Here is a 56,064-nt window from a genome sequence, read left to right as displayed (position 1 = left end):
TGCTGGGGGCGCTGCTGTTCGGCGAAAAACTGACGGCTGATCGGCTGGGCTGGCTTCTGCTGGCATTCGCGGGGATGGTGTTGATCGTCGCCGGCCGGCAAAGCGGCGGCAGCGGCGATGACTACCTGCTCGGCGTGGTATTGGCGCTCGGTGCGGCCCTGATGTACGCCATTGCGGCGGCGATCGTCAAACGGCTGGCCGCGTTGCCGCCGCAGCTCATCGTGTTGATTCAGCTGACCGTTGGCACGTTGGCGCTGGCGCCGTTCGCCGGCCTGGCCACGCCGCCTGCGGCCCCCCTCGACTGGCTGCTGCTGGCGACCCTCGGCCTGGTGCATACCGGTTTGATGTCCACGTTGTTATATGGCGCCATTCAGAAGATCCCCACGGCCCTGGTCGGCGCCCTGTCGTTCATCTACCCGGCGGTGGCGATCGTGGTGGACTGGGCGGTGTTCGGCCACCGCCTCAGCCTGCTGCAATTGCTGGGCACGCTGGCAATCCTGGGTGCCGCGGCGGGCATGATGTTTTATAAACGTCCATTCAACCTCAGCAGCAGCCGAACCTGCCGCCGTGAGACAGAAAAATAAGTGGGCATAAACGAATGCCAACGTCTTTTTTGTCTAACCTTATTATTGATGCTGCCACTCATTCTATTTAATCCATTCTAATTATTAAGCATGGAAATAATTAGATTATTTACCTTGCGTGTGGAGAAATATCAATATGAGCAATACCGGTGAGACATTAATCAATGCCATCGTCAGTAATCCTTTCCTGATGGCAATAAATAATTGTCCTGGCGTTCCCGCCCAAATGAGCCGGGCCGTTTATGGCAAAACGCAAGACGATAGCGGAGCCGGAACCGCGATCGAAAATAACCGTGATATGCAAAAAAATATCAATACTGCGCTGGGGTTCTCTGGGGCGAACTCGGAAACCGCCGTTTGGCATTTCATGATTGGCCCTCCCGTACACCATTTTGTGGTGATCCCCTGGTACCAACATACGGCGCCGCACGGACGAGTCTACACCGTATTTATGGCCTACGAGAACCGGTACTCGGTTGGCGGATATGTTCAGCATACGCCGCCGGCGCCTTCTGCGGTGAAAGGCTACCGTACCCTGTGGAGCGTGACCGATCTCGGGCAGATGTTTAGCGATTTGTTGACCAGTGGCACGGCGTGGCAAGCCTATTTCGGTGCGGTGGGCGCAGCGCAGGCCAATAAAATAACCTATTGGAAATATAAGGTAACGTCATTAGATTCCGCCGTCGCCAACGTCAACAAATATCGCTAATCCCACTCGGCGAGCAAGCTATGCACAATAAGACATTCGCCTTGCGCCCGGCGCGGTGTTATTTATTTAAACCGTGTAGGGTAGAAGGAGTGTTCTATGTGGCATCACCGCCTGCAACGACGCATCCGTTTCAGCTACTGGAACGAACTGTGCGTCACAAAAAAATAAGGGAAGGCGCAAGCCTTCCCTTTTGTCATTCACCGCTCAGATCAGAAACGGTCGGTTTTCACCACATCGTCGAACGGCAGTTTGCCGATGCGCGGATAAGGCTGCCCCGCCGCCTTGCCAATGGCGACCATCAGCGCGATCTGATAATGCGCCGGTTTGTTGATGATCTCGCCCACGGCGTCGAAATCAAACCCGTCCATCGGGCAAGAGTCGTAGCCCTGCGCCTTGGCCGCCAGCATCAGCGTCTGAGCGAAGATGCCGCTGCTGCGCATCACTTCGTCGCGCTGCACCTGCGGCTTACCGCGATAATACTGATCGACGGCCGGGATCATGAACTGCTGTACCGGCTCGGCCGCCTCGGCCCAGACGTTTTTTACCTGTGACTCCCAGCTCGACAGATCGCCGCACAGCACGACCAGCATCGACGCGTCGGTCACCTGCGCCTGCCCCCACGCCGCCTCGCGAATTTTCTCGCGCTGGGCGCGATCTTCGATCAGCAGCGGGCGCCAGTGCTGCAGGTTAAACGCGCTGGGTGCGCCCTGCAGCGCAATGTTCAACAGCGCTTTTTTTTCTTCTAGCGTCATCACGTGCTGCGTATCGAACTGTTTGGTGGCGCGGCGTTGGCGGATCGCGTCTAACGTATTCATTTTACTGCCTCTGTCCATGTGAAAAGTTCTATTGTCGTCAACGCGGCGCGGCTGTCCAGCCCCCGGCGGCTATTTCTGCGCGGTTTCGGCGCGCAAACGGCCGATCTGCGCCGTCAAATCAGGCCACGGCGCCTGACCGGCGTAGTGCTGCCGCAGGTAGTTGAGCAGGATGGCAATCTGCGCGTCATTCAGGTTATGACGAAAGCCCGGCATATAGCCCAGCTCGGCGTTAGCCGGCCGCTGTATGCCATCCAGCACCACGCGAATGGCATTGTCCGGCGCGTCGGCGAACAGGTTGGTGTTCAGCGCCAGAGACGGCCGCACCCCCGCCATCTGCGCGCCTTTTTCCTGCGCATGGCAAGCCATGCAGGCGCCGGAAAACAGCCGCGCCCCTTCCGAACTCAGAGGCTCCACCTGCCGTTCCGCCTGAGCGTTTAACGTGGCCGCCGTCGCGCCCGCCGCCGTTTCAGGATGATAGCTGCGCAGATAGACGGCGATCGCCTGCAGATCGGCCTGCGGCAAGCGTGACAACCCTTCTTCGATCACCGGCGCCATCGGGCCGGCGGCCACGCCGTGGTTGGCCGAGTAGCCGGTACGCATGAAATCAGTCAGATCCTGCTGCGTCCAATTGAGCGGCGCGGGCGAGCGGCCGGTCAACGCGGGCGCCGTCCAGCCTTCCGCCACGCCGCCGGCCAGGTGCTCGTCACCGGTTTTCTCGCCGAACAGCACGTTGCGCGGCGAATGGCAGGCGCTGCAGTGGCCCAGCCCTTCGACCAGGTACGCGCCGCGGTTCCAGTCGGCGCTCTGGGCCGCCTCGTCCTGCATCGCGCCCGGCGTCAGGAACAGCAGATTCCAGGCAAAGATGCCCTGGCGAATATTGAACGGAAAGTGCAGATCGGTGGCCGGCGGCCGGTACTTGACCGCCGGCTGCGACATCAGGTAGGCGTACAACGCCTGCAGATCGTCGTCGCGAGTGCGGGTAAAGGCGGTGTAGGGAAACGCCGGGTAGAGATAACGGCCCTGGCGGTCGACGCCGTGGCGCATGGCGCGTTCGAACGCCGCGTAACTCCAGCTGCCGATGCCGGTTTCCACGTCCGGCGTGATGTTGGTGGTGTAAATGGTGCCGAAGGGGATCTCCATCGCCAGCCCGCCGGTGTTGCGCTCGCCGCCCGCACGGGTGTGGCACACGGCGCAGTCGCCGAGATCGGCCAGCGTTTTGCCGCGCGCGATCTGCGCCTCGCTGAAACTGTGGGTCGCATCGGCGGCGAGCGGCGCGATTTCCGGCTGCCAACTGGCGACAACGCCGGCCACCACAACGGCGAGCACTGTGAAGCCACCCCACCCGACGATTTTTTTCATCTTACTCATCTTTGCTGTCCTTGTTCGTTACGGGGGGTTAATGGCCGGCCTGAGCGCGCAGCGCGGCAAGCACCCGCGCCGGCGTGAACGGCACCTCGCGCAGGCGCACGCCAAGCGCGTCAAACAGCGCGTTGCCGATCGCCGCCGCACTCGGCACCGAGGCAGACTCTCCGGCACCCATCGGCGCTTCGTTCGGGCGATCGATCAGCTGGATATCGATCTGTGGCAATTCGTCGAAGCGCAGGATCGGATAGCCGCCCCAGTCCAGTGACGTCACCCCCGTCTCGTTGAAGGTCACAAACTCTTTCAGCACCCGGCTGGCGGACTGGATAATGTTGCCGTGCACCTGATGGCGCACCCCGGCCGGGTTGATCATGCGGCCACAGTCATGCGCCACGAAGATTTTATCGAGCGTGATCTGACCGGAGCGACGGTTGACGCTGAGATCGCACACCCAGGCCGCCCAGGCGGCGCCGAATCCGGGGAATTTGCTGTGGAAATAGCGCGCGTAGGCGAAGCCGCGGCCGCTCACCACTTCGGCGCCGGCGGCGCGCGCCCGGTGCGCCGGGCCGTCTTGCCAGTTCGCCTGCCGTTTCAAGGCCTCAATCAAGGCCACCGCACGCGGATCGTTCAGGTAACGCAGGCGAAACGCGATCGGGTCCTCGCCGGCGCGCCAGGCAAGCTCATCGATCCAGGACTCATGGGCGAACACGTTGGGCAACGCTGAAACGCCGCGCATCCACGAAGCCCGCACGATCGGCGCAGCGTCCTGGCAGATCACCCGCATGTGCGGATACGCGTATTGCGGAATGGCGGTGCGATCGCCCATTTGTTGCACGTCGGCCCGGTTGGCCACCTTCCCGGTCAACACCAGCGGCAAGGTCACCGCATTGTTGGAGGGATAGCTGGTTTTCAATTCGTAGGCCGCCACCCGATTTTGCGCGTCAAGGCCGCCGCGCACCCGGATCAGCTGGCCGGTGCCCTTCGGTTCCCAGCCGGACTCCTGTTCGCGCATCAGCTGCACCCGCACCGGGCGGCCGGTGGCCCGCGCCAGCAGTGCCGCGTCCGCCGAGACGTCGTCGGCGCAGTTGCGGCCATAGCAGCCGGAGGCTTCCATGCGGGTGATGTGCACCTGACCAGGCGGCAGCTCGAGCAGCGTGGCGATGTCTTTGCGCAGATCGTGTGGGTTTTGCGTGCCGGACCACACCTGCGCCCGCCCGTCTTTGACCTCCGCTACCGCGCAGGAAGGGCCGATCGAGGCGTGCTGATGGTAGGGCCAGACATAGTCGGCCTGCACGTCGGTATGCAGCGCCGCCAGCGCGGCGTCCGTGCCCGCGTCGTCGCGCAGCACGCGGTCGGTTTTCGGATTGGCCTCCAGCGCGGTGGGCAGCGCTTCCGGCGACAGATCCGGCAATCCGGCCCAGGGTTTCCAGGTGGTTTTCAGTTGGCGCATGGCGGCGATCGCCTGCTCCTCGCGCTCGGCCACGATGCCGATGAAATCGTTGATCACCACCAGTTTCACGATGCCCGGCAGGTGCGCGATCGAATTTTCATCCACCGACAGCAGGCCACCGCCCAACGGCGCGCTGCTGTCGGCGCCAACGTAAGGCGGCCGCACTACCCGGCCATGGAGCATGCCGGGCAAGCGCAGGTCGTGCACGTAGGTCAGCCCACCGCTCACTTTGGCCGGAATGTCGACCCGGGCAACGGCGCGGCCGACGTAGCGATTCTGGTGTTCGCTGTTCAACTGAACGTTTTTATCCAGCATCACGTGCAGATTCTGCCCACTCGCCAGCTGCGCATAGCTCAGTGAGCGCCCCGGGTTTTTGGTCACAAATACCTGCCCCGCCGCCGCCGTCAGCTGTTCGGCCGGTAGTTCGAAGGCTTTGGCCGCCAACGCCGTCAGCATGTACCGCACCTGCGCCGCCGCCTGTCGCAGCGGCACCGACGTCACCTGAATGGTGGCGCTGGCGATAGTCGGCCCCTGATCCGGCGTGCGTTGCGTATCGCCAAGGATCATCGTGACTTGCTCGAACGGCACGCAAATTTCATCGGCGACGATCTGCGCCAGCGCGGTGCGAATGCCGGTACCCAGATCGACGTGGCCATTGAAGGCCGTCACCCGGCCGTCTGCGGTGAGGCTGATAAAGCTGTCCACCCGATCCAGCGGCAGATCGGCAGGCGATGCAACCGCCTCGGCGGCGAAGGCGTTAAACGGCGCGGGCAGCAGGCTGCTGACCATCACCACACCGCCGGCCTGCAGCAGCTGGCGACGGGTCAGTTCGAGGCGGCTCATGCTTGCCTCCGTTCGGCCAGCAGATCGCGGGCGCGCTCGGCGGCGTGCAAGATCTCAAGGTGAGTGCCGCAGCGGCACAGGTTGTAGGCCAACTCTTTCTTGATGGTTTGTTCGTCCGCCTCCGGCTCGCGTTCGAACAACGCGACCAGCGTCATGATCATGCCGTTGGTGCAGTAACCGCACTGCGCCGCCTGCTCATCGATAAACCCCTGCTGCACCGGATGCAGCGCCTCCGGTGTGCCCAGACCTTCCAGGGTGGTGACGGATTTGTTTCCGACGGCGGACAGTGGCATTGAACAAGAGCGCGCGGCGACGCCGTCGATCAGCACCGTGCAGGCGCCGCATTCGCCCAGGCCGCAGCCGTATTTGGGGCCGTTCAATTGCAGATCGTTGCGTAAAACGTACAGCAGCGGGGTGTCGGGCGCGAGATTGCCGAGTGGAACCACCCGGCCATTAACATTGATTTCCATGGTGAAACTATCCCTTAAGCAAACGGATTTAATCCGTAACATCACTACGATGAATGATTTCGCAGCGTGCTAATAATTATCATCAAAAGACTTGATAATGTTAAGGGAATGTAGCCGCCATGGCTTTAACGAAAAGTGGGTATTTTCTATAAATTTCCTATAGATAAGCCCTGTGTTATGATTACCGGCCGTGATTATTATCATTCATCAATGCGGCATCGGCGCCGTCGACCAACAGCCGGAGACCGGCTTCAAACAGCGCGTCTGCCCCCTTCTCCTGCAGCTTTTCCCAGCCTCCACACAGCAGCGGGTAGCGCCGGCGATCGGCTTCGTTCAGTGCATCATCGGGCTGCATTTGCTGCTCTTCCAGCACCCAACCCACCACGAAACGCCCGACGGCGAACAGCAAATTAACGGCGCGTTCCGGCGTAAAGCCCGCCCGGCACAGCAGCGCCACCTTGGCCTCGATGATGGCGAATTGCGGTTCCTGTGGCCGGGTGCCGGCGTGCAGGCGCGCCCCGTCGCGGTAGGCCAACAACGCGCGGCGGAAGTTGATCGCATTGGCGGTCACCCAGGCCTGCCAGGGCATGTCGGCGGGCACCTCTTCGCGGTGATCCAACATGATGGTTTCCGCCATCGCCTTCAGCAGTTCGGCCTTGTTTTTGAAGTGCCAATAGAGCGTGGGAGATTGCACGCCTAGATGTTGCGCCAGGCGACGGGTGCTCAGGGCATCAATGCCGATATCATCCAGCAACGCCAGCGCCCCGCGCAGGACGGTTTCACGCGTTAAACGCGCCGCAGTGTTTTTTTCGCTCATCTCTCTATCACTGATAGGGTAACTATGGAATACTTCATACTCTATCACTGTTAGAGTCACAATTTTGAAAAAACCCATGCTGGTTATTTTGTTGACGGTGTTGCTGGATGCGGTGGGCATCGGTCTGATCATGCCTATCCTGCCGGCGCTGTTGCGCTCGCTGGGCGGTCTTGATGCCGGCAGCGTGCATTACGGCGCTCTGTTGGCGGCCTATGCGTTGATGCAATTCCTGTTTTCGCCGATCCTCGGCGCGCTGAGCGATCGTTTCGGGCGGCGGCCGGTGCTGTTGATTTCGCTCGCCGGCGCGGCGGCCGACTACCTGCTGATGGCGTTCGCGCCGACGCTGGCCTGGCTCTATCTGGGGCGATTGCTGGCGGGCATCACCGGCGCCAACATGGCGGTCGCCACCGCTTATGTCACCGATATCACTCCCGCCGGCCAGCGCGCGCGGCGTTTCGGCCTGGTGGGCGCGGTGTTCGGCGTCGGCTTTATCGTCGGCCCGCTGCTCGGCGGCTCGCTGGGCGAATGGCATCTGCATGCGCCCTTCCTGGCGGCGGCGGTGATGAACGGCCTCAACCTGATGATGGCGTTTTTCCTGCTGCCCGAATCGCGCAAACCGCGCGCCCGCGCCGCCGAGAAAATGCGCCTTAATCCCTTCTCGTCATTGCGACGGCTGCACGGCAAGCCTGGCCTGCTGCCGCTGGCCGGCATTTACCTGATCATGGCGCTGGTTTCGCAGGCGCCGGCCACATTGTGGATTTTATACGGTCAGGATCGTTTCGGCTGGAGCATGATGGTGGCGGGCCTGTCGCTGGCCGGTTACGGGGCCTGCCATGCGCTGTCGCAGGCCTTTGCCATCGGCCCGCTGGTCGCGCGGCTCGGCGAGCGCAAGGCGCTGCTGATCGGTCTGGCCGCCGACGCCGTGGGCCTGGTGCTGTTATCGATCGCCACGCGCGGCTGGGCGCCGTTTGCCCTGCTGCCGTTCTTCGCCGCGGGCGGCATGGCGTTGCCCGCGCTGCAGGCGTTGATGGCGCATAAGGTGGACGATGATCACCAGGGCGAGCTACAAGGGACGCTGGCCAGCATGGGCAGCCTGATCGGCGTCGCAGGGCCGCTGGTGGCGACGGCGCTGTATGCCGCCACGCGCGATGTCTGGCCCGGTCTGGTCTGGGCGTTGGCCGCCGCCCTGTACCTGGTGGTGCCCCCGCTGCTGGCGCGATCGCGCGGCAGGGATGCAACGCCATAACTATTGCCGATCTTTCACTTTAGAAAGCAGAAACCGGCATTTTGCCGCCGGGATCCGCTGACCTATGCTAACCCGGTGTGATGAAACGCGTTTTCATGGCATGTCTTCCGGAACGTTTTGCTTTATTTGTTCGTCGTGAACCCTGGGCCGCGCCTGACTGGTGCGGCTTTTCTTTTGGTGCGGCAGTGCCAGCGGCGGTGAATTTTGTTATGTTAACCCGCAGATAAGCTTCCCGTTTTCAGCCGCCGGAACGACTCATGTTTACCCATAAAGCAATCGCCGAGCTCAACGCCCTGGAGCTGATGGTTTATACCTACGTCAGCAAACACAAGAATCAAGTGATGTACATGACCATCCGCGAGCTGGCCGAGGCCGCCGGCGTCTCCACCACCACCGTGCTGCGGTTTTGCAAGAAAATGGGGTGTGACGGCTATTCGGAGTTTCGCATCCGTTTCAAGCTGTACCTGGAACAAAGCGATGCGCCGCCGGTCGATTCCGGCATCGGTGAAATCCTTAGCTTTTTTAAAAGCGTCAGCAACGATGAATTTAATCAGCTGATCGATCAGGCGGTGCAACATATCGCCGCCGCCGAGCGGATTATTTTCGTCGGCATCAGTACGTCGGGCGCATTGGGGAAATATGGCGCGCGTTTCTTTTCCAACGTCGGGAAATTCAGCACCCATATCGACGATCCTTATTATCCCGTCAACAGCGACATGTATAAAAACGCGGTGGCGATCATGCTGTCGGTCTCCGGCGAGACCGAAGAGATCCTGCGTCTGGCCAGCCAATTCAGCCTGCATCACTGCAAGATCATCAGCATCACCAATAACGAAACCTCTTCGTTGGCGCGGCTGGCGGACTTCAACCTCTCCTACCACGTTCCGCAGCATTTGATTGGCGGGCATCACAATATCACCACGCAGATCCCCGTGCTTTACATTATTGAAACCATCGGTAAACGGCTCGGGCATATTAATCCGGCAAAATAAAACAGGCTGTTTTTTTATTGTGACAAATCACTTTTCACGGTGATTTGTTATATCGTGACATTTCTTTCGGTCTTGCTACTCTATTCTCAACGCAGCGTTATTACCCTTCATTAAATAAACCGATGAGACATTGACGATGAAACAGTTGCCGAAGGATTTTCTGTGGGGGGGCGCGGTCGCCGCGCACCAGGTTGAAGGCGGTTGGGATCGGGGCGGCAAAGGGCCCAGCATCGCCGACGTGCTGTCCGGCGGCTCGCACGGCGTGGATCGCGTGATGACCGACGGCGTGCTCGATGGCTATCGCTACCCCAACCACGAAGCGGTAGATTTCTACGGCCGCTATAAGCAGGACGTGGCGCTGTTCGCCGAGATGGGCTTCAAGTGCTTCCGCACCTCGATCGCCTGGACGCGCATCTTCCCTAACGGCGACGAAGCGACGCCGAACGAGGCCGGCCTGCAGTTTTACGACGACCTGTTCGACGAATTGCTGAAATACGGCATCCAGCCGGTGATCACCCTGTCCCACTTCGAAATGCCTTACCATTTGGTGAAAGCCTACGGCGGCTGGAAAAATCGCCGGGTGGTGGAGTTCTTCGTGCGCTTTAGCGAGGTGGTGATGCGTCGCTACCGCGAAAAAGTGAAGTACTGGATGACCTTCAACGAGATCAACAACCAGAGCAACTACCGCTACCCGCTGTTCGGCTACTGCTGTTCCGGCGTGGATTACACCCAGGAAGACAACCCGGAACAGGCGCTGTACCAGGTGTTGCACCACCAGTTCGTCGCCAGCGCGCAGGTGGTCAAACTCGGTCATCAGATCAACCCGGAATTCAAGATCGGCTGCATGCTGGCCTGCGTGCCGTTCTACCCGTATTCCTGCAAGCCGGACGACGTGATGTACGCCGTCGAGGCGATGCACCAGCGCTATCTGTATACCGACGTGCAGATGCGCGGCTACTACCCCAGCTACCTGCTGCGCGATTGGGAACGCAAAGGGCTGAAAATCGAGATGCAGCCGCAGGACGCGCAGATCCTGCGCGAGGGCTGCACCGACTACATCGGCTTCAGCTATTACATGAGCAACGCCCTGCAGGCCGACGCGGTGGACGGCAGCGACGGCATGTTCGGCTTCCCGGGCAACGTGCCCAACCCGCACGTCAAAGCCTCTGACTGGGGCTGGCAGATCGATCCGGTCGGGCTGCGCTATTCGCTGAACGTGCTGTATGAACGCTACCAGAAGCCGCTGTTTATCGTGGAAAACGGCTTCGGCGCCTTCGACAAGGTGGAAGCGGACGGCCAGATCAACGATGACTACCGCATCGACTATCTGCGCGCCCATATCGAAGAGATGAAGAAAGCGGTGATTGAAGACGGCGTGGATCTGATGGGTTACACCCCCTGGGGCTGCATCGACTGCGTGTCATTCACCACCGGCGAGTACAGCAAACGCTACGGCTTTATCTACGTCGACAAACACGACGACGGCACCGGCACGCTCGAGCGTTCGCGTAAGAAGAGCTTCGACTGGTACCGCCGGGTGATCGCCAGCAACGGCGAACAGCTGTAACCGCACGGCAGACAATCAGGGGCGATTTTCGCCCCTTTTTACTGCGCCTTATTCCGCCGTCTGCCCGGCGGCGAGATACGTCGCCATTTCCGCCGGCGGCACCATGCCGCCACCGGTCGCCCACACCAGATGCGTCGCCTGCGCCAGACTCTCGGCGCTGATGCCTTGCTCGCTGAACGCCTTCGCATGGGCTGCAACGCGCCACGGCCCGGCCATGCCCGCCAGCGCGGACGGCTCCAGCTGAAGATGCTCGTGCTTGTCCAACAACCCGAGCAGCGCAAACATCTCTTCGTCGCTCAGGGTGTAAAACGCGCTCAGCAGGCGCTCCATCGCCCGGCCGACGAAGCCGGAGGCGCGCCCCACCGCCAGCCCGTCCGCCGCGGTGCGGTTATCGATGCCGAGATCTTGCACCGCAATGCCGTCATGCAGCCCGCTGTAGACGCCGAGCAGCATGCAGGGCGAATGGGTCGGCTCGGCGAAAATGCAGTGAACGTGATCGCCGAACGCCAGCTTGAGGCCAAACGCCACACCGCCCGGCCCGCCGCCGACGCCGCACGGCAGATACACGAACAGCGGATGCTGCGCGTCCACCACGATACCCTGTTCGGCGAACTGCCGCTTCAGGCGGCCGCCGGCCACCGCGTAGCCGAGGAACAGAGTTTGCGAGTTTTCATCATCGATAAAGAAACAGCGCGGATCGTTTGCCGCCTGTTTGCGCCCCTGCTCGACCGCCACGCCGTAATCTTCGGCGTACTCCACCACCGTGACGCCGTTATCGCGCAGCTTTTGCTTCTTCCACGCCCGTGCATCCGCCGACATGTGCACGCTGACGTCAAACCCCAGTCGGGCGCTGATGATGCCAATGGATAATCCCAGATTGCCGGTCGATCCGACGGCGATGCGGTAATGGCTGAAGAACTGACGAAACTCATCGGAAAACAGCCGGGCGTAGTCGTCGCCGATCTGCAACAGCCCCGCCTCCAGCGCCAGTTTCTCCGCGTGCGTGAGCACCTCATAGATGCCGCCGCGCGCCTTGATTGAGCCCGAAATCGGCAGATGGCTGTCCTTTTTCAGCAGCAGCTTCCCGCCAAGCCGCAGCCCATAGCGCCGATCCAACGCCTGCTGCATGGCGGGGATCGCCACCAGCTCGGATTCGATAATTCCCCCAGAGGACTGGGTTTCTGGGAAGGCCGCGGCGAGATAAGGCGCGAAGCGCGCCAGGCGCTGCTCTGCTTCGGCGACGTCGGCGGCGGTCAGACCGACATGGGGCAAGCCTGCGGCCAGCGTTGTCGCGCGCGGATTGAGCCAGGTGATCGGCTCGAGGGCGACCATTCGTTGCAACAGCGGATGCTGCGCAACCCACGGTTGAATCTGTGATTTTTGCATAAATGTCCCTGACTGATTTGGCGTTGCCGTCACCATGCCTTGAACGCCGGCGGCTGACAAATGATAAATACTGAACTTGAGGTGCAACAGATTGATGCAAGCGCGGCGTTACCCGGCCGCGACGCCGAACAGCATGCCGACGCCGGAGGAGACAGCCATCGCCAGGGCGCTCCAGATCAGGATACGCGCCACCCCCGGCAAGATCGGCGCCCCCCCGGTTTTCGCGGCGATGCCGCCGAGAATGCCGAGGGAAATCAACGCCGATGCCACCAGCGCCGGCCGCGTCCAGGCAACCGGCACCCACAGCGCTACCAGCAGCGGCAACAGCGCGCCGAGGGAGAAACTGAGGGCCGATGCCAACGCGGCCTGCAGCGGCCGGGCGCGCGTGGCGGCGGAAATGCCCAGTTCGTCGCGTGCGTGGGCCTCCAGCGCATCATGCGCCATCAGCTTTTCCGCCACCTGCCGGGCCAGCGCCGGGTCCAACCCGCGATGCACGTAGATAGACGTCAGTTCGCGGAACTCCCCCGGATAGTCTTCGAGCAGCTCCGCCTGTTCCTCGGCCAGCGCGGCCTTTTCGGTATCCGCCTGCGACGAGACCGACACATACTCGCCGGTAGCCATCGACATTGCGCCCGCCACCCACCCGGCGACACCGGCGATCATCAGCGCGGAATGCGAGGCGCTGGCCGCCGCCACGCCCAGCAGCAGGCTGGCCGTTGAGACAATGCCGTCGTTGGCGCCGAGCACCGCCGCCCGCAGCCAGCCGATGCGTTCAATACTGTGCCGCTCTCGATGCATCCTTTCTCTCCCCGTTTTCTTGCTGCTAGTCTCGTGCCGCCGCTTCCAGGCCGGCAATGTCGATTTTGCCCATCAGCAGCATCGCTTCCGTGACTCGCCGCACGCGGGCGGCGTCAGGATCGTTCATCAACTCGGTCAGGCGCCGCGGCACAATTTGCCAGCATAATCCCCAGCGATCGCGCAACCAGCCGCACTGCTCCGCCTCGCCGCCCTCGCTCAACGCATCCCACAGCCGGTCGACCTCCGCCTGATCGTCGCATTCCACCATCACGGAAAAGCTGTGATTGAACGGATCCAACGGCCCGGCTTCGATCGCCGCATAGCGCTGGTCGCCCAGGGTAAAAGAAGCCAGCTTCACGCTGCCGGCCGGGCCGCTCGGCGTATCCGCCGGCAGCTCGGAAAACCAGTTCACGGACGAACCGGGGATCAGCGCGATGTAGCAATTCAGCGCCGCTTCCATGTCTTTTTCAAACCACAGATGTTGCGTAATTCTGGCCATCTGCGCCTCCTTCAGGCATCGAGAATCGGCGCGAACCCGCCAAAGATCATGCGTTTGCCGTCGAACGGCATCTCGCCCAGCGCCTTCATGCGTGGATCGTTCATCATTTTGGCGTTGGCGGCGTCGCGCACTGCCTTGGAGGGGGACTCTATCCAACTGAACACCACTACTTCGCCTTCCTGCGCCTTCACTGCGCCGCGAAAGTCGGTGAGTTTGCCGTCGGGCACGTCATCGCCCCAACACTCCACGATACGCGTGGCGCCAAACTCTTTGAAAAGCGGCGCCGCAGCGGCCGCCAGCCGGTGATAAGCCTCCTTGTTGGCGGCCGGCACCGCCACCACAAACCCGTCTACGTATTTCATCCTGGTATCCTCTTGTCTGATTAAGGACCGTCGGTTCAGCACGGGCGACGTTGCCCGTGCCTCCTACCAGTTTAGACGGCGGGCGTGTGGCTCGGATCGTTGGGCGGGTAAGATTCCGGCGTGGCAACCCGGTTACGGCCGGCATTTTTCGCTTTGTATACCGCCAGGTCCGCCAGTTTGAGCAGGTCAGCCAGGCTATGGCCGGAACCGCCTGGGCAGGTCACCATGCCAATGCTGACGGTGATCTGCAGCGGATGGCCGGCCGGCATGGTGATCGATTCCGCCTCAATGCGTTGCCGCAGCCGTTCGGCCAACTGCAATCCCTGCTGCGGCTGGCCGAGCGTCGAGACGATGGCGAACTCTTCACCGCCCATGCGGCCGAACAGATCGTTGACGTTCAGATCGGTGGCGATGGCGCGGGTAAACGCCATCAGCGCCTGATCGCCACCGTCGTGGCCGAAACGATCATTAATCGATTTGAAATAGTCGATGTCGAGCATCATGACGCACACCAGCTCGCCTTTCTGGTCGATCACCCGCTCGCCGCGCTGCATAAACGCATTGCGCGTCAACACGTGCGTCAACGCATCGTGATTCGCTACGTGCTCCAGCGTGCGCAGCAGCGCGTTGCGCGCATAGTTCATGCTGGCGACGGCGATCGGCCCCAGCGCCAGCAGCGCAATACCCAAGCGCATCGATACCGCGTTCTGCAGCACCTTCATGTCGAGCGTGGTGCTAAGCAACCCGAAATCGATCGCCAGATGGCACCACAGCACATAAACCAGCACCGCGATCATGGTGCTGAACAGCGAAAAGGACATCGCCAACCACAGCAGCACCGGCATCGGGAAGATCACCGCGCCGGGGCCGCCGATCAGCACGCTGCAGACCGCCGCCAGCGCCAGCAGCGCCAACACCGCCAGTTTCCCCCCCGCCTGCGGCCATCGACCGGGCTGCATCAACATGGCGCAGGCCGCGCGCAGGCGATGTCGCCAATCAGCGGGAAACACCAGAATGAAAGGCATCAGCGTGACGTAGTTGGTGAATTCAGAGGAGAACCACAGCGCCAGCGAAGTTAAATAGGGCCGGCCGAACAGCCACTGCGAGGCAACGGCCCCCACCACGCCGGTCGCGGCGGCGGCGGCCAGGCAGATACCGAACAGATACATGCTGGACGCGCCGCGTTGCAGCGTGCGCGCCGGCGGCGACAGCCGCATGAACAGTAGATAGCCCACCACCACGCCGGCCAGATTGGCGGCGTTCAGCAGCAGCGCTTTCTCCAACGCGCTGCCGGTCAACAGATCCGCCGCCAGGTAGCCCAGCACCGCCATTCCCCAGCCGGCGCGCGTCGCCCACTGCGGGCGGCGCACCAAAACGGCCAGCAGCACGGCGTTAGCCGGCCAGAATATCGCCAGAAAACTGCCGGGCCGGCTCACGATGCCCAGCAGACACAGCGCGAACACCAGCAAAAAAATGCTGAGCGCGGGCCAGATTTTCCGGGTATCGGACAACGAGGTGGTTTGCATCTTGGATCCAGAGACTTCCGCTAGCGTAAGGTGACAGTCTTTGCGTGTCACAACCGTCGACGTTGAGGAGAAGATAAACGGCCGACCCGCCTATTATTGCCAGTTTTGCCGGCCCGGACACCTGTTTATTCATCAAGGAAAAATATATTTGTGTATCAATATATTGACGAAACTCGCCTGTCTGGCGCAGAAACTGCTGAAGCGGCCACGCCACTCTGAGCATTCCGCGCCCCAGCCGGTCTGTTACCGGCAAAAACCGCCGTCTTTTTCATAAAAAGTAAAATAAGATTGGGCAATGTGCGGAGATTTTTTCGCCTGGCGTCAAAGCGCCTTGCGGTACATCACAAAACCGGAGCGCTCCGCCACCTTGTCGTACAGCCGCATGGCGGTCTGGTTGGTTTCGTGGGTATTCCAATAAACGCGCGGCAGCCCCAGCTGCTGCGCACGCTCGTAGACCGCCGCGATCAGCGCCCTCGCTACCCCTTTGCCGCGCACCGCCTCCGCGGTGAACAGATCCTGCAGATAACAGTTAGGCTGCAGCTGAGAGGTGCTGCGGTGCAGGATATAGTGCGTCAATCCGACCACCTGGCCCTGCTGCTCTGCGACCAGCGCAAGAATCGGTTCGTAGGCGTCGAAAAAACGCCGCCAGGTGGTCTGCGTTACCTCGTCCGGCAGCGCCGTTGCCCCCTCACGACCGTAAAATGCGTTATACCCTTGCCACAGCGCCAGCCAGGCGGCGTAATCCCGCGCTTCCAGCGGCCTGACCACGATGCTTTCACTCATGATGTCCTCTTCGATGATGTCAAAATGCCCCGCCTCCAGCATAGAACAGCGCACGTCAGCGCGCAGGCGGCGGCAGCACATCGGCGAGAAAATCCAACAGCGCGTGGTTGAACAATGCCGGCCGCTGCAGCGGCGCGAAGTGGCTGACGCCCGGCAGCGTCATCAGACGGGCGCCGGGAATGCTGCGGCTCAGGTAGGCGGCATGCTCGGCGCGGATAAACTCATCGTGCTCGCTGTGAACGACCGTCACCGGCGCGCGTATGGCCGCCAACTCCTGCGCGCTGTAGTTCGGCTGGCTGCTCATCATCAGACTGACGGCAGCGACGAATTCATCGAACCTCTCCGGCGTCGGCGACAAGGCGGCATAGTCCTGCGCATGACGTGCAAAGCAGCGTTCGACGAGGGGACTGGGTGCCGGTGGTTTAACGCCGCTGGGATCCATATTGCAGCCGAAGAAAAAAACGCCGTCCACCCGCTGAGGCGCCCGGTGGGCGGCGATGAGCGCAACACAGGCGCCATCGCTCCAGCCCGCCAGCGCGGCGTGCGGGATCCGCAACGCGTCCATCACCGCCAACAGATCATCGGCCATGCGAGCGTAACGGTAAGGCCGGGCGTCACGCGTGCTGCGCCCGTGCCCGCGGCTGTCGATGACCAGCACGCCATACCCGGCGCCCAGCAGCGTCGGCAGCTGATACCCCCAGTTGCCGCTGTAGCCCAGGCCGCCGTGCAGCAGGATCACCGTCGGATCCGCGCCATAGGCCGCATACCAGATGCGCGCGCCGTCATGTTCGACAGCCCCCTGCCTGGAACAGGGCGGCAACGGCGGCGCACCCTGCGCGGCAAAGTGAGCCAAATCGTCGTCGGTTTGCATCTTTCCCTCCCCGTTCGCCGCCGTTGTGCGCCGAAAAGTCATCAAAGGAGTATAGATCGCACCGGCGAGCGGTGCCGTTCGCTTTCCCGACATATACTTAAGGGAGGAATCGCAATGGAGGACGGTGAGATGAAGAAGATTATTCTCGTGTTTTTGATGCTGATGCTGAGCGGATGTATCGGTGGCGGCGGCCCGTCGAATGCGCCGTCGGCATCGCCGAATGAGCCTTATACCTGCACCAAATCCAGCGCCAACAGCGACTGCTCGCAATCGGTGGAGCCGTCGATGTACTAGCCACGTTCGGCGGGCCGTCACTTAACGGCCCGCCGCCTCAGGGCTGGATTAGGAGGAGTGTTCCTCTTCGTTGGCCTGATATCGCGTCGCCTGCTGTTTCATAAACACCACTTCCTGCGGGCTGGACAGGCTCACTTCCTGCGCGCGCAACAGTTTGAGGATATTGAACAGCAGTTCGCTCTTGGTGGCGCCGACCATGCGCGGGCTCGGCACGTAGCCGGTCACGCTCAGGATAATGCCGTCCGGCCCCAGCTGGCTGAAGCGCACGTAAGGCGCCGGCGTTTCCAGAATGGTTTCGTACTCGTTATAGGCGCTGAGCAAGATATTGCGCACCTGCTCCGGATCGATGGAGGTCGGGAACGTCAGCGCGATGGTCACCACCCCTTGCGCGTTACCCATGGTGGCGTTGCGCACGTTCTGCGAGATCAGCTGCGAGTTCGGTACGATCATGGTGGAACGGTCGCTGAGCTGGATTTCGGTGGCGCGCACGTTGATGCGCCGCACATCGCCTTCCACACCGCCGATGCCGATCATATCCCCTACCTTCACCGGGCGCTCGGTCAGCAGGATCAGGCCGGAAATAAAGTTCTTCACGATCTCCTGCAAACCGAAACCGATACCGACCGACAAGGCGCTGACGATCCACGCCAGGTTGCTCCACTGGATGCCGAGCGCCGCCAGGGTGATCAGAATCACCAGTACATAGCCAATATTGCTGAACAACGTCACCAGCGAAGCACGAATGCCGATGTCCGAAATGGTTTTCGGCAGCAGCTCAGAGCCCAGCCAGCGCCGCACCGCGCGCAGGATGTAAATGCCGATCGCCAGGCAAATCACGGCGTTAAGCAGGTTGCCGGGCACGATGTTGAAACGCTGCAACCCTTCGCCGGTCAGGATGGAGACGATTTTCTCCATCAGCGACCCCGGCGTGGTGCTGCCGAACGAGCCGTTGAACAATGCAACGATCATCAACAGCAACAGTGAACATTTGGCCAGCGCGGTGGTGATGATCGCCACCTGTTCCAGGTGGCGATCCTTGAAGCTGAGCGTTTTCTTCAGCATCTTGCCGCTGACGGTCTGCGGCGAAAACAGCGCGGCGCACAAATCGGTGGCAAACAGCACCATAAAGTAGAACGCCATCAGCACCAGCACCACCCAAATCAGCTGGTAAGTCAGGAAGCGGGCGAAGGCGATGTAACCAACAAGCAAGGAAAGCAGGATCACCACTGAACAGATCAGGGTGACGATGTGCACCAGCCCGCCGACCAGCGTGCGTTTTTCCAGGTGCGTGCCCTGCTGCTCCAGGCGGCGGCGAATGCGCTGGCCGCGCAGCGGCGCCGCCAGCAGCACCATGCCGATCAACCCCGCCACCAGGCCGTTGCCGAAGATGGTGGTGGCCAATGAAGCGCTGACGACGTTGTTGATCAGTTCCACGGTGCCGAACGCCAGCGCCAGACCGGCCAGCAGCGGCGAGAAGTAACGCAGCCCGGCGGCCACTTCATTGTCCAGCGACGCCAAACGCCACGACGGACGATTCAGCGACAGCGCCGCACGCCCCAGCCCGGCGATCAGCGCGCAGAAAATCCCCAGACGGTTAAAGCCTTCGGCGAAGTCTTCCAGCATCACCGGCAGCGGCTGCACGCGAATAAAGACGTAATACAGCAGATTCAGCGCGATAGAGGTAGTGAATACCGTCACCGCCACGGTGATGATCGCCATAAAGCTGCGGCGCAGGCGCCCGTCCGGCAGGAAGCGAATGCTGACCCAGGCGAGGAAACGCTCGGACAAATAGCGCCCCCAGGACCAGACGAGCACCGCCAGCGCCAGCAATGCCAGCGTACCGTAACGCCATTCGTCCTGCCAACTGGCGTCCCAGGCTGCTTTCATCTCGGCATTAAACTGATCCAGCCGCTGGACGTCATCCGCTGACGGCTGCACCACCGGCGTCCAGAATTTGACGCCGAGAATGCTGCCGGTATTCAGCGCCAGCTGGGTTTTAAACGCCACCCGGCGCAGATCGCTGATCTGTTGCCCCAGATCGAAGGTGCTGGTCTTGATGGCCTGCGCGCGTTTTACCGCATCGTCCAACTGTTTTTTACTGTTGTTCAGCGCATTGCGCTGCTGGGCGACGGCCGGGGTTTCCGGCAGCGCGCCGGCCGCCGGGGCCGGCCCCAGCACGTCCAACTGCGCCTGCAGTTTTTCCTGCAGCGGCTGCAGATCGGCGGACAATTTATCCATGCTGGCGACCAAGTCGTCGGTCGCCAGCCGCAGCTTGCTGAGCTGGGTGTCGGTGGTGGCTTTGGAAACCAGCTGCTTCATGCTGTCCAACTGCTTTTGCGCGGCTTTCAGCTGCGTGGCGGGATCGGGCGCGCTTTCGGCGGCGGGATCATCCTGGGTGGCGGCGACGGCGCCGAGTGGCGTCAGCTGCAAACCCAACAGCAATAACAACAACAGCAGGAACGGACGGGGCTTTAACATAAATTCAGTGCTCAGCATCATTATCTGATAGACAGACGAACAGGCGGCGGATGAACCGTCGCTTAACCATAAACGCTAATTATAATAGCTGCTTAATGTCGGCCGAAATACAGTAATTATTCCCATTGTGTGCCACGCGTCCGTACCCTCCTTAGCCTACTGATTATTCAGGCGCTTTTACACTGGCGGCGCGGCACAAAGCGCTCTATACTCCTGCCACCGATTAACCTGCAACCAATAAAAGGAGACTTACTATGCTGACGTGTGAATGTGTTGTTCACTCACACTTCTTTGGTAATCGTCGCCGCTCAAGCATTACCGGTATCGTGCTGCGATAACCCAGCTTGAGCGAAGCTTACTAAAATTCAGGATCTTCCCTCCGGCTTACCGGGTTGTCGTCAGCGATGTTTGACGATAGGCATTGTCATGCCTGTAACTCTTGAGTAAGCAATGAGCACATTACTGTCTGCACAATCTGTCGGTTACGACAACGCGTTCGGCGTCCTGCTGAGCGAGATTTCCTTCAGCCTGAAAAAAGGCGATCGCATCGGTTTGATCGGCGACAACGGCTGCGGCAAAAGTACCCTGCTGCAAATTCTCAGCGGCTCCCTGCCCATCCACAGCGGAACGGTGACATTGTCACATCAATGTCTGATGGCGCGCATCGAACAACACCTGCCGCCTGAGCTGCACGCCAGCACCCTGCTGGATGCGGTACTGGCGCAGTTGCCCGCGAGCCAACACCTCAGCGAACGCTGGCGCTGTGAAGCGCTGCTTGCCGAGTTGGGGTTTGAGCCGGCGAGCTGGGCGTTGACCGCCGGCACCCTCAGCGGCGGCCAACATACCCGCCTGCTGCTGGCGCGCGCGCTGATCCGCCAGCCCGATCTGCTGCTGCTCGACGAGCCCAGCAACCACCTGGACCTGCCCACGCTGCTGTGGCTGGAACAGTTCTTACGCAGCTGGAGCGGCAGCTTCGTGCTGGTATCGCACGATCGCTATCTGCTCGATCAGGTGACCAACTGCACCTGGATCCTGCGCGACAAAACGCTGCAGTTCTTCCGTTTGCCCTGCTCCGCTGCGCGCGCCGCACTGGCGGAACAGGATGCTGCGGACGAGCATCGGCACCAGGCCGAGCAAAAGGAGATCGACCGGGTGGAAAAAAGCGCCAAACGCCTGGCGACCTGGGGCAAGGTCTATGACAACGAAGACCTGGCGCGCAAAGCCAAGCAAATGGAGAAGCGCGTCGATCGGTTGAAGGAAGAACAGACCACCCTGACCGCCGGCAGCCCGTGGCGGCTGCGCTTACAGGGAGAGGCGCTGGACGCCGATCGCCTGCTGGCGCTGCCGCACTGGGCCGTGCGCCCGGCGCCGGATGCGCCGGTGCTGTTCAGCCTGGAACATCTGCGCGTGAAAAGCGGCGATCGCATCGCCATCGTCGGGCGCAATGGCTGCGGCAAATCGTCACTGCTGCGCTTGCTGTGGCGCGAGTATCAGCAACAAACGCAGCGCCCGGCGCTGTTCCATCCGCGCGTGCGCATCGGCTATTACGATCAGAGCCTGCAACAGCTACGCGATGAGGACACGTTGAGCGAAGCGCTGGCACAGTTTGCGCCGCTGACCGAGGAACAGCGGAAAATGGCGCTGATCGGCGCCGGTTTTCCTTACCTGCGCCACCATCAGCAGATCCGTTCGCTGAGCGGTGGCGAGCGTTCGCGGCTGCTGTTCGTCGGCCTGACGCTGGCCAACCATTCGCTGCTGTTGCTGGACGAGCCCACCAACCACCTGGACATGGCAGGCAAAGAAGAGCTGGCGGAAACGCTGCGCCAGTTCGCCGGCGCCATCATGTTGGTCACCCATGACCGGATGCTGATCGAACAGAGCTGCAACCGCTTTTGGCTGATCGACCAGCAAAAACTGGAGGAGTGGCACGATCTGGCGCCGGTGTATCAACGCCTGGCGGGCGAAGCACCGGCGCTACCGACGGCGGGCAAGGCCGATGCAGACGCCCCGACGCCGGACGAGCGCTTGGAAGGCGAAGAAGCGCTGCTGACCGCCCTGTTTGCCCTCGAAAGCAAACTGGAGGACGACCTGGCGCGCAAGCCGAAGCACCAGAAACCGGAGCTTCAGGCGCGCTGGCGCCGCGAGATTGCCGACATCACCGCCCGGTTGAATCTGGGCTAACCTTGACAGGCCGCCCTCCGGCGGCCTGTTTTTTGACGGAGTGCGACATGGCATTTTCCCTTGAGCAGGCCTCACTCGCGCAGCGGCCGCTGCTGGCGGCCATGCTGTCTGATTGCCTGCGCGAGCTGGGCGTCGATGGGGATTACCCCTATTTGCCGCTCTACTGGCGCGAGGCCGGCCGCTACCCCTATTTGATGTTGAGCGATCGGCAAACCGCCGGGTTCGCGTTGGTCAGGCGTCTCGATAGCGCCACCGTCGAAATGGCGGAGTTCTACATCAAGCCCGAATGGCGACGCAACGGGATGGGGCAACGGGCTGCCCGCGCCTTGTTCGCGCGGCATCCCGGCGGTTGGTCGCTGTCGGTCAGCCAGGATAATCCGCGCGGGCTGGCGTTTTGGCGCTCGGTAGTACCGGCCGGGGCCATGACTCAACCATTTTCGGCCCCCGATGCCATGATGCAGCTGCGCTTTTCATCCCCGCCGCCCTGAGCGACACATTACCTTCATCCTTTTATGGCAGGGTAAGCTGATTCGTTTTTTGCTATCGAGCCTGCCATGACTTCACTTTCCCCACGGGACATCGAGGCGCGCTACCGCTTCGCGCGTGAGATTGCCCGCGCCGCCGCCGATCTCGCTTTCAGCTTTTATCAACGGCGGCAAACCCTGGCGGTCGACTTTAAACAGGGGCTGCAGGACGTGGTCAGCGAAGCCGACCGCCGCGTCGAAGCGCTGATCCGCCGCATGATCAATCGCCGGTTTCCCCAGGATGGCTTTCTCGGCGAAGAGAGCGGCAGCAGCGGCGAGCACGCCGCCTGCGTTTGGGTCGTCGATCCTATCGATGGCACCGCCTGCTTCCTGAACGGATTGCATACCTGGTGTATCGCGATAGGCGTGGTAATTGACGGCGAGCCGACGATCGGCGTGGTTTACGATCCCAACCACCGCGAGATGTTCCGCGCCTGCCGCGGCCACGGCGCCTTCCTCAACGGGGAACCGATCGGCGTGCATGCCGGGCGCAGCGTCGCGGATGGCGTGATGGGCGTCGGGATTTCACCGCGCGCAACGGCGGCGGACTTCAGCGGCTTTCTCTGTCGCCTGCTGCAGGCGGGAGGAATGTTTGTGCGCAGCGGCTCCGGCGCGTTGATGACCGCCCAGGTGGCCGCCGGTCGGCTGCTGGGCTATTACGAACCGCACATGAATGCCTGGGACAGCCTGCCTGGCTGGGTGCTGACGCGCGAAGCCGGCGGCATGGCGAATGACTTTATGCACCATGACGGGCTGCGGCGCGGCAACCCGCTGCTGCTGGCCAACGCGGCGCTCTATCCGCAGTTGGCCGAGCTGATTCAAATGCCGGGCTTGATCGGCTCGACGTGCCCTATCGCGCGCGTGATGGCCGGATAAAGCGAGCGCAGCCGGCGCTCGACCCGATCGACCGCATCGTGCGCCGCGGCGATGGTGACCGCCGGCGACACCCGGCAGTGGAAATTGACGATGATGCCCCCGTCGGTCTTGCGCGCGCGGACGTTATGTACGTCTTGCACGCTCTCTCCCTGCTCCAGCGCCGACTGCAAGATCCGCCGAATATTCGCCAGCTCCGTCGCATCGACATCTTCGCTGGTCAGCCAATGCGGCGTCTGCGGCTCCAGGTGCGTCTCTATCTCGGTGTCTTCACCGATCGCCTGACGCAGGATCCCCTCTATCTCCGTGGCGATGTCATGCGCCTGCGCCACGCTGGCGTTGGCCGGCACCGCCAAATCCATGCCGATCGCCATACGCGTCGGCAGCTGCTGCAAGGTCACATTCTGCACCTGCGCGCCGTGGTTGGCGGCAATCGCCCGAATGCGGGTCGCCATGTCCTCATCGCTGCGGGTCTGTGGCACCGCGATGACGGTGAATTCCGCCCTGGCGTATTGCTCCCGCAGTCGCTCAACAATTTCTCGCTTCAGCGCGTCGATGCGTTCCAGCGGCAAGGTGCGGCACACCGCCACCGTGATTTCGACGAACAGCACCGCGCCGGCGTTGCGAATGCGCACGCTGTCGCAGGCCAGCACCGCCGGAAAACGCGCCAGCGTGGCACGGATCGCCTCGGTCGCCCCGGCGGGCGCGGCATCCATCAGCGAGTCGAAGGAGCGTTTACCCAGTTTGATCGCAGCGACAAAGATAAAGCCGGCGACGATCAGCGCGGCGATGGCGTCCGCGCGGCCAAAGCCCAGCAGCACAAACACCATGCCCAGCAGCACCACGCCGGACGAAAGCATATCGGAGAAGAAATGCAGCGCATCCGCTTCCAGCGCCGCGCTGTCGGTCGCTTTGGCGACGCGGTTGAGCGCCCGCACGCGGAAGAAATCGACGCAGATGGAAATCAGCAACACCGCAATCACCACCGGTGCGGCGACGATCTCATGCGGCTGCCCGAGCAGGCTGCTGCCCGCCTCATAAACGATCCAGCCGGCGGCACCCAGCAACAGCAGCACCTCGAACAGCGCCGCCAGGTTTTCCACCTTGCCGTGGCCGAAATGGTGATCGTCATCGGCGGGCTTATCGCTGATGCGCACCGCCAGCCAGGTGATACTGGTGGCGATAAAGTCGGTAAAAGAGTGGATCCCTTCGGATATCAGGCCAATACTGCCGGTGAAAATGCCGGCGACGAACTTGCCCGTAGCCAGTAACCCGCTGGCGATCATCGAGTTTCTGGCTACGGCCTGTTTTTCATTTTGCATGATGCTGCTCACATTCGGACGGTGATTTATTTTTTTACTTTAGAGGATAATTGCCAGACAAAGGCGATCAGCAGCATACTGCCAGAAAATGTCAGCATGAGGCTAGTAAGAAAATTGGATTTCCCGGTGGAATAAAAATAAATCTCATTAACGCCTACCGAGATCATTAAAATGGCGTAGAGCAATCCCAGAATAAGAATCGTCATTATTATCAACTCCCGTATCAGGCTGCGCGTTCAGCGCGCCGCTAAATCCTCCCCATAATAAATAGCGGTTACGGGGAGGATGCATCTAGGCGGATCTTTAGCGTTCATCAATCATCCCATTTGGTGCTCATATAGGCCGCCAACAGACCCAGTGAGCTGATCATTGCCAGGAATCCCATAAAAATAGTCATGTTTCCCATTATTTTGTCCTCAGGTTAAATGTTATCGATAAAAGCCCCTTGCGTTAAATATCGGGGTTGGTCGGTATCCATGGTTTTTTAACGTCCTCCTCTTTGTTGTCACACTCCCGCCCTGTTTAGAGCGGGAACCGTTTAAATCCCCAAAACGTACTGGGCGATTTTGAAATAAATAATCAGACCGGTACCGTCGATAAAGGTGGCGATAAACGGCGCCGACACCACCGCCGGATCGATGCCGAGCCGTTTCAACAGCATCGGAATGATCGACGACACAATCGCGCTCCACACGGTGATCGCCACCAGCGACAGGCTGACCACCAATGTCACCTCCATGCCGACGCCCATGATCCAGGCGCGCACCCAGGCCGCCAGACCGATGGTGACGGCGATCAGCAGCGAGGTCGTGACCTCTTTACGGATCACCGCGCCCAGGTTGCGCAGGCTGACCTCGCCCAGCGCCATGGCGCGCACCAGCGTCGAGGTGATCTGGGTGCCGCTGTTGCCGCCGGTGCCGATCAGCAGCGGGATGAAGAACGCCAGCGCAATCGCCGCTTCGAGCTGGTCTTCAAACGCCTTCAGCACGTTGCCGGTATAGGCTTCGGCGACGAACAGCATCAGCAGCCACACCGAGCGTTTGCGCCACAGCGCCCACGGGCTGGTCTCCAGGTAAGGCTTATCCAGCGGCAGGCTCGCGCCCTGGCGCTGTGCATCCTCGGTATTTTCATCCTCGACCAGCCGGGCAATTTCGCGTTCACCCAGTACGCCGACCAGCGTGTTGTTCGCCACGACCGGCACTACGTCCAGGCCACCTTTGCCGAGCAGATGCGCCACGTCGTTGCGATCGTCGTCGGGTGAAACCTGAAAATAGCTGTGATCCATCATCACGCCGACCGCTTTATCCTCGTCGTCGCACTGCAGCAGTTTTTTCACCGATAGCGTGCCGCGCAGATGATAATCGTCCGCGGTAATAAATACCCGGGTGGGAATTTCGTCCGTTTTTAGCTGTGAAAGTAAATATTCCCGGGCATGCGTGACCGTCATCGTCGCGGGAACAGTAATAAAATCGGCGTTCATATAGCCGGCGACCGAGGTCTCGTCGAGAGTTTCAGTCGCGCTCAGCGCCGGAGAAGAATAATGTTGATGTGACTTGATCATTTTGTCAGTCCCTATTTCTGTTTTGAACTTCAACAGCGAATCGCATAGGGGCGTAACCACAGAGGGAGTGCAGACTGCCTATCTCCGCGTCCAGGTTTTAGCACTATACAACGTATCCGAATTGTTGCTCGGAAGTTACTTTGGGCTGAACCTTAATCCGATAAAGCCTGTCTTAACCTTGGGCATCTCTCGATGTCGTCAGATCAGTAACCTGTGTTTGTATAGGAGCCTCGCCAAACGAGATACTGCATATAAACTACCGGCGCAGTATAGGCGTTGTTTTATCCGGCAGGAAGAAAAGATTGCCCGTCGTTTATGGAGTATTTAGGATAATGTTATTAAACACGAATCTATAAAAACGGCTGATATAAATCAGCCGTTTTTTATTTCTCAGTGCTCGAGAAGATAGACGTTTTTATCGTACAAGGCACCTTGAGGGGTAAAGTCGATCCCCTTCACGTAGGGTTTAATGAGCGTGGCGTTGGCCTCGTAGTACACCGGCGCCACCGGCGTATCGGCGGCCAGCACCGCCTCGGCCTGCTGGAAGTATTGCTGCACCTGCTGCGGCGTCTGCGCCGCCGTTGCCTGATGCAGAATGCGGTCGTAGTCCGGGTTATGGTATTTAGGGCTGTTTTCGCTGCTGTCGGAACGGAACACGTTCAGGAAGGTGGAGGGATCATTGTAATCCGCCAGCCAGCGGGTAAAGGCCACGCCATATTGCCCGCGGTTGATATTATCCAGCGTCACTTTACGCTCCTGGCTTTGCAAAGTGGCCTCTACCCCGAGGTTCTTTTTCCACATGGCGGCGGCGGCGATGACGATCTTCTTGATGGTGGCGTCGTTGCTGTACAGCACGGTAAAGCGCAGCGGGTTCTCGGCGTTGAAACCGGCCTGCGCCAGCAGTTGCTTCGCCTGGGCGTGCCGCTGTTCCGGCGTCCAGCCAGCCGCAGCGCCGGGCTGCAAGGTATAGCCGCCCGCCCCCGTTGGGGTAAAGGTCCAGGCCGGCTGTTGGCCGTAGCCCAGCACCTTGCCGGCGATAATGTCTTTGTCCAGCGCCAGATTCAGCGCCTGGCGCACCCGCAGGTCGTTAAACGGCGCCTGGCGGTTGTTGAAGGCGAAATAACTGGTGGAGAGCAGCGGATAGGTCACCAACTGTTGCTCGCCGAGCGTTTTTTTCAGCTGCTGATACAGCTCCGGCGGCGTGGTATACCCCAACTCAACCTCGCCGGCGCGAAAACGCGCCACCTCCGGGAAACCCTGTATCGGCAAGAACGTCACTTTGTTGAGCACGGTGTTGGCGTTGTCCCAATACTGCGGATTGCGTTCCACCACCACCTTTTCGTTCACCACCCACTGGCTGAGACGGAATGCGCCGTTGCCGACAAAATGCGCCGGTTGAGTCCAGTTTTTGCCGTACTGCTCCACCACTTTGCAGTTAACCGGCAAGACCGGAAAATGCACCAGCTGCTTGAGCAGGTAGGAGTTGGGCTCCGACAGCGTCACCTGCAGGGTGTGCGCGTCCAGCGCCTTGACGCCCAGCTCGCTCGGCGGCTTGCTGCCGGCGTTGATCGCCGCCGCATTCAGCACGTAGGCCGATGCCAGATAGCTGCCGTACGGCGACGCGGTTTTCGGATCGGTGAGGCGCCGCCAGCTGTAGACGAAATCGTCGGCGGTCACCGGATCGCCGTTCGACCATTTGGCCTGCGGCCGCAGATGGAAGGTCCAGACGTTGCCCTGATGCTCCCACGTCTGCGCCAGCGCCGGGATCGCTTCGCCGTCTTTCCCGACGCGCAGCAAACCTTCGAACAAATCGTTGAAGATATAGAACTCCACATTGCTCTCGGCCAGGTTCGGATCCAGCGTCGCCGGTTCATACCCGTTGGCGCGCACCAATTCCTGTACCGGCGCCAGTTTAGCGCCCGCCGGCACCTCGGCCGCCTGAGCTGTCGTCGCGTTAAAAGCCAGGAGGATTAAACCAGCCAGTTTCTTGCCATTAAATGAATATTTCACGTCGATATCCCTGATTAGTGTTTTATCGCGTTCAATATGCAATGTGGTAGTGGAATAAATTAAATCATTAATCGCTATGAGTCATAACCAAAAGCGGTGTTGAATTTCTTTCATTATCAACGAAATAGTGGCTAAAACTGACGAAAGCAAGCGGAAGGACACGGCGGCCGGCATCGCCGAACAGGAACGTCGCGAACCGGCGGTGAGTAGTGTTTATTCGCCACACCGGCCCGACAGGTTCGCCCATCGCCGCAAATAGCCCGCTGTGGCAAGTTCATCCCGGTCTGGAAATCGACGCGGGAACCGACTGGTTCATCGATAAAACTCACCCCAGCTGTTTTTACCAGACTGATCTGGCGGAGCGGCTCAAACAAGCCGGCATCGGTCGGCTGGTGATTTCGGGAATGAAAACGCAATATTGCGTAGACACCACGTGTCGGCGCGGCGCGGAATTGGGGTTTGACATGGTACTGGCCGCCGATGCCCATAGCTGTTCAGATACGGCGGAACTCGGTGCCGAAGCCATTATCCGTCACCATAACCAGACCCTGTCGGGGCCATTCGTGACGCTGGCGTTGGCGGAAGAGGTGAAATTCTAAAACGCGGGCGACTTACCTGTCAGGCCGGGCTTCCACCCGGCCTTTTCAACGGCAAGTCTTGTCGCGGCGTGGCTTTTTCGGCGCCAGCAGATAATCCACTACGCTTTCGTCGACGCAGCTGTCGATGCCGTTCAGCGCCAGCGTATGCCCGTCGCGTTCGCGGGTGATCAGCGGGCTTTTAAAGGCGGCGGCCATCACCTGGGCGTTGCGGTACGGCGTGGTTGGATCGTAGCGCTGGGCGACGAACAGCAGCGGCGGCAACGCGGCGGACGCCACCGGCGTGTGCGGGCGATCCTTGCCTCGGTACGGCCACAGATCGCACATTTCCAGCGGATACTCGTGCAACGGCAGATAGTGAGCATACAAAGCGGCGGTATTGATCTCCTGCCGCTGTCTGCGCAACAGCAGCGGATCGGCCGTCGGGTTGGCGACGTCGGCGCAGGTAATGACGTTCAGGGCGTCATCGGCATCCGGTGAGTAGCTTTCGTCGATCAGATCGGAAACCTGCTGCCCGGCGATGCCGGCATCGAGCTGACGCAGCACGGTCGCCAGCTCATGCCAGCGCTCCGGCCACAACAGCAGCGAACGCGTGGCCGTCAGCACGTCGTCGGCGGAGATTTCATAACCCGCCGCGGTGACGAACGGCTGCTCATGCAGCTTACGCAGCAAAGCATGGTAGCGTTGTAGCGCCTGATTGGCGCCGCCGCCCAACTGGCAGCTGTCGGTTTTGCCGCAGTAGGCGGCGAAGCGCAGGAAGCTTTGCTGAAAACCTCGCTCCTGGTTCATGCGCTGGGTGAAATCGTCTTCCGCCAGGTCCACCACCCCGTCCAGCACCAGCGCGCGCGTTTTCTTCGGGAAGCGTTCGGCATACAGCGCCGCTACCTTGGTGCCGTAAGAGTACGCCACCGCCGTCAGCCCCGGCTCGCCCAGCGCGTGGCGGATCGCGTTCAGATCGTTGACCGCCTCGTCGGTGCCGATGTGTTGCAGCACGTCCGCGCCGGTCTGTTTGATGCAGGCGGCAATCAGGGTGCGCGTCTGGCTCTCCGCACCGGCCACATCGTTGTCGTCCGGCGTCGGGGTTTCGTCGCCTTCGGCCACCTGACAGGAGATTTTCGGCGTCGATTGGCCGACGCCGCGCGGATCGTAACCGATGATGTCGTAGGATTTACGCAATCTGGCGACGTGCGCGTCGTTGCCCAAATAAGGATTGATGCCCGGCAACCCCGGCCCACCGCTGATCATCACCACGCTGCCCTTTTTCGGCCCGGTGGCGGGCAGCAGGGTCAACGCCAAACGCACGGTCTGTTCGCCCGCCTGCGCCACATGAGCGGGCGGTGTGGCATAGGCTAACGGCACCTCGAGGTAACCGCAGCGCAGGCCCGGCGGCGGCGCCTCATCGAACCAGCGCTGAAAACCGCTGTTGAGACAAGATTGCCAACGAACGCCGTTTTCGGCCGTCGCGCCGTGAGCCGCAGGCTTGGCCTGGGCGGGCAACGTGGCGGTCGCGGCGAGCAGCGCCAGAATACGCAGTACTGACATGGGGAGTCCTTTCAACTCAACGAATCGGTCAAAGGTTAACGATACCCGGTTAAACAGCTAGCCAATAGAACACAAAAAACCGCGCGGGTGAAGCCGTCACCGTACGCCCGGCAAGACATTTCTTTGCTCGGATTGCTCTTATAACGCACAGAATGCTGCAAAAAGTGCCGTTCACCTGCTAGGCTTAGGGTTCGTTAACCCACAAGGACCAGGAGAGTTGCATGTTTGGAAAAGCGGAAGACAAAGCCAATGAAGCCGCAGGCGCGGTACAAGAAGCGTTCGGTAAAGCCGTTGATTCACCGGAACATCAGGTGAGCGGCGCGGCGCGCAAATACGCCTCTCAGGCCAGCTATGCCGCCCGAGACGCGGCGGATAGCGTAAGAACCCAGGTGGAAGCCAACCCGCTGGCCGGCGTGGCCGTTGCGGCAGCGGTCGGCATCGTTTTCGGCTTCTTGCTGGGACGCAAATAAGCGGCGAATGCGCCGCTCGACAACAGGCCCGTTAAGGGCCTTTTTTATCGCCCTTTCCTCTACCGGCGCCGTTATGCGCGCAAACTTTCATCTATCACAACCATCGCTTAAAAAAACCAACGCCTTCAACTACGATTAGTTTGTGACCAGAGCGAGGCTCTGCGATCCGACGGATAACCCTATGAGGATTATCATCATTATCCATGCTGTTTAAGCCGCTCTCCTTCACGCGGCTAAGAAAGGTTGATTATGGCTCGCACCACCCCTATCGAACGTTACCGCAATATCGGCATCTCCGCGCATATCGATGCCGGCAAGACCACCACCACCGAGCGGATTCTGTTTTACACCGGGGTCAGCCACAAGCTGGGTGAAGTGCATGACGGCGCGGCGACCATGGACTGGATGGCGCAGGAACAGGAGCGCGGCATCACCATCACCTCGGCGGCCACCACCTGCTTCTGGAACGGCATGCAGCATAATTATCCGCAGCACCGCATCAATATTATCGACACCCCCGGGCACGTCGATTTCACCATTGAGGTTGAGCGTTCGATGCGCGTGCTGGACGGCGCCGTGATGGTCTATGACTCGGTGGGCGGCGTGCAGCCGCAGTCGGAAACCGTCTGGCGCCAGGCCAACAAGTACAAAGTGCCGCGGCTGGCGTTCGTCAACAAAATGGACCGCATCGGCGCAGACTTTTTCCGCGTGCGCAAAATGATGATCGAGCGCCTGAAAGCCAACCCGGTGCCGATCGTTATCCCTATCGGCGCCGAAGACCACTTCAGCGGCGTGGTGGATCTGGTGCGGATGAAAGCCATTCTGTGGGACGAGGCCTCGCAGGGCATGAACTTCAGTTTCGAAGAGATCCCGGCTGAGCTGCGCGATTCAGCGCAGGAGTGGCGTGAAAACATGATTGAAGCCGCCGCCGAAGCCTCGGAAGAACTGATGGAGAAATACCTCAACCAGGTGCCGCTGAGCGAAGAGGAGATCGTCCACGGGCTGCGGGTGCGCACCGTCGCCGGCGAAATCCAGCCGATGCTGTGCGGCTCTGCGTTCCGCAACAAAGGGGTGCAGCGCATGCTGGATGCGGTAATTGAACTGATGCCCTCGCCGCTCGACGTGCCGCCGATGGAAGGCCACGGTGAACACGATGAAATCATCACCCGCAAAGCCGACGATAATGAAAAATTCTCGGCGCTGGCGTTCAAACTGATGACCGACCCGTTCGTCGGCCAGCTGACCTTCGTGCGCGTCTATTCCGGGGTGCTGGCCAAAGGCAGCAGCGTTTACAACCCGATCAAGGGCAAAAAGGAGCGCATCGGCCGCATCGTGCAGATGCACGCCAACGATCGGAAGGACATCGACGAACTGCACGCCGGCGATATCGCCGCCTGCGTTGGCCTGAAGGACGTCACCACCGGCGATACGCTGTGCGATCCTGGCGCCATCATCACGCTGGAACGCATGACCTTCCCCGAGCCGGTGATCGCCCAGGCGATCGAGCCGAAGACCAAGGGCGACCAGGAGAAAATGGGCATCGCGCTGCAGCGCCTTTCGTCGGAAGATCCGTCGTTCCGCGTGCGCACCGATGAAGAATCCGGCCAGACCATTATCTACGGCATGGGCGAGCTGCACCTCGAGATCATCGTCGATCGCATGCGCCGCGAGTTCGGGGTGGAGACCACCACCGGCAAGCCGCAGGTATCGTACCGCGAAACCATCCGCAAGCGAGTTGCGGACGTGGAAGGCAAGTTCGTGCGCCAGTCCGGCGGTAAAGGGCAATACGGGCACGTGGTACTGACCGTCGAACCCAACGAACCCGGCAAAGGCTTCGAATTCTTCGATGAGATCAAGGGCGGCGTCATTCCGGGAGAATTTATCCCGGCGGTGAAAAAAGGCGTGCTTGAGGCGCTGAACAACGGGGTGCTGGCCGGTTATCAGGTGGTGGACGTCAAGGTGCACCTGACCTTCGGTTCTTACCATGATGTCGACTCGTCGGAACAGGCGTTCCGCATGGCGGCGATTTTCGGCTTCAAGGAAGCCTGCCGCCTGGCGGATCCGGTGATCCTTGAACCGATCATGTCGGTGGAGGTGGAAACGCCGGAAGATTACGCCGGCAACGTGATGGGCGACCTCTCCTCACGCCGCGGTCTGGTGCAGGGCATGGAAGAGATCCCGGGCGGCGGCGGCAAGGAAATTCGTGCCAAGGTGCCGCTGTCCGAGATGTTCGGCTACTCGACGACCCTGCGATCGATGTCGCAGGGCCGCGCCACCTACACCATGGAGTTCAGCCACTACGCCGAAGCGCCGCGCAACGTGGCCGAAGAGATCATTCACCACAGCAAGCGTTAACCCCCGCGCCCGCCTTCGCGGCGGGCGTCACCCCTGTTTGTCCTCCAGCGCCACCACCACCGGCTGCGGCTTGATACGCATGGCGTACACCACGCCGGCGATCAGGCAGACGATGCCGGCCAATGTCAGCAGCGGCGGCCAGGCCTGGCGCAGCAGAAAGGTATAGGCCAACCCCGCCAGAATTTCGAACACGATAAGCGGCCCCACCAACACCGTCGGCAGCCGCTGGCTGGCTTCGTTCCAGCACAGCGCCCCCAGCCAGGAGCAGAACACGCCGATAACCAGCATCAGTGGGATAAATACCTCGGGGCGCGGGCCGAACGGCAAGGCAAACGCCGGTTCGCTCAGCGCCAATTGGCCGCAGACCGCCAGATAGCCCAGCAGCGCCAGCGGCAGCGTCACCAGCCCCTGCGCCGTGGCCCAGGTGGCCGGCCGCTGCGTCGGGTTCTCCCGCAGCCAGCGCGAATTGCGCAGCGGGAACCAGGTCCAGCACGCCACCGCCAACACCGCCAGCCCAAGGCCGCTGAGATAACGCCAGCCGTCGATCGGCACCGCATTGCCGCGCAGTTCGGCGATGTTTACGCACGCTAGTCCGCAGACGATCAGCAGCAGCGCCGGCGCCAGCTTGCTCCAGGCCAGCCGCCCGTCGTGCCTGCCGTAAAACAGATTGGCGCAGATGGCGATCACCACCGGTAAGGTGCCGATGATCATGGTCGATACCGGTGCGCCGGTACGCTGAATGGCGCTGGCCAGGCACAGGTAGTACAGCAGATTGCCGATGGCCGTAAGTTTGAGCGCTTCCAGCCAATCCTGGCGCCGCAGCTTGCGCAGGCGGCGGCGATCGAACCACGCCAGCGGCAAGGTGATCAGCCCGAAGGCCAGATAGCGCCCGGTGGACTGCAGCGCGGCGGGATAATCCGGCACCAGCAGCGGGCCGACGAAAATCAGTCCCCACATCAGCCCGGCGGCCAGGGCAAACACAACGCCAATGAACATAACGACTCCGACAAACGGCCGGCGCGGCCAACCCGCCCGACAAGACAGCGGCAGAGTAACGAAAACGCGGGGAGAAATTATTGTAGCAGGTTGCTGTTTTAGCCCAATTTCACCTGTTTCTGGAAACGCACTGGCGTGACGCCGTAACGATTGGCGAAGGCGCGCGTCAGGTGCGCCTGATCGGTCAGCCCCGCCGCCGCCGCCACCTGTGCGGCGGGCATGCCGCGCTCCAGCATGCGTTTGGCCTGCGACAGCCGGATCGCCATCAGCATCTGCTGCGGCGAAACGTGATATTCGGCCTTGAACTTGCGCAGGAAATGGTACGGGCTGAGCGACACCAGCTCGGCCAGTTGGCTGAGGGTCACGGCCTCGGCGAAGTTATCGTGCAGGTAGCTTTTCACCACCTCGAAACGGTGCGCCGCTTCGGCTTTTTCCCGCTGCCCGGTGCGGATGTGCGGGTGCAACAGCTCGACCGCCTCCAGCAGCAGGCCGTCGAGCGTGAGCGGATCGTCGGTTTGCCACAGCGTGGCGAGAATGGCGGACAGGCGCTGCGCCGCCCGCGGATCGTGGCGCACCGCATCGGTGAACCACTGGCTCCGATCGCCGGACAGCTGCTCCAGCGCCTCGGGCGCCAGATAGAGCATGCGGTAACACCAGCCGCCCGGCGTTTCGGCTTCGCCGGTATGCAGCTCGTCGGGGTTCATCAGCACCAGCGCGCCCGGCGCCGCCAGATGCTGCGCGCCGCGATAGCGAAAACGCTCCGCCCCGGTGTCTACGGTGCCGATAGCGAAGGCGTCGTGGGTATGCGGCTCGAAGGCATAGCGCTCGATGTGCGCCTGATAGAGTTCGACGCCCGGCAGATGCGACAAATGCCGGAACTGCGCACAATCCTTCTCGAACGGAAACTGATGTGGTACCCCTTGCACCCGACCTCCTCGTCCGTGCTGACAATCTGCTCAGCATAGCCAAAACATCGCCGGTTGAGTAGCCGCCCTGGCGCTTTCGTGCCCCTCGCCTGGACGATCGCCGCCATTCGGCGTAGGGTTAAGGTCCCTGTCCCTTTCAGGCGCGCCGCATCGCGAAGCTCATCGGCCCCTGACACTCCGCAAACAAGAGGCAACAATGTATCCGGATACTCAACTGTATATCGATGGACAATGGCGCAACGCACTGGCCGGGAAAACCCTGCCGGTCACCAACCCCGCCACCGACGAGGTCATCGGTCAAGTGGCGCACGCCGCCACAGAGGATCTCGATCTGGCGCTGGCCGCCACCGAGCGCGGATTTAACGTCTGGCGCGACACCGCCGCGCACCAGCGCGCCAATCTGATGCGCAAAGCCGCGGCGCTGCTGCGCGAACGCGCCAACGCCATCGCCGCCGTCATGACGCAGGAACAGGGCAAACCGGTGGCGCAGGCCAAAGTCGAAATTCTCAACGCCGCCGACGTTATCGACTGGTTCGCCGGCGAAGCCACCCGCACCTACGGGCAGATCATTCCGTCCCGCGCCCGCGATGTACAGCAGCAAACCCTCAAGCTGCCGGTTGGCCCGGTGGCCGCCTTCACGCCGTGGAACTTCCCGATCAACCAGATCGTGCGCAAGCTGTCCGCCGCGCTGGCGGCGGGGTGTTCCATCATCGTCAAAGGCCCGGAAGAAACGCCGGCCTCGCCGGCTGAGCTGATCAAAGCCTTCGCCGACGCCGGGATCCCGGCCGGGGTGATCGCGCTGGTGTACGGCACCCCGGCGGAAATCTCGGAATACCTGATCCCGCATCCGACCATTCGCAAGATCTCCTTCACCGGCTCCACCCGCGTGGGCAAGCATCTGGCGGCGCTGGCCGGCCAGCACATGAAAAAGGCCACCATGGAGCTGGGCGGCCACGCGCCGGTGCTGATCTTCGACGATGCCGATCTCGACGCGGCGGCCAAAGAGCTGGCGCAGTCCAAGTTCCGCAACGCCGGCCAGGTCTGTATCGCCCCGACCCGCTTCCTGATCCAGCAAGGCGTTTATGAAGCCTTCGTGGAGAAATTCACCGCCGCCGTGCGTGAGCTCAAGCTCGGCAACGGGCTGAAAGACGGCGTGACCATGGGGCCGATGGTGCTGGGCCGCAGCGTCGACAATATCGAGGCGCTGGTGCAGGATGCCGTCGCCCACGGGGCAAAAGCCTGCACCGGCGGCAAGCGCGTGGCGGGCAAAGGCAACTTCTTCGAGCCGACGGTGCTGCGCGACGTGCCGCTGAGCGCGCGCGCCATGTCGGAAGAGCCGTTTGGCCCGGTCGCCCTGCTGCGCCCGTTCGCCACCTATGACGAGGCGATCGCCGAAGCCAACCGTCTGCCATACGGCCTGGCCGCCTACGCTTACAGCCGCAACATCGCCACCGTCAATGCGCTGGGGCGCGACGTGGAGAGCGGCATGCTGAGCATCAACCACATCGGTTTCGGCCTGCCGGAAACACCGTTTGGCGGCGTGAAAGACTCCGGTCACGGCACCGAAGGCGGCAGCGAAGCGATCGAGTCCTACCTGGAAACCCGCTTCGTCACCGTCGCTGGCCGTTAATCGCACGGCGGATGAATCGCCAAAAGCCCCGCAGTGCGGGGCTTTTTTTACTCGCCGGCCAGCTCGAACAGCCGCCGCGCCGCCGGGGTCAGCCCCAGCATGTGAATGCAGGCATGCACCATGCCCGGCAGCCGTTCGCAACGTACCGACACGCCCGCCTCACGCAGCCGCTGCGCATACTGTTCGGCCTCATCGCGCAGCGGATCATATTCGCAGCTCAGGATGGTGGCCGGCGGCAATCCATGCAGCGTGGCGGCATGCAGCGGTTCGGCGCCGGGATCGCGCCGCAGGGCCAGATATTGCTGCCAACAAAACACCATTGCGTCGCGCGTCAGAAAGTGCCCCTCGGCAAACTCGCGATAGCTCGTCGTCGCCATCTCGCGGCTGAGCGCCGGGTACAGCAGCAGCTGGCGCTCGATGTGCGGGCCGCCGCGATCCCGCGCCAACAGCGCGACCGCCGCCGCCAGATTGCCCCCGGCGCTGTCGCCGCCCACCGCCAGGCGCTGCGCGTCGATCCCCAACTGCGACGCCTGTTGCGCCACCCAGCAGAGCGCCTGATAGACATCTTCCAGCGGCTGTGGGAACGGATATTCCGGCGCCAGGCGGTAGTCGACCGACAGGATCACCCGGCCGGTGGCGTTGGCCAGTGCCTGACAGGGCCGATCGTACAACGCCAGCGAACCGAGACACCAGCCGCCGCCGTGGGCGAACAGCATCGCCGGCTGCGCGTTCGCGCGGTTTACCCCCGCCGGTAGATAAGTGCGCAGCGCAATTCTGTGTCCATCGGCGGCGACTACCGTATAGTCCCTGACGCCGCCGCTCGCTTCCGCCTCGCCCTGCAGCCGGCGTAAACCGGTTTCCGTGGCCGCACGCATTTCCGCGAGTGACGCGGGAGGCGGCGCGTCGGCCGATGCCGTCAAATAGGCGGCGATGCGTTCATCGAGCGGCATACGGCTCTCCTGACAGGAACGGCGTAATCAGTGCAATAAATTCCTCATGGCACTCCTCGGTGATGAAATGGCCGCAGCCGGCGACCGTTTCGCCCCGCAGATCGTGCGCATTGCCCCGCAGCGTCGTCAGTGGCGCGTCGCCGGTGGCGTGCTCCGCCCCTACCGTCAACACTGGCATCGTCAAGGGCGTGGCGGCGCGCAGCCGGTTCTGCCGCACGGTCTCCGGGATCGCCCGGTAATAGTCGAATCCGGCGCGCAGGCCGCCCGGCGCCGAATAGGCGGCGATATACACCTCCGCCGTCACCCGATCGCGCCGATAGGACCAGCGGTTGAAGATATAGCCAAGATACTCCCGCTCACGCCCCTGGGTTAGGGTCTCCGGTAAATCCGCCAGTTGGTTGAACATGAAATGCCACAGGAAGATGTTCTCCTCCGGCGCGACGAAAATCGGCGGCGGCGGCGCCAGCCCGGGGATCACCGCCTCCGTCAGCACCAGACGCTCCACCGCCTGCGGGAAATCGCTCGCCATGGCGTAACCGATCCACATGCCGATGTCGTGGCCAACCAGTTGGTAACGTTCATGGCCCAGCTGCGCCATCATTGCGTGCAGCGCCGCACCGACGCTGCCGGTGTCGTAGCCGCCAGCGGGCTTGTCAGAATCGCCGATGCCCGGCGGATCGACGGCGGTCGCCTGAAAACCGGCCGCCGCCAGCGCTTGCATCACATGGCGCCAGGTGTACCAGGTTTGCGGCCAGCCGGGGATCAGCAGTACCGGTCGCCCTTCACCGGCCACCACACAGTGAAGGCGCCGGCCGTTGACCTGGAGATAGACGTGTTCCGCCGCGAGATCCGCCAACGGGGCCTCGTTCTGTCGATATTGCATGGGGTGACTCCCTTAAGGATTGGGCTCAGCGAATGCCGAGCAAGGCGTTGATCTGCTGCGGGTTGACCGGCGCGCCGGCGAAGTCGTCGAACACTTTGTCGGTGACACGGATAATGCGATCGCGAATGAAGGCTGCGCCTTCGCGCGCGCCGTCCTGTGGGTTTTTCAGGCAACATTCCCACTCCAATGCCGCCCAGCCCGAATAGCCGTACTGCGTCAGGCGCGAAAAGATGCCGTTGAAATCAACCTGGCCGTCGCCCAGCGAGCGGAAGCGGCCGGCGCGATCGACCCAGGATTGATAGCCGCCGTAAATGCCCTGGCGACCGGTCGGATTAAACTCGGCGTCCTTGACGTGGAACATGCCGATAACCTCTTTATAGATATCGATAAACTCCAGATAGTTGAGCTGCTGCAGCACCATATGGCTCGGATCGAACAGCACCCGGCAGCGCGGATGATGGCCGACGCGCTCAAGAAACATCTCGAACGTCACGCCGTCGTGCAGATCCTCACTCGGGTGAATTTCATAACACAGGTTGATGCCCTGCTCGTCGCAGGCGTTAAGCACCGGCAGCCAGCGTGTGGCGAGTTCGTCGAACGCGGTGTCGATCAATCCTTCCGGGCGCTGTGGGAACGGGAACAGATAGGGCCAGGCCAGCGAACCGGAAAAGGTGCCCAGCTCGCTGAGCCCGAGCCGCGCCGACGCCTTCACCGCCAGCAGCATTTGCTGCCGCGCCCACTCGCCGCGCGCCTGCGGATTGCCCTGCAGCGCCGGCGGCGCGAAGCTGTCAAACAGCGCATCGTAAGCCGGGTGTACCGCCATCAGCTGGCCGAAGATATGGCTGGTCAATTCGCTGACCACCAACCCCTGCTCCGCCAACATGCCGGTCAGATCGTCGCAGTAGGTTTGGCTTTCCGCGGCGGTGGCCACGTCAAATAAACGCCGATCCCAGGCCGGGATCTGCAAGGCGGTAAAACCGGTTTGCGCCGCCCACTCGGCGATGGCCGGCAGGCTGTTGAACGGCGCTGTCTCATCGCTGAACTGCGCGAGATGCAGGCTTGGACCTTTGAGGGTTTTCATCGTAAACTCCTATTAGTTGTCGATTGACAAACAATAGAAGCAAGGCGCGATGACCGCAAGCGAAATTTATAAAGACATTGGTATTCCCGCCGATTTAAGCGATCCTATGTCGCTGAATGGCAGGTAAATTGGAGCAGAGAATGGCTGGCAGACCGCGCGAGTTCGACCGCGAACAGGCGCTCTTGAAGGCGCGAAACTTATTTTGGCGACAGGGTTACGAAGGCACCTCGATGTCGGATCTGGTGGCAGAATTGGGCATTGCTTCCGCGCGCATCTACAAGGCGTTCGGCTCCAAAGAGCAGCTGTTCCGCGAGGCAATCGCCAGTTACGAAACCGAGGAAGGCGGCTTCGCCGATCGCGCCTTCGCACAGGAAAGCGGCATTCGCCCGGCGATCCAACGTATGCTGGAAGATGCCGTGCGGCTCTACAGCCGGCCGGATCTGCCGCAGGGCTGCATGGTGGTCTCCTCCGCCGCCAGCGTCAGTGCGGAAAACGAGGGGCTCAAAACCTGGCTGGCAGAGCATCGGTTGCAGCGTACCCAGCAGATCGTCGAACGGCTGCGGCAGGCGGTGCAAGCCGGCGAACTGCCGGCCGGCACCGACGCCGACAGCCTGGGGGACTTTTTCGCCGTCTTCCTGCACGGCCTGTCGATTCAGGCGCGTGACGGCGTCACTGAAACGCGACTATTGGCGGCGGTGAACGTGGCGCTCACCGCCCTGGGAGGAAGCGCTTAGTCGCAAGCCAGGCTCCCTTAATCTTCGGGCAGATCGACAATCACCAGCGTGCCTTCGCTGCCCGGCAACACGCGGTGCGGCACGCCGGCCGCGGCCTGATACAGCTGCCCGGCCCGCACCACCACCACTTCCCCCGCCACCTGCAGCCGCAGGTGGCCGCTGATTACCAGCAATCCTTCGCTGTAATCATGCACTTCATCCGCAATGCTGCGCGCGTCCATGCGCAGCACTTTGATATTGGCCGCACCGACACGACCCAGCACGGTAGAACGCCAGGCCTCAGGCAGTTCGGCCGCCTGCAGGTTTAAATCGAACAGCATCGGAATTCCTCTGGTGCATGAAAAACGCACTCTAGCTTGATTCTGCGACACAGGGAAAGACGCTTTGGTTGCAGGTTATGACCGTTGGTTCTGAGGCGAAACGCGCCGGATGAAGGCTTAAGGCAGCCGCGCCGCGGCCTCCCGATCGGCGATAATCAGCAGATCCGGATGCAGCATCAAAACGCTGGCGGGTACTCCGGCCTCTACCTGCCCGCTGACAATGCGCCGTAAAATGTCCGCTTTGTGTGAACCGTTGACGAGCAGCACCAGTTTTTTGGCGGCCATCACGCTCGCAGGCCCCAGGGTGACGTAATGATCGGGCAGATATTCAGCGCGGCCGCCCACCTCTTTGAGCAAAATGTCTGCCAGATCCGGCCTGGCGGAAACCGGCACCCGGCAGGTGCGGTCTGAGAAGGCGGTGGTACCCGGCAGATTGCCGCAGAAATGCCCGTCCGCCCCGACGCCCATCACGATCGCATCCAGCCCGCCATCCTCGGCGATGCGCCGATCGTGCTGGAGGTAGTTGTCCGAATTCAAGACGTGCAGTTGCCGCTCGGGGATCGCCGCTGGGCCGAAGAACATGCGATGCAGATTCTCCATGGTGACGCCGTAGCCCGGTCGGCCGGCGTAAGGAATTTCATCGAAATTATAGTAATGCGCGTTGGAGAATTCCGCGTGGCCCTTGACGCGCGGAGCCAACAATTCATACATCCGTTTGGGCGTCGAGCCGGCGGTGATAGCCAGATTGACGCGCTGTGGGCGCAGCATATAACTCAACAACAGGCTGGCGGCCAGCTCACTCATTTCCTGGTAGTCATTAGCGACAACAAGTTTCATTCCCTTCTCCTTTTTACAAAAAAAAAACCTAACCGCCCATCCCGCCATGTTTGATGCGGGGGAGAAGTTAGGTTTTGCCTGATCGCGTCAGTAACAATCCGTTTCTTGTCAGGTTATGGCGGCCAAGAATGAAATGCAATCCGCGTTGTGTGAGGCATGCCACAATTGCGGCGATGCCTTTTTCGCTTTCTAGACCGGCACCCGGCGGCTGATCTCCACCACCTGATCGCTGGGCAGGTAATAATAATCCGTGACGTGCATGCCGTTGCGCACCATCAGCGCGAACAGGTTGCGCTGCCAGGCCGGCAACCGGTCGTTTGCCTCGCGGCGCACTACGGTTTCATGGCCGAGATAGTAAGTCGCCTCGTCGAAGTTCAGGCCGCATTTTTGCGCCTCGACGTGCTGCAGCAGCTGCGGGATATTCGGCCGCTCCATAAAGCCGTAACTGGCCACGCCGCACCAAAACCCCGGCGCCAGTTCGCGCATCACCAGACGCTCGGCATTCAATACCCGCGGTTCATTGACAATGGCTATGGTCAGCGCCAGCACGTTGGCGTGCAGCGAACCGTTGCGTTTGACGTGCCATTTCATTACCGGCGGCGTGCCCTGCAGGCTGCGGGTGAGAAAGACCGCGGTGCCCGGCACGCGCGGTACGGATTCACGCTGGATTTTCGCCAGGAAATCCGCTATCGGCACCGTCGTCTCGCCGAGGGTGCGCACGGCCGCCAGCACCCCGCGATGCCAGATCAGCATCACGGTATAGACCGCGGCGGCCAGCAGCAGCGGGATGTAACCGCCCTGCAATACCTTGGTCAGGTTGGCCGTCAGGAAGCTCAGATCGACCACGAAGAAACACCCCGCCACCAACAGGCTGGCGACCAATCCCCAGCGCCACACCTCGCGCATCGCCACGAACAGCAAGCCGGTGGTCATGATCATGGTCAGCGAGACGGCGATGCCGTAGGCGGCAGCCAGATTGTCCGAGGATTTGAAGAACACCGTCAGGAACAGCGTCACCACCATCAGCAGCCAATTGATGGCGCCGATGTAGATCTGCCCATAGCTTTCCTCAGTGGTTTGTTTAACCCGCAGCCGCGGCAGCCACCCCAGCTGGATCGCCTGGCGGGTCATCGAAAACGCGCCGCTGATGATCGCCTGACTGGCGATGATCGTCGCCAGCGTGGCCAGGATCACCAGTGGGATCAGCAAAGCCGGCGGGCATAGACGGAAAAAGATGTTCTGCGTGACGTCGGCGCCGCTCAGGATCAGCGCAGCCTGGCCGGCGTAGTTAAGCAACAGGCTGGGAAAAACGATGCCGAACCAGGCCAGCCAAATCGGCCGTTTGCCGAAATGCCCCATGTCGGCGTACAGCGCTTCGGCACCGGTGACGCACAGAAACACGCCGCCCAGCACCAGGAAGCTGGTCAGTCCGTTGGAGAACAGGAAATGAATGCCGTACAGCGGGTTCAGCGCCAGCAGCACCGCCGGATGCTGGATGATGCCCCACACGCCCAATGCGGCGATCGACAGGAACCACAGCGCCATGATCGGCCCGAACACGCGGCCGATGCGCGCGGTGCCCAGTGGCTGAATGGCGAACAGGCTGAGTAAAATCACCACCGCCGCCGGCAGAATATAGGGCTGCGACGCCGGCAGCACGATGTTCAACCCCTCGAGGGCGGAGAGCACCGAGATGGCCGGCGTGATGGCGCCGTCACCGTAGATCAACGCTGCACCGAACAGGCCGGCGAACAACACCAGCGGCCGGGATTTTCGTCTGCTGACCAGCAGCGACATCAGCGCCATGATGCCGCCCTCGCCCCGGTTGCCGATGCGCATGGCGAACATGGCATATTTGAGCGAAGTGACAATCACCAGCGTCCAGAAAATTAGCGACAGCAGGCCAAGGATCACCGGCGCAGAAGGCGCATCGCCGGAGAGAAACAGCACGGTTTTCAGGGTGTACAACGGGCTGGTGCCGATATCGCCGAACACCACGCCCAATGCGCCCAACGCCAACGGCGCCAAGCCGGTCTTGTTCGAGGTTTCCGTATCATTGCCGACAGACATCTGCTTGCTCCTTAGCCTTGCACAGTGAGTTGGAATTATTGTCACTTTATTGCCGCCGCGCCACTCGCTCGGCAGCGATAAGCATAACTTAACCGTCATCTTCACGGGTTACAGTATCGCCCGTTTGCGGCACAGAAACCGCCGCCGGTGAGCAACGGTTTAGAATCGCCCGCGCCGGATGGTCTATAGTCCTTATGCGATTGTCACTTTCTTGTTTGCGCCCGCCGTGGGAGAAGTGAAATGAACGTCCGGCTCAACACCCATGTTTCCGCCCGGCGCCTGCTGCCCAACGGCTGGGACGTCATCGCCTTTCCGCTGATCATCGGCCTGATCGCCATGATGGCCATCGGCCTGCACCAAACCCTGCAGCCGATCGTCACGCTGAAAACGCAGGCAATATCGCTCGATCCCGCCAACCTGCCGGAATACGCCCTGCGCACCACGCTGCGCATGCTGGTGGCCATGGCGGCCTCGCTGGCGTTTTCGCTGGTCTACGGCACCCTGGCGGCCAAGAGCCGGCGCGCCGAAAAGGTGCTGGTGCCAATCCTCGACATCCTGCAGTCGGTGCCGGTACTCGGCTACATCTCCTTCACCGTCACCTTTTTCATCGCGCTGTTCCCCGGCCGGGTGCTGGGGGTCGAGCTGGCGGCGATGTTCGCCATCTTCACCAGCCAGGCGTGGAATATGACCTTCAGTTTCTACCAGTCGCTGCGCACCGTGCCGCGCGATCTGCAAGAAGTGGCGCGCGGCTTCCATCTGAGTCCGTGGCAACGTTTCTGGAAGCTGGATGCGCCATTCGCCATGCCGGGGCTGATTTGGAACATGATGATGTCGATGTCCGGCGGCTGGTTCTTTATCGTGGCGTCGGAAGCGATCACCGTCGGCAACAACACCTTTACGCTGCCGGGCATCGGCGCTTATCTCGCGCAGGCGATCCTCAGCAAGGATCTGCCTGCGATCGGCTGGGTACTGCTCACCATGACGGTGGTGATCCTGGCCTACGATCAGCTGCTGTTCCGGCCATTGGTGGCATGGGCGGACAAATTCCGCATGGAAACCACCCGCTCGGCGAGCGCCCCGACCTCCTGGCTGTTGAACCTGATGCGCCGCACGCGCCTGATCCACCTGCTGCTGACCCCGCTGGGCGTGCTGCTGGCCAAAACCGCGCGCCTGAAACTGAGCCTGCCCGCCCGCTCGCCGCGCCACGGCAATAGCGCCCAACGGCGGCGACGTTCACGCGTGATCGATCGGTGTTGGAGCGCCATCGTCATCCTGCTGACGCTGGCGATCGCCTGGCGCGTCATTCTCTATGTGCAGACCGGCGTGACGCTCAATGACGTGGGCCATGTGATGGTGCTTGGGCTGATCACGCTGCTGCGCGTGACGGTGCTGATCGCCCTGTCGTCGCTGATCTGGGTGCCGCTCGGGGTACTGATCGGCCTGCGCCCGACGCTGGCCGGGAAAATCCAGCCGATCGCCCAGTTTCTGGCCGCGTTCCCGGCCAACCTGCTGTTCCCGGTGTTCGTCATCACCATCGTCCACTTCCGGCTGAACCCCGATGTCTGGCTGTCGCCGCTGATCGTGTTGGGCACCCAGTGGTACATTCTGTTCAACGTGGTGGCCGGTGCCACCGCGTTGCCCAACGACTACCGCGAGGCCGCCGCCAATTTTCACATTCGCGGTTGGCAATGGTGGCGCCAGGTGATGCTGCCGGGCATCTTCCCCTATTACATCACCGGCGCCATCACCGCGTCGGGCGGCGCCTGGAACGCCAGCATCGTGGCGGAGTTCGTGCAATGGGGCAGCACCCAGGTGAAGGCGCATGGGCTGGGCGCCTACATCGCCGAAACCACCGCCGCCGGCGATTTCCCCAAGATCATTTTGGGCATCGCCGTGATGTCTCTGTTCGTCACGCTGTTCAACCGTCTGCTGTGGCGGCCGCTTTACGCCTACGCCGAATCCCGCTTCCGCATCGATTAAGGAGCCGTTCAGATGTCAGACCTTCACCCAACGCAGGCGACGCACTCGCCCGGCGAGGAAATTTTAGCGGTCAACGCGGTCAGCCATGGCTATGACAAGGCACACGGCGAGCTGCTGATCCTCGACGGGGTCAATCTGTCGCTGCGGTCGGGCGAGATCGTCGGGTTGCTGGGCCGTTCCGGTTCGGGTAAATCGACGCTGCTGCGCATCATCGCCGGCCTGGTCACCCCCACCGCCGGGGTGGTGAACTATCTGGGGCAGCCGTTGCACGGCCCCGCCAAAGGCGTCACCATGGTGTTTCAAACCTTCGCGCTGTTCCCCTGGCTGACAGTGCTGCAAAACGTCGAGGCCGGGCTCGAGGCGCTGGGCGTCGCCCCTGCCGAACGGCGTGAGCGGGCGCTGGCGGCTATCGATCTGATCGGCCTGGACGGCTTCGAAAACGCCTACCCGCGTGAGCTTTCCGGCGGCATGCGCCAGCGCGTAGGCTTTGCCCGGGCGCTGGTGGTGGATCCGACGCTGCTGCTGATGGATGAGCCGTTCTCGGCGCTGGACGTCTTGACCGCCGAAACGCTGCGTACCGACCTGTTGGATCTGTGGACCGAGGGGCGAATGCCGATCAAGTCAGTGCTGATCGTCACGCACAACATCGAGGAAGCGGTCTTCATGTGCGATCGCATCCTGCTGCTTTCGTCCAACCCCGGCCGGGTGATCGCCGAAATCAAGGTGCCGTTCAGCCACCCGCGCAACCGGCTGGATCCACAGTTCCGCCGCCTGGTAGACGACGTGTACGCCAAGATGACCGCCCGCCCTACTGACGGCACCGTCAAGAAAGGGCTGAAGCTCGGAACGTGGCTGCCGCACGTTTCCACCAACCTGATCGCCGGCCTGATCGAAACGCTGGCCGCCGCGCCCTATTTCGGCCGCGCCGACATGCCGGAGATCGCCCTCTCGCTGCACCTGGAGGTTGATGAGCTGTTCCCCATTGCCGAAGTGCTGCAGTCGCTGGGCTTCGCCGACGTGCGCGAAGGCGACATCTTCCTGACGCCGCCGGCACGCGCCTTCGCCGACGGCGACGTTCAGGCGCGCAAAGTGCTGTTCGCGGAACATCTGCTGCGCTATGTGCCGCTGGCCGCGCTGATCAAAAACGTGTTGGACGAACGGCCGGGGCACCGCGCGCCGCGCGTGCGTTTCGAGCAAGAGCTGGAGGATTCCCTGTCTGACAGCGCCGCCAAAGAGACCCTGGATACGGTAATCAACTGGGGCCGTTACGCCGAGATCTTCTCCTACAACGATCAAACGGCGTTTTTCAGCCTGGAGGACGTCGAATTTTAAGCGAGCCTGCGCCCATCGGCTTCGCGGCGCAGCCACTGCCGCAGGTTTTCGCCTTCCTGCGACAGTTCGCTATCCAGACGAGCACACAGGTAATAATCACGGCCGTCGTCGATCGGCAGATCGAACATTTTGATCAACTCGCCGCTCTCAAGATACTGGGCAATTAACGGCTCGCGCATCAAGGCACACCCCAATCCCGCCTGCACCGCCGCCAGCGTCAGCAACCCGTCTTCGAACATCGGCCCGATGCTGCGCAGCGGGCGTTTAACGCCGGCCAGCTGAAACCATTGCATCCAGGTATTACGCTCCTCGTCGTGCAGCAGCGGCAGCGTCGCCAGCTGATCCGGCGTATCCAGCAAACCGTGCAGTTTACTGAATGCCCGGCTGCACACCGGCACCATTTGGCCAGACATCAGCTTTTCGCTGCGATAACCGGTCCACTGCCCAACCCCGAAGCGGATCGACAGATCGGCGGCGTCGCTCAGGTAATTGCGGTGGTTGGCGTAAACCACATTGATGTCGATATCCGGATTTTCGCGCAAAAAGCCACGCAGCCGCGGAATGAACCAGCCCATGCCGAACAGCGGGATCAGGCTGATGGTGACCTGCCGCGATGCGGACTGCTCGCGCACGTGTTCGGTCGCCTGGCGCAGCACGTTAAACGCCGAGCGGATCGAGCGGTAATATTCTCGCCCCTCGCTGCGCAGCACCAGATGACGCCCCTGCCTTTCGGTCAACGGCATCTGCAAGAATGCCTCCAGCGTTTTCAGCTGATGGCTGACCGCCGAAGGCGAAATCATCAGCTCCTTTGCCGCTGCGCTGATGCTGCCCAGGCGCGCGATGGCCTCGAACGCGCGCACGGCGCGCAGCGGCGGATCGTTCGGCAACGTCGGTAGCGGCTCTTCGTACTGTTCTGTTTTTTTCATATATCGATTGTTTTATGGAAAATCTGGAAGAAGGATTTATTTAATATACATAAAAATCAAAGCATTAAAATCACTCGTTTTTTGTATAAGAAAGTATTTTTCCGTATTTTACAATTTTTTTAAATTCTCTACTGTGAGCCTCCTGACTCATTATCTCCGGACTCTCCCTATGGATACGCTGGTACAGCAAACCGTCAACGGTTTGATGCTCGGCAGCATCTATGCGCTGATCGCGCTCGGCTACACCATGGTGTACGGCATCCTGCGCATCATCAACTTCGCGCACGGCGACGTGCTGATGGTCGGGGCGCTCAGCGCGCTGTCGGCGATCGGCGTGTTGCAACATCATTTCCCCGCGTTACCGCCCTACGCCACGCTGCTGCTGGCGGCCCTGTTCGCCATGGCCGTCTGCGCCATCACCTCGATGGCGATCGAACGTCTGGCCTATCGCCGGTTGCGGACTGCACCGCGCCTGGCCCCGCTGATCAGCGGCATCGGCGTCTCGCTGCTGCTGCAAACCCTGGCGATGCTGATCTGGTCACGCAATCCCCTGATGTTTCCACAGCTGTTGCCGATGGCGCCCATCGCCCTGACCGCAGGCAGCGCCGAACATGCGCCGGCGGTGATCACCGGCACCGCGATCGTCACGCTGGCGGTGGCCGTGGCGGTCATGGCCGGCCTCTGGCTGCTGGTCGAACACAGCCGTTTCGGCCGCGCCATGCGCGCCACGGCGGAAAACCCGCAGGTCGCCGGCCTGATGGGCATCAGTCCTGACCGCATCATCGTTCTGACCTTTGCGCTCGGCGGCGCGCTGGCGGCGGTGGCCGGCATCATGATGGCCAGCAATTACGGCAACGCCGGTTTCTCGATGGGCTTTTTGCCCGGCATCAAGGCGTTTACCGCGGCCGTGCTCGGCGGCATCGGCAATCTGCGCGGCGCGATGCTCGGCGGTTTGCTGCTGGGGCTGTTCGAGTCGCTGGGCACCGGCTATCTCGGCGAGCTGACCGGCGGCGTATTCGGCAGCAACTACCAGGATGTGTTCGCATTTCTGGTGCTGATCGCCGTACTGGTCTTCCGCCCCTCCGGGCTGTTGGGCGAACGCATTGCCACGCGCGCATAAGGACATCACGATGACCGTTTTAACTTCCACGCTTCCCCTGGCCACGCCGCGGCGCGCCAGGCTGGGGCTGACGCTGTTCATTCTCGCCCTGATGCTGGCGCCCTGGGTCGCGGGCGCCGCCGGCGGCAACTACTGGGTGCGCGTCGTCGACTTCGCCCTGCTGTATCTGATGCTGGCGCTCGGGCTGAACATCGTGGTGGGCATGACCGGGTTGCTGGACATGGGCTTTATCGCTTTTTACGCCGTTGGCGCCTATCTGGCCGCGCTGCTGTCGTCACCGCATCTGACGCAGCAGTTCCCGCTGCTGCTGCAGTGGTTCCCCGACGGGCTGCACCTGTCGATGCTGTGGCTGATCCCACTGGCTGCGCTGCTGGCGGCGGCGTGCGGCATTCTGCTCGGCGCGCCGACGCTGCGGCTGCGCGGCGACTACCTGGCGATCGTCACGCTGGGTTTCGGCGAGATCGTGCGTATTTTGATGCGCAATCTCGACCGCCCGGTCAACCTCACCAACGGCCCCAAAGGCATTTCCGGCATCGACCCGGTCAGCCTGTTCGGCCTGAAGTTTTCCGGCATGCATGAGTGGTTCGGCGTGCGTTTCTCCGGCCTGTACCTCTATTACTACCTGTTCGCCGCGCTGCTGCTGGCGATCCTGTTTATCAGCCTGCGGCTGCAAAACTCGCGCATTGGCCGCGCGTGGACGGCGATCCGCGAAGACGAGGACGCCGCGCGGGCGATGGGCATCAACACCCGCAACTTCAAGCTGCTGGCCTTTGCTATCGGCGCCACCTTCGGCGGCGTGGCCGGCGCGCTGTTCGCCGCGTTTCAGGGCTTCGTGTCGCCGGAATCGTTCACCCTGCAAGAGTCGATCGCCGTACTGGCGATGGTGGTACTCGGCGGCATGGGGCACATCCCCGGCGTGATCCTGGGCGCGCTGCTGTTGGCCGCCCTGCCGGAGCTGCTGCGCAGCAGCATGGGGCCGCTGCAGCAGGCGCTGTTCGGCCAGGTGCTGATCGATCCGGAAATTATCCGCCAACTGTTTTACGGCCTGGCGCTGATCCTGGTGATGCTGTATCGCCCGGCGGGCCTGTGGCCGGCCCGCCACCTAAGAGGGAACGCAGCATGACGCCGCTGCTCGCTTTACACCACGTCAGCAAACGCTTCGGCGGCCTGACGGCGGTGGATGACGTCAGCATGAGCATCCGCCAGGGGGAGATCTATGGCCTGATCGGGCCGAATGGCGCCGGTAAAACCACCTGCTTCAATCTGATCACCGGCCTGTACCGTGCCGACGAGGGCGAATTTCGCCTGTCGGGCCAGCGCTACAGGCCCCAGGCGATCGATAAAGTGGCGCAGGCCGGCATCGCCCGCACCTTCCAGAACCTGCGGCTGTTCAACGAAATGAGCGTGCTGGAAAACGTGATGGTCGGCTGTCACGTACGCACCCGCAACGGTCTGTGGGCGGCGATCGCCCGCCACCGCCGCGCCAGGGAGGAGGAACAGGCGGTGCGCGACAAGGCCCATACGCTGCTGGAGTATGTCGGCATCGGCCAATTCGCCCATTACCGCGCCGGGGATCTCGCCTACGGTCACCAGCGCCGCCTGGAGATCGCCCGCGCGCTGGCGACCGAGCCCCGGCTGCTGGCGCTGGACGAACCGGCGGCCGGCATGAACGCCGGAGAAAAAGTGGCGCTACGCGAGCTGCTGCTGCGCATCCGAGACAGCGGCAAAACGCTGCTGTTGATCGAACACGACGTCAAACTGGTCATGGGCCTGTGCGATCGTCTGACGGTGCTGGACTACGGCAAAGCGATTGCCGAAGGCGAACCGGCGCAGGTTCGGCGTGAACCGGCGGTCATTCAGGCCTATCTGGGAGGCGGCGCGCATGTCTGAAGCCTTGCTGAGCGTTAAACGACTCAAAGTGTCTTATGGCGGCATTCATGCGGTCAAAGGCATCGATTTTACGGTGAACGCCGGCGAACAGGTCACGCTGATCGGCGCCAATGGCGCAGGCAAGACCTCCAGCCTGCGGGCGCTGACCGGCCTGCAGCCGTTCGAAGGCGACATCCTGTTCGACGGCCGTTCGATTCGCGGCGTGCCGCCGCACCGCTTGCTGCAACAGGGGCTGGTGATGGTGCCGGAAGGTCGTGGCATTTTCACCCGCCTGACGGTGCGAGAAAACCTGCAGCTGGGCGCCTATGCGCGCCGTGACGCATCGGCGGTACGGCACGATTTCGAACGGGTGTGCGCCACCTTCCCCCGACTGAACGAGCGCCTGCATCAACCGGCCGGGCTGCTTTCGGGCGGCGAACAACAGATGGTGGCGATGGGCCGCGCGCTGCTCAGCCGCCCACGCCTGTTGATATTGGACGAACCGTCGATGGGGCTGGCGCCGATTGTAGTGGAGGCCATTTTTTCGGTCATCAAACAGTTAGCTCGTGACGGCGTCACGCTATTGCTGGTCGAGCAAAACGCCCGCCTGGCACTGGAGTCTACCGATCGCGCCTATGTGTTGGACAGCGGCAGCCTGAGCCACAGCGGCCGCTCCGCCGACATGCTGGACGATGAAAAAATCAAACAGATCTATTTGGGTGAATAACCGTTGTTACCTTTAACCGCACCAGGAGTATGACATGCAGCAGAACTTTCGCATCAAGCCGTTGGCGCTGGCCGCCGTGACGATGATCCTGAGCCTTCCGGCGCTGGCGGATGACACCGTGTTGATCGGCCTGGCCGGGCCGCTGACCGGCCCTTCCGCGCGCATCGGCAAAGATCTTGAAAACGGCGCGCGCCTAGCGATCGCCGACGCCAACGCACAAAAACCGACGCTGAACGGCAAACCGGTCACCTTCAAATTACTGTCCGAGGACGATCAGTCCGATCCGCGCACCGCCGTGGCCGTGGCGCAGCGTTTGGTCGACGAAGGCGTAGCCGGCGTGGTCGGCCACTGGAACACCGGCACCAGCATCCCGGCGGCACGCATCTACCACGACGCCGGCATCGCTCAGGTGGCGCCGGTGGCGACCGGTCACGGCTACACGCAGCAAGGCTTTGACACCAGTTTCCGCGTGATGGGCCACGACGACGACGGCGGCAACTACGCCGGGCAATATGCGGTGAAAACGCTGAAAGCCCAGCGCATCGCGGTAATCGACGATCGCACCGCCTTCGGCCAGGGCCTGGCGGATGAGTTCATCAAATCGCTGCAGGCCCAGGGCGTGCAGCCGGTCACCCGCGAGTATGTCGACGACAAGACCGTCGATTTCAGCGCCGTGCTGACCACCGTGCGCAGCAAAAACGCCGATCTGATCTTCTTCGGCGGCGTGGACTCCCAGGCGGCGCCGCTGGCGCGCAAACTGAAACAGCTGGGCATGAGCGCGCAGCTGATGGGCGCCGGCGGCTTTGTCAGCCAGACCTTCCTGACGCTGGCGCAGCGGGAAGGCGAAGGCGTGGTGGCGCTGGAGCCAGGGCTGCCGCTGGAACAGATGCCGGGCGGCAAGGCGTTTGAACAAGCCTACCGCGATCGTTACCACACCCACATCGAGCTGCATGCACCCTTCGCCTACGACGCCACCCGGGTGCTGATCGCCGCCATCGAACAGGCCGGCTCGGCCGATCCGGCCGATTATCTGCCGAAACTGCGCGCCATACATTACCAGGGCGTGACCGGCGCCATCGCCTTCGATGCGCAAGGCAACCTGCAGCAGCCGAGCTTCACCCTGTACCGGGTGGTCGACGGCAAATGGCAGCCGCAAACCGTGTTGGGCGGCGCCAAACCACAATAAATCAAGAGGAGCAAGGCGATGAGCTGTGCAAATAACGAATTGGGCATTTTGGCCCGCAGAAAGATCGAAGCGGAGATCATCAAACCGATCTACCAGATCCTGGTGCGTGAAATCGGCAAGGTGCGCGCTCAGGCGGTGATCGGCGAAGCCATCGAGAATGCCGCCATCGCGGCGGGCAAACAGTTCGCCGCCCAGGAGCCGAACGGCGCGGATCTGCGCAGCTTCGCCGCCTTGCAGTACCTGTGGGAAAAAGACGATGCGCTGCGCGTCGAGGTGATCAACCAGGACGAACAGCACTTCGACTATAACGTCACCCGCTGCCGCTACGCCGAGATGTATCACGAGATGGGGCTGGGGGAAATCGGCCACCTGCTCTCCTGCGCGCGCGACAGCCAGTTCATTGTCGGTTATGCCCCGGAGGTCGAGCTGCAGCGCAGCCAAACCATCATGTCCGGCGCCCCCTGCTGCGATTTCCGCTACACCGCCAAAACACCGGGAGAAGAATAATGACGTATCGGGTCAACGGCGAGCGCCTGTGGCAAAGCCTGCACGCGATGGCGCAGTTCGGCGCCATCGCCGAAAACGGAGTCACCCGCTTGGCGCTCAGCGAAGAGGATCGGCAGGCGCGCGACCAGCTGCGCCTCTGGGCGCTGGAGGCCGGTTGCAGCGTGCGCGTCGATCGGATGGGCAACATGTTCCTGCGCCGTGAAGGCTCCCGGCCCGAGCTGGCGCCGGTGGTTACCGGTTCTCACGGCGACTCGCAGCCCCGCGGTGGCCGTTTCGACGGCATCTACGGCGTGCTGGCCGGATTGGAGGTTATTCGCACGCTTAACGATCGGCAGATCGTCACCGAACGCGCAATTGAAGTGATCAACTGGACCAACGAAGAAGGCGCACGCTTCGCGCCGGCGATGATCGCCTCCGGCGTGTTCGCCGGGGTCTTCGACCTGGAGTACGGCCTGTCGCGCCGCGACGAACATGGCGTCAGCCTCGGCGACGCGCTGGAGCGCATCGGTTACGCCGGTGAGCATCCGGTGGGCGGCATGCCGATCCACGCCGCCTTCGAGCTGCACATCGAACAAGGGCCGATTCTGGAAGCGGAACACCTCGACATCGGCGTCGTGACCGCCGCACAAGGGCAGCGCTGGTACGAGCTGGAAGTCGTCGGCTTCAGCGCCCATGCCGGCACCACGCCGATGGATCGCCGCCGCGACGCCCTGTTGGGCTTTACGGAGCTGGTCACGGCGGTCAACCGCATCGGTTGGGATTTCGCGCCCGACGCGCGCGCCACGGTGGGCATGGCGCACATCACCCCCAATTCACGCAACGTGGTGCCGGGCCGGGTCTTTTTCAGCGTCGAATTCCGCCATCCTGAGGAGGCTACACTGGAGCAAATGGAGCAGCGCCTGCTGGCGGCGGTCGCCCACGTCAACGACGGCGGCCTGACCGCTCGCGCCGAGCGCATCTTTCAGTATCCTCCGATCGCTTTCGATCGGGGCTGCATCGACAGCGTACGCCACGCCGCGCAAGCATTGGGCTATCGCCATCGCGACATGATTTCCGGCGCCGGCCACGATGCCTGTTACCTTAACCGCGTCGCCCCGACCGCCATGATTTTCATCCCCTGCGTGGACGGCATCAGCCACAACGAACGGGAAGACATCACCCCCGCCTGGGCCGCCGCCGGTGCCGATGTGTTGCTGAACGCGCTGCTGACGCACGCCGGCGCCTGATCCTCGTCCCGGTTTTTCGCCGGGGCAAAAAATATTCAACAAAACGGTTGAATATTAGCCTGCCTGTTCTATATTCAACCATATGGTTGAATTATCTTCCTCACAGCTGGACGCCATTTTTCATGCGCTGGCCGACCCGACCCGCCGCTCGATGTTACGCGCGCTGGCCGGCGGTGAACGCAGCATCGGCGAACTGGCCGCGCCGCTGCAGATGTCGTTCGCCGGCGCCTCCAAGCACGTGAAAGCACTGGAACATGCGGGCCTGGTGCAACGCACCGTGCAAGGAAGAAACCATATCTGCCGGCTCGAACCCGAGCCTATGGCGCAGGCCATGCAATGGCTGCAAACCTATGAACATTTCTGGACTGAACGGCTGGATGCGCTCGAACAGGCGCTGCTGCAGCCCGAACAGCTTCCTCCCAAGGAGTGAACCATGAATGATTACGGCATGATTATCGAACCCGGCACGCTGCGCATCCAGCGGCTGCTGCCCGGCCCCATCGAGCGGGTGTGGGCTTACCTGACCGAATCCGACAAGCGCGCCACCTGGCTGGCGGCCGGCGCCATGAAGTTGGAAAACGGCGCGTCGCTGGAGCTGGAGTTTCGCAACTCCGATCTGGCGGGCGAGCACGAACCACCGCCGGCCAAGTACAAACAGCACGGCGGCTGCGTCAGCAACCGCGGCCACATCACCTGCCTGTTCCCGCCGCGTCTGCTGAGCTTTACCTGGGCCGAACAGGATCAGGGCCGCCCTTCCGAGGTGACTTTCGAACTGACGGAACAGGGAAACGCGGTACTGCTGACGGTGACCCACCGGCGCTTGGCCAACCGCGACGAGATGCTCAGCGTCGCCGGCGGCTGGCACACCCATCTGGATATCCTGCTGGATCGCCTGCACGATCGGGCGCCGCAGCCGTTCTGGAGCACCCATGCCCGGCTGGAAGAAGAGTACCGCGCCCGCCTGTAATTACGTCTCGTCCCTGCGTCTGAACGCCAGATAACCGGCGATCAGCGTAAAACTGCCGACCAGCAACACCAGCAGGATAAAACCGTGGTGATTGCTGGCCAGCGGGATCCCCCCTACGTTCATGCCGAAGAAACCGGCGACGATATTGATCGGCAGCGCCAGCACGGTGATCACCGTCAGCGTATAGAGCGTGCGGTTGTTCTGCTCCATCAGCTTGGCGCCCAGCTCCTCCTGCAGCAGCCGGATGCGTTCGGTCAAACTGGCCAGATCGTTCAACACCACGGTGAACTCTTCGGTAAACTGCCGCAGATCCTGCACCACCTCGCGGCTCAGCCAGGTCGGCGGCCGGTTCAACAGGCGAAATAGCGCGGCCGGCTCCGGCGCCAGCAGACGCTGAAAGCGCAATAACATGCGACGCATGCGCCCCAGCTCGGCGCGGTTGCGTTTGACGCGGCGGGTCAACAAGCGGTCCTCAATGGTATCGACATACTGGTTGGCCTGCCGCACCACC

At 61.9% G+C, this 56,064-nt stretch carries 54 protein-coding genes and 1 riboswitch (2 of these 55 running past the window's edge); of the genes, 25 read left to right on the top strand and 29 right to left on the bottom strand.

Annotated features, from left to right (window positions below; all coding sequences use genetic code 11):
• Both FHU12_RS08740 and FHU12_RS08735 read left to right on the top strand, forming a co-directional pair.
• On the top strand, positions 1-584 hold the 3' portion of the coding sequence (locus FHU12_RS08740) for a DMT family transporter (protein ID WP_141968750.1). The gene continues 325 nt to the left of window position 1, outside the view; only the last 584 of its 909 coding nucleotides appear in the window; its start codon lies beyond the left edge, outside the window; its stop codon occupies positions 582-584.
• A 136-nt stretch (positions 585-720) separates the two neighbouring features.
• Positions 721-1,293, top strand: coding sequence for a hypothetical protein (locus FHU12_RS08735; RefSeq protein ID WP_185742290.1), 573 nt, complete (start codon positions 721-723; stop codon positions 1,291-1,293).
• Between the two features lie 209 nt (positions 1,294-1,502).
• Here the strand turns inward: FHU12_RS08735 and FHU12_RS08730 are convergent, their stop codons facing one another.
• From FHU12_RS08730 to tetR, 5 genes are all read right to left on the bottom strand, one after another.
• Positions 1,503-2,108: a nitroreductase family protein gene (locus FHU12_RS08730; RefSeq protein ID WP_141968748.1), complete on the bottom strand. Its 606-nt coding sequence runs from the start codon at positions 2,106-2,108 to the stop codon at positions 1,503-1,505.
• Between the two features lie 69 nt (positions 2,109-2,177).
• A complete protein-coding gene (locus FHU12_RS08725) occupies positions 2,178-3,476 on the bottom strand; it encodes a c-type cytochrome (RefSeq protein WP_141968746.1) in 1,299 nt (432 codons plus the stop codon).
• A 28-nt stretch (positions 3,477-3,504) separates the two neighbouring features.
• Positions 3,505-5,763, bottom strand: coding sequence for a xanthine dehydrogenase family protein molybdopterin-binding subunit (locus FHU12_RS08720; RefSeq protein ID WP_141968745.1), 2,259 nt, complete (start codon positions 5,761-5,763; stop codon positions 3,505-3,507).
• A complete protein-coding gene (locus tag FHU12_RS08715) occupies positions 5,760-6,233 on the bottom strand; it encodes a (2Fe-2S)-binding protein (RefSeq protein ID WP_141968742.1) in 474 nt (157 codons plus the stop codon). The genes FHU12_RS08720 and FHU12_RS08715 overlap by 4 nt, the downstream gene beginning before the upstream one ends.
• 181 nt (positions 6,234-6,414) lie before the next feature.
• The gene (gene tetR / locus FHU12_RS08710) at positions 6,415-7,050 is read right to left on the bottom strand and encodes a tetracycline resistance transcriptional repressor TetR (RefSeq protein WP_141968740.1); all 636 of its coding nucleotides are present in this window, start codon (positions 7,048-7,050) and stop codon (positions 6,415-6,417) included.
• 64 nt (positions 7,051-7,114) lie between these two features.
• On the opposite strand from tetR, the gene tet(41) reads away from it, so the two are divergent.
• The 3 genes from tet(41) (at position 7,115) to FHU12_RS08695 (ending at position 10,855) form a co-directional block, all read left to right on the top strand.
• A complete protein-coding gene (gene tet(41), locus FHU12_RS08705) occupies positions 7,115-8,296 on the top strand; it encodes a tetracycline efflux MFS transporter Tet(41) (protein ID WP_141968738.1) in 1,182 nt (393 codons plus the stop codon).
• Positions 8,297-8,553: 257 nt separating this feature from the next.
• Positions 8,554-9,288, top strand: a complete 735-nt coding sequence (locus FHU12_RS08700) for a MurR/RpiR family transcriptional regulator (RefSeq protein WP_141968735.1) — start codon at positions 8,554-8,556, stop codon at positions 9,286-9,288.
• A gap of 130 nt (positions 9,289-9,418) precedes the next feature.
• The gene (locus FHU12_RS08695; protein WP_141968733.1) at positions 9,419-10,855 is read left to right on the top strand and encodes a 6-phospho-beta-glucosidase; all 1,437 of its coding nucleotides are present in this window, start codon (positions 9,419-9,421) and stop codon (positions 10,853-10,855) included.
• Positions 10,856-10,903: 48 nt separating this feature from the next.
• Here FHU12_RS08695 and dsdA read toward each other — a convergent pair whose 3' ends face one another.
• From dsdA to FHU12_RS08660, 7 genes are all read right to left on the bottom strand, one after another.
• A complete protein-coding gene (gene dsdA / locus FHU12_RS08690) occupies positions 10,904-12,241 on the bottom strand; it encodes a D-serine ammonia-lyase (protein WP_141968731.1) in 1,338 nt (445 codons plus the stop codon).
• A gap of 108 nt (positions 12,242-12,349) precedes the next feature.
• Positions 12,350-13,039, bottom strand: a complete 690-nt coding sequence (locus FHU12_RS08685; RefSeq protein WP_038871544.1) for a VIT1/CCC1 transporter family protein — start codon at positions 13,037-13,039, stop codon at positions 12,350-12,352.
• Between the two features lie 25 nt (positions 13,040-13,064).
• Positions 13,065-13,538: a VOC family protein gene (locus tag FHU12_RS08680; RefSeq protein WP_141968729.1), complete on the bottom strand. Its 474-nt coding sequence runs from the start codon at positions 13,536-13,538 to the stop codon at positions 13,065-13,067.
• An 11-nt stretch (positions 13,539-13,549) separates the two neighbouring features.
• On the bottom strand, positions 13,550-13,900 hold the full coding sequence (locus FHU12_RS08675; RefSeq protein WP_141968727.1) for a DUF1428 domain-containing protein: 351 nt from the start codon (positions 13,898-13,900) through the stop codon (positions 13,550-13,552).
• Between the two features lie 71 nt (positions 13,901-13,971).
• On the bottom strand, positions 13,972-15,426 hold the full coding sequence (locus FHU12_RS08670) for a sensor domain-containing diguanylate cyclase (RefSeq protein ID WP_141968725.1): 1,455 nt from the start codon (positions 15,424-15,426) through the stop codon (positions 13,972-13,974).
• Between the two features lie 321 nt (positions 15,427-15,747).
• A complete protein-coding gene (locus tag FHU12_RS08665; RefSeq protein ID WP_141968723.1) occupies positions 15,748-16,209 on the bottom strand; it encodes a GNAT family N-acetyltransferase in 462 nt (153 codons plus the stop codon).
• Between the two features lie 55 nt (positions 16,210-16,264).
• On the bottom strand, positions 16,265-17,080 hold the full coding sequence (locus tag FHU12_RS08660; protein ID WP_141968721.1) for an alpha/beta fold hydrolase: 816 nt from the start codon (positions 17,078-17,080) through the stop codon (positions 16,265-16,267).
• Positions 17,081-17,209: 129 nt separating this feature from the next.
• Between FHU12_RS08660 and FHU12_RS08655 the strand changes: the two genes are divergently transcribed.
• Positions 17,210-17,374, top strand: coding sequence for a hypothetical protein (locus FHU12_RS08655; protein WP_223294939.1), 165 nt, complete (start codon positions 17,210-17,212; stop codon positions 17,372-17,374).
• A 48-nt stretch (positions 17,375-17,422) separates the two neighbouring features.
• Here FHU12_RS08655 and FHU12_RS08650 read toward each other — a convergent pair whose 3' ends face one another.
• Positions 17,423-19,852: a DUF3772 domain-containing protein gene (locus FHU12_RS08650; RefSeq protein WP_185742288.1), complete on the bottom strand. Its 2,430-nt coding sequence runs from the start codon at positions 19,850-19,852 to the stop codon at positions 17,423-17,425.
• Positions 19,853-20,302: 450 nt separating this feature from the next.
• Here FHU12_RS08650 and FHU12_RS08645 point away from each other — a divergent pair, with 450 nt between their 5' ends.
• From FHU12_RS08645 to FHU12_RS08635, 3 genes are all read left to right on the top strand, one after another.
• Positions 20,303-22,033 carry an ABC-F family ATP-binding cassette domain-containing protein gene (locus tag FHU12_RS08645; protein WP_141968716.1) on the top strand — a complete coding sequence of 577 codons (1,731 nt, stop codon included), beginning with the start codon at positions 20,303-20,305 and terminating at the stop codon, positions 22,031-22,033.
• 47 nt (positions 22,034-22,080) lie between these two features.
• Positions 22,081-22,521 (top strand): GNAT family N-acetyltransferase, encoded by a 441-nt coding sequence (locus FHU12_RS08640; protein WP_141968714.1) that lies wholly within the window; start codon positions 22,081-22,083, stop codon positions 22,519-22,521.
• A gap of 66 nt (positions 22,522-22,587) precedes the next feature.
• The gene (locus tag FHU12_RS08635; protein ID WP_141968712.1) at positions 22,588-23,433 is read left to right on the top strand and encodes an inositol monophosphatase family protein; all 846 of its coding nucleotides are present in this window, start codon (positions 22,588-22,590) and stop codon (positions 23,431-23,433) included.
• On the opposite strand, the gene FHU12_RS08630 is transcribed toward FHU12_RS08635, so the two are convergent.
• From FHU12_RS08630 to FHU12_RS08610, 5 genes are all read right to left on the bottom strand, one after another.
• Positions 23,376-24,752: a cation diffusion facilitator family transporter gene (locus FHU12_RS08630; RefSeq protein WP_141968710.1), complete on the bottom strand. Its 1,377-nt coding sequence runs from the start codon at positions 24,750-24,752 to the stop codon at positions 23,376-23,378. The genes FHU12_RS08635 and FHU12_RS08630 overlap by 58 nt on opposite strands.
• 26 nt (positions 24,753-24,778) lie before the next feature.
• The gene (locus FHU12_RS08625; protein ID WP_004938106.1) at positions 24,779-24,958 is read right to left on the bottom strand and encodes a hypothetical protein; all 180 of its coding nucleotides are present in this window, start codon (positions 24,956-24,958) and stop codon (positions 24,779-24,781) included.
• 107 nt (positions 24,959-25,065) lie between these two features.
• Entirely contained in the window at positions 25,066-25,158 is a 93-nt protein-coding gene (gene mgtS, locus FHU12_RS08620) for a protein MgtS (RefSeq protein ID WP_004938109.1), read from the bottom strand.
• A gap of 132 nt (positions 25,159-25,290) precedes the next feature.
• A complete protein-coding gene (locus FHU12_RS08615; protein WP_141968708.1) occupies positions 25,291-26,313 on the bottom strand; it encodes a magnesium transporter in 1,023 nt (340 codons plus the stop codon).
• Between the two features lie 75 nt (positions 26,314-26,388).
• Positions 26,389-26,562: riboswitch (M-box (ykoK) riboswitch) on the bottom strand.
• A gap of 141 nt (positions 26,563-26,703) precedes the next feature.
• A complete protein-coding gene (locus FHU12_RS08610) occupies positions 26,704-28,323 on the bottom strand; it encodes an ABC transporter substrate-binding protein (protein ID WP_141968706.1) in 1,620 nt (539 codons plus the stop codon).
• A gap of 209 nt (positions 28,324-28,532) precedes the next feature.
• Here FHU12_RS08610 and FHU12_RS08605 point away from each other — a divergent pair, with 209 nt between their 5' ends.
• Positions 28,533-28,922 (top strand): isochorismatase family protein, encoded by a 390-nt coding sequence (locus FHU12_RS08605; protein WP_230489859.1) that lies wholly within the window; start codon positions 28,533-28,535, stop codon positions 28,920-28,922.
• A 45-nt stretch (positions 28,923-28,967) separates the two neighbouring features.
• Here FHU12_RS08605 and FHU12_RS08600 read toward each other — a convergent pair whose 3' ends face one another.
• The gene (locus tag FHU12_RS08600) at positions 28,968-30,461 is read right to left on the bottom strand and encodes an alpha/beta hydrolase (protein ID WP_141968704.1); all 1,494 of its coding nucleotides are present in this window, start codon (positions 30,459-30,461) and stop codon (positions 28,968-28,970) included.
• A 221-nt stretch (positions 30,462-30,682) separates the two neighbouring features.
• Here FHU12_RS08600 and FHU12_RS08595 point away from each other — a divergent pair, with 221 nt between their 5' ends.
• Together FHU12_RS08595 and fusA are read left to right on the top strand one after the other, a co-directional pair.
• Entirely contained in the window at positions 30,683-30,931 is a 249-nt protein-coding gene (locus FHU12_RS08595) for a CsbD family protein (protein ID WP_141968702.1), read from the top strand.
• A 249-nt stretch (positions 30,932-31,180) separates the two neighbouring features.
• Positions 31,181-33,286: an elongation factor G gene (gene fusA, locus FHU12_RS08590; protein ID WP_015377944.1), complete on the top strand. Its 2,106-nt coding sequence runs from the start codon at positions 31,181-31,183 to the stop codon at positions 33,284-33,286.
• A gap of 27 nt (positions 33,287-33,313) precedes the next feature.
• On the opposite strand, the gene FHU12_RS08585 is transcribed toward fusA, so the two are convergent.
• Both FHU12_RS08585 and FHU12_RS08580 read right to left on the bottom strand, forming a co-directional pair.
• Entirely contained in the window at positions 33,314-34,282 is a 969-nt protein-coding gene (locus tag FHU12_RS08585; protein WP_141968691.1) for a DMT family transporter, read from the bottom strand.
• A gap of 98 nt (positions 34,283-34,380) precedes the next feature.
• On the bottom strand, positions 34,381-35,208 hold the full coding sequence (locus tag FHU12_RS08580) for an AraC family transcriptional regulator (RefSeq protein WP_141968689.1): 828 nt from the start codon (positions 35,206-35,208) through the stop codon (positions 34,381-34,383).
• Between the two features lie 196 nt (positions 35,209-35,404).
• On the opposite strand from FHU12_RS08580, the gene FHU12_RS08575 reads away from it, so the two are divergent.
• Positions 35,405-36,838, top strand: a complete 1,434-nt coding sequence (locus tag FHU12_RS08575) for an NAD-dependent succinate-semialdehyde dehydrogenase (RefSeq protein WP_141968687.1) — start codon at positions 35,405-35,407, stop codon at positions 36,836-36,838.
• 47 nt (positions 36,839-36,885) lie between these two features.
• Here the strand turns inward: FHU12_RS08575 and FHU12_RS08570 are convergent, their stop codons facing one another.
• From FHU12_RS08570 to FHU12_RS08560, 3 genes are read right to left on the bottom strand one after another with little or no spacing between them, the layout of a single operon-like run.
• Positions 36,886-37,788 carry an alpha/beta hydrolase gene (locus FHU12_RS08570; RefSeq protein WP_141968684.1) on the bottom strand — a complete coding sequence of 301 codons (903 nt, stop codon included), beginning with the start codon at positions 37,786-37,788 and terminating at the stop codon, positions 36,886-36,888.
• Positions 37,775-38,671, bottom strand: a complete 897-nt coding sequence (locus tag FHU12_RS08565) for an alpha/beta fold hydrolase (protein WP_141968682.1) — start codon at positions 38,669-38,671, stop codon at positions 37,775-37,777. Before FHU12_RS08565 ends, FHU12_RS08570 begins: the two co-directional genes overlap by 14 nt.
• Positions 38,672-38,696: 25 nt before the next feature.
• Positions 38,697-39,752 carry a sugar phosphate isomerase/epimerase family protein gene (locus tag FHU12_RS08560; protein WP_141968680.1) on the bottom strand — a complete coding sequence of 352 codons (1,056 nt, stop codon included), beginning with the start codon at positions 39,750-39,752 and terminating at the stop codon, positions 38,697-38,699.
• 140 nt (positions 39,753-39,892) lie between these two features.
• Between FHU12_RS08560 and FHU12_RS08555 the strand changes: the two genes are divergently transcribed.
• Positions 39,893-40,486 carry a TetR/AcrR family transcriptional regulator gene (locus FHU12_RS08555; RefSeq protein WP_141968678.1) on the top strand — a complete coding sequence of 198 codons (594 nt, stop codon included), beginning with the start codon at positions 39,893-39,895 and terminating at the stop codon, positions 40,484-40,486.
• A 17-nt stretch (positions 40,487-40,503) separates the two neighbouring features.
• On the opposite strand, the gene FHU12_RS08550 is transcribed toward FHU12_RS08555, so the two are convergent.
• The 3 genes from FHU12_RS08550 to FHU12_RS08540 form a co-directional block, all read right to left on the bottom strand.
• A complete protein-coding gene (locus FHU12_RS08550) occupies positions 40,504-40,806 on the bottom strand; it encodes a cupin domain-containing protein (RefSeq protein ID WP_141968675.1) in 303 nt (100 codons plus the stop codon).
• Between the two features lie 117 nt (positions 40,807-40,923).
• Positions 40,924-41,643 (bottom strand): glucosamine-6-phosphate deaminase, encoded by a 720-nt coding sequence (locus tag FHU12_RS08545; protein WP_141968673.1) that lies wholly within the window; start codon positions 41,641-41,643, stop codon positions 40,924-40,926.
• A 189-nt stretch (positions 41,644-41,832) separates the two neighbouring features.
• The gene (locus FHU12_RS08540; protein ID WP_141968671.1) at positions 41,833-43,713 is read right to left on the bottom strand and encodes a potassium transporter Kup; all 1,881 of its coding nucleotides are present in this window, start codon (positions 43,711-43,713) and stop codon (positions 41,833-41,835) included.
• A gap of 240 nt (positions 43,714-43,953) precedes the next feature.
• Between FHU12_RS08540 and FHU12_RS08535 the strand changes: the two genes are divergently transcribed.
• Complete coding sequence (locus FHU12_RS08535; RefSeq protein ID WP_141968669.1) at positions 43,954-45,693, top strand: ABC transporter permease; 1,740 nt, start codon at positions 43,954-43,956, stop codon at positions 45,691-45,693.
• A gap of 12 nt (positions 45,694-45,705) precedes the next feature.
• Complete coding sequence (locus FHU12_RS08530) at positions 45,706-47,025, top strand: ABC transporter ATP-binding protein (RefSeq protein ID WP_141968667.1); 1,320 nt, start codon at positions 45,706-45,708, stop codon at positions 47,023-47,025.
• Here FHU12_RS08530 and FHU12_RS08525 read toward each other — a convergent pair.
• A complete protein-coding gene (locus FHU12_RS08525) occupies positions 47,022-47,951 on the bottom strand; it encodes a LysR substrate-binding domain-containing protein (protein WP_141968665.1) in 930 nt (309 codons plus the stop codon). The two genes, FHU12_RS08530 and FHU12_RS08525, sit on opposite strands and share 4 nt — an antisense overlap.
• Before the next feature lie 169 nt (positions 47,952-48,120).
• On the opposite strand from FHU12_RS08525, the gene FHU12_RS08520 reads away from it, so the two are divergent.
• From FHU12_RS08520 to FHU12_RS08480, 9 genes are all read left to right on the top strand, one after another.
• The gene (locus tag FHU12_RS08520) at positions 48,121-49,071 is read left to right on the top strand and encodes a branched-chain amino acid ABC transporter permease (RefSeq protein WP_141968663.1); all 951 of its coding nucleotides are present in this window, start codon (positions 48,121-48,123) and stop codon (positions 49,069-49,071) included.
• A 10-nt stretch (positions 49,072-49,081) separates the two neighbouring features.
• Positions 49,082-50,194 carry an ABC transporter permease subunit gene (locus FHU12_RS08515; protein ID WP_141968662.1) on the top strand — a complete coding sequence of 371 codons (1,113 nt, stop codon included), beginning with the start codon at positions 49,082-49,084 and terminating at the stop codon, positions 50,192-50,194.
• Positions 50,191-50,961: an ABC transporter ATP-binding protein gene (locus tag FHU12_RS08510; protein WP_141968660.1), complete on the top strand. Its 771-nt coding sequence runs from the start codon at positions 50,191-50,193 to the stop codon at positions 50,959-50,961. The genes FHU12_RS08515 and FHU12_RS08510 overlap by 4 nt, the downstream gene beginning before the upstream one ends.
• The gene (locus FHU12_RS08505) at positions 50,954-51,667 is read left to right on the top strand and encodes an ABC transporter ATP-binding protein (protein WP_141968658.1); all 714 of its coding nucleotides are present in this window, start codon (positions 50,954-50,956) and stop codon (positions 51,665-51,667) included. The genes FHU12_RS08510 and FHU12_RS08505 overlap by 8 nt, the downstream gene beginning before the upstream one ends.
• 82 nt (positions 51,668-51,749) lie before the next feature.
• Positions 51,750-52,853 (top strand): branched-chain amino acid ABC transporter substrate-binding protein, encoded by a 1,104-nt coding sequence (locus tag FHU12_RS08500; RefSeq protein WP_376698864.1) that lies wholly within the window; start codon positions 51,750-51,752, stop codon positions 52,851-52,853.
• Positions 52,854-52,871: 18 nt separating this feature from the next.
• Positions 52,872-53,360: an L-2-amino-thiazoline-4-carboxylic acid hydrolase gene (locus FHU12_RS08495; protein WP_141968655.1), complete on the top strand. Its 489-nt coding sequence runs from the start codon at positions 52,872-52,874 to the stop codon at positions 53,358-53,360.
• A complete protein-coding gene (locus FHU12_RS08490) occupies positions 53,360-54,586 on the top strand; it encodes a Zn-dependent hydrolase (protein WP_141968652.1) in 1,227 nt (408 codons plus the stop codon). The genes FHU12_RS08495 and FHU12_RS08490 overlap by 1 nt, the downstream gene beginning before the upstream one ends.
• Before the next feature lie 82 nt (positions 54,587-54,668).
• Positions 54,669-55,016 (top strand): ArsR/SmtB family transcription factor, encoded by a 348-nt coding sequence (locus FHU12_RS08485; protein WP_060439874.1) that lies wholly within the window; start codon positions 54,669-54,671, stop codon positions 55,014-55,016.
• 3 nt (positions 55,017-55,019) lie between these two features.
• Positions 55,020-55,553: an SRPBCC family protein gene (locus FHU12_RS08480; RefSeq protein WP_141968650.1), complete on the top strand. Its 534-nt coding sequence runs from the start codon at positions 55,020-55,022 to the stop codon at positions 55,551-55,553.
• Here FHU12_RS08480 and FHU12_RS08475 read toward each other — a convergent pair whose 3' ends face one another.
• Positions 55,554-56,064: the final stretch of a transporter gene (locus FHU12_RS08475; protein ID WP_141968648.1), read on the bottom strand. The gene runs 518 nt beyond the window's last position; the window shows 511 of its 1,029 coding nt (coding positions 519-1,029); its start codon lies off the right edge, out of view — the gene reads right to left on this strand; its stop codon occupies positions 55,554-55,556. It abuts the gene before it with no gap.

This window comes from Serratia marcescens (genome assembly GCF_006715005.1).
Classification (GTDB): Bacteria; Pseudomonadota; Gammaproteobacteria; order Enterobacterales; family Enterobacteriaceae; genus Serratia; species Serratia montpellierensis.
This window is presented reverse-complemented; position numbering and strand designations above follow the sequence as displayed.

What these genes read in the sequence shown, in the direction of transcription:
- FHU12_RS08545 (WP_141968673.1), bottom strand. Translation starts at nt 41,643, where the DNA reads ATGAAACTTGTTGTCGCTAATGACTACCAGGAAATGAGTGAGCTGGCC.
- mgtS (WP_004938109.1), bottom strand. Translation starts at nt 25,158, where the DNA reads ATGGGAAACATGACTATTTTTATGGGATTCCTGGCAATGATCAGCTCA.
- FHU12_RS08570 (WP_141968684.1), bottom strand. Translation starts at nt 37,788, where the DNA reads ATGCCGCTCGATGAACGCATCGCCGCCTATTTGACGGCATCGGCCGAC.
- FHU12_RS08525 (WP_141968665.1), bottom strand. Translation starts at nt 47,951, where the DNA reads ATGAAAAAAACAGAACAGTACGAAGAGCCGCTACCGACGTTGCCGAAC.
- FHU12_RS08550 (WP_141968675.1), bottom strand. Translation starts at nt 40,806, where the DNA reads ATGCTGTTCGATTTAAACCTGCAGGCGGCCGAACTGCCTGAGGCCTGG.
- FHU12_RS08515 (WP_141968662.1), top strand. Translation starts at nt 49,082, where the DNA reads ATGACCGTTTTAACTTCCACGCTTCCCCTGGCCACGCCGCGGCGCGCC.
- FHU12_RS08500 (WP_376698864.1), top strand. Translation starts at nt 51,750, where the DNA reads ATGATCCTGAGCCTTCCGGCGCTGGCGGATGACACCGTGTTGATCGGC.
- FHU12_RS08505 (WP_141968658.1), top strand. Translation starts at nt 50,954, where the DNA reads ATGTCTGAAGCCTTGCTGAGCGTTAAACGACTCAAAGTGTCTTATGGC.
- FHU12_RS08565 (WP_141968682.1), bottom strand. Translation starts at nt 38,671, where the DNA reads ATGCAATATCGACAGAACGAGGCCCCGTTGGCGGATCTCGCGGCGGAA.
- tetR (WP_141968740.1), bottom strand. Translation starts at nt 7,050, where the DNA reads ATGAGCGAAAAAAACACTGCGGCGCGTTTAACGCGTGAAACCGTCCTG.
- FHU12_RS08655 (WP_223294939.1), top strand. Translation starts at nt 17,210, where the DNA reads ATGAAGAAGATTATTCTCGTGTTTTTGATGCTGATGCTGAGCGGATGT.
- FHU12_RS08650 (WP_185742288.1), bottom strand. Translation starts at nt 19,852, where the DNA reads ATGTTAAAGCCCCGTCCGTTCCTGCTGTTGTTGTTATTGCTGTTGGGT.
- FHU12_RS08635 (WP_141968712.1), top strand. Translation starts at nt 22,588, where the DNA reads ATGACTTCACTTTCCCCACGGGACATCGAGGCGCGCTACCGCTTCGCG.
- FHU12_RS08670 (WP_141968725.1), bottom strand. Translation starts at nt 15,426, where the DNA reads ATGCAAACCACCTCGTTGTCCGATACCCGGAAAATCTGGCCCGCGCTC.
- FHU12_RS08680 (WP_141968729.1), bottom strand. Translation starts at nt 13,538, where the DNA reads ATGGCCAGAATTACGCAACATCTGTGGTTTGAAAAAGACATGGAAGCG.
- FHU12_RS08490 (WP_141968652.1), top strand. Translation starts at nt 53,360, where the DNA reads ATGACGTATCGGGTCAACGGCGAGCGCCTGTGGCAAAGCCTGCACGCG.
- FHU12_RS08715 (WP_141968742.1), bottom strand. Translation starts at nt 6,233, where the DNA reads ATGGAAATCAATGTTAATGGCCGGGTGGTTCCACTCGGCAATCTCGCG.
- FHU12_RS08600 (WP_141968704.1), bottom strand. Translation starts at nt 30,461, where the DNA reads ATGTCAGTACTGCGTATTCTGGCGCTGCTCGCCGCGACCGCCACGTTG.
- FHU12_RS08530 (WP_141968667.1), top strand. Translation starts at nt 45,706, where the DNA reads ATGTCAGACCTTCACCCAACGCAGGCGACGCACTCGCCCGGCGAGGAA.
- FHU12_RS08495 (WP_141968655.1), top strand. Translation starts at nt 52,872, where the DNA reads ATGAGCTGTGCAAATAACGAATTGGGCATTTTGGCCCGCAGAAAGATC.
- FHU12_RS08665 (WP_141968723.1), bottom strand. Translation starts at nt 16,209, where the DNA reads ATGAGTGAAAGCATCGTGGTCAGGCCGCTGGAAGCGCGGGATTACGCC.
- FHU12_RS08700 (WP_141968735.1), top strand. Translation starts at nt 8,554, where the DNA reads ATGTTTACCCATAAAGCAATCGCCGAGCTCAACGCCCTGGAGCTGATG.
- FHU12_RS08520 (WP_141968663.1), top strand. Translation starts at nt 48,121, where the DNA reads ATGGATACGCTGGTACAGCAAACCGTCAACGGTTTGATGCTCGGCAGC.
- FHU12_RS08725 (WP_141968746.1), bottom strand. Translation starts at nt 3,476, where the DNA reads ATGAGTAAGATGAAAAAAATCGTCGGGTGGGGTGGCTTCACAGTGCTC.
- FHU12_RS08595 (WP_141968702.1), top strand. Translation starts at nt 30,683, where the DNA reads ATGTTTGGAAAAGCGGAAGACAAAGCCAATGAAGCCGCAGGCGCGGTA.
- FHU12_RS08675 (WP_141968727.1), bottom strand. Translation starts at nt 13,900, where the DNA reads ATGAAATACGTAGACGGGTTTGTGGTGGCGGTGCCGGCCGCCAACAAG.
- FHU12_RS08645 (WP_141968716.1), top strand. Translation starts at nt 20,303, where the DNA reads ATGAGCACATTACTGTCTGCACAATCTGTCGGTTACGACAACGCGTTC.
- FHU12_RS08555 (WP_141968678.1), top strand. Translation starts at nt 39,893, where the DNA reads ATGGCTGGCAGACCGCGCGAGTTCGACCGCGAACAGGCGCTCTTGAAG.
- FHU12_RS08575 (WP_141968687.1), top strand. Translation starts at nt 35,405, where the DNA reads ATGTATCCGGATACTCAACTGTATATCGATGGACAATGGCGCAACGCA.
- FHU12_RS08630 (WP_141968710.1), bottom strand. Translation starts at nt 24,752, where the DNA reads ATGCAAAATGAAAAACAGGCCGTAGCCAGAAACTCGATGATCGCCAGC.
- fusA (WP_015377944.1), top strand. Translation starts at nt 31,181, where the DNA reads ATGGCTCGCACCACCCCTATCGAACGTTACCGCAATATCGGCATCTCC.
- dsdA (WP_141968731.1), bottom strand. Translation starts at nt 12,241, where the DNA reads ATGCAAAAATCACAGATTCAACCGTGGGTTGCGCAGCATCCGCTGTTG.
- FHU12_RS08585 (WP_141968691.1), bottom strand. Translation starts at nt 34,282, where the DNA reads ATGTTCATTGGCGTTGTGTTTGCCCTGGCCGCCGGGCTGATGTGGGGA.
- FHU12_RS08720 (WP_141968745.1), bottom strand. Translation starts at nt 5,763, where the DNA reads ATGAGCCGCCTCGAACTGACCCGTCGCCAGCTGCTGCAGGCCGGCGGT.
- FHU12_RS08735 (WP_185742290.1), top strand. Translation starts at nt 721, where the DNA reads ATGAGCAATACCGGTGAGACATTAATCAATGCCATCGTCAGTAATCCT.
- FHU12_RS08485 (WP_060439874.1), top strand. Translation starts at nt 54,669, where the DNA reads ATGGTTGAATTATCTTCCTCACAGCTGGACGCCATTTTTCATGCGCTG.
- FHU12_RS08480 (WP_141968650.1), top strand. Translation starts at nt 55,020, where the DNA reads ATGAATGATTACGGCATGATTATCGAACCCGGCACGCTGCGCATCCAG.
- FHU12_RS08685 (WP_038871544.1), bottom strand. Translation starts at nt 13,039, where the DNA reads ATGCATCGAGAGCGGCACAGTATTGAACGCATCGGCTGGCTGCGGGCG.
- FHU12_RS08535 (WP_141968669.1), top strand. Translation starts at nt 43,954, where the DNA reads ATGAACGTCCGGCTCAACACCCATGTTTCCGCCCGGCGCCTGCTGCCC.
- FHU12_RS08560 (WP_141968680.1), bottom strand. Translation starts at nt 39,752, where the DNA reads ATGAAAACCCTCAAAGGTCCAAGCCTGCATCTCGCGCAGTTCAGCGAT.
- FHU12_RS08640 (WP_141968714.1), top strand. Translation starts at nt 22,081, where the DNA reads ATGGCATTTTCCCTTGAGCAGGCCTCACTCGCGCAGCGGCCGCTGCTG.
- FHU12_RS08510 (WP_141968660.1), top strand. Translation starts at nt 50,191, where the DNA reads ATGACGCCGCTGCTCGCTTTACACCACGTCAGCAAACGCTTCGGCGGC.
- FHU12_RS08660 (WP_141968721.1), bottom strand. Translation starts at nt 17,080, where the DNA reads ATGCAAACCGACGACGATTTGGCTCACTTTGCCGCGCAGGGTGCGCCG.
- FHU12_RS08540 (WP_141968671.1), bottom strand. Translation starts at nt 43,713, where the DNA reads ATGTCTGTCGGCAATGATACGGAAACCTCGAACAAGACCGGCTTGGCG.
- FHU12_RS08615 (WP_141968708.1), bottom strand. Translation starts at nt 26,313, where the DNA reads ATGATCAAGTCACATCAACATTATTCTTCTCCGGCGCTGAGCGCGACT.
- FHU12_RS08730 (WP_141968748.1), bottom strand. Translation starts at nt 2,108, where the DNA reads ATGAATACGTTAGACGCGATCCGCCAACGCCGCGCCACCAAACAGTTC.
- FHU12_RS08625 (WP_004938106.1), bottom strand. Translation starts at nt 24,958, where the DNA reads ATGACGATTCTTATTCTGGGATTGCTCTACGCCATTTTAATGATCTCG.